66 protein-coding genes (1 of these 66 only partly in view) are annotated in these 53,445 nt (G+C 61.3%); 55 read left to right on the forward strand and 11 right to left on the reverse strand.

Annotated elements, in window-relative coordinates:
- The 29 genes from BLW80_RS26375 to BLW80_RS26515 all read left to right on the forward strand — a co-directional run.
- On the forward strand, nt 1-273 hold a 273-nt coding region (locus BLW80_RS26375; protein ID WP_502688638.1), incomplete at its 5' end, for an EF-Tu C-terminal domain-related protein.
- A gap of 83 nt (nt 274-356) precedes the next feature.
- Nucleotides 357-665, forward strand: coding sequence for a 30S ribosomal protein S10 (rpsJ, locus tag BLW80_RS26380; RefSeq protein ID WP_013166261.1), 309 nt, complete (start codon nt 357-359; stop codon nt 663-665).
- Nucleotides 666-716: 51 nt separating this feature from the next.
- A complete protein-coding gene (gene rplC / locus BLW80_RS26385) occupies nt 717-1,442 on the forward strand; it encodes a 50S ribosomal protein L3 (protein WP_068731496.1) in 726 nt (241 codons plus the stop codon).
- A gap of 1 nt (nt 1,443) precedes the next feature.
- A complete protein-coding gene (gene rplD, locus BLW80_RS26390; RefSeq protein WP_089268169.1) occupies nt 1,444-2,064 on the forward strand; it encodes a 50S ribosomal protein L4 in 621 nt (206 codons plus the stop codon).
- The gene (locus BLW80_RS26395; protein ID WP_068731492.1) at nt 2,061-2,360 is read left to right on the forward strand and encodes a 50S ribosomal protein L23; all 300 of its coding nucleotides are present in this window, start codon (nt 2,061-2,063) and stop codon (nt 2,358-2,360) included. Before rplD ends, BLW80_RS26395 begins: the two co-directional genes overlap by 4 nt.
- A 12-nt stretch (nt 2,361-2,372) precedes the next feature.
- A complete protein-coding gene (rplB, locus tag BLW80_RS26400) occupies nt 2,373-3,206 on the forward strand; it encodes a 50S ribosomal protein L2 (RefSeq protein WP_068731490.1) in 834 nt (277 codons plus the stop codon).
- Between the two features lie 12 nt (nt 3,207-3,218).
- Complete coding sequence (gene rpsS, locus BLW80_RS26405; RefSeq protein WP_089268170.1) at nt 3,219-3,497, forward strand: 30S ribosomal protein S19; 279 nt, start codon at nt 3,219-3,221, stop codon at nt 3,495-3,497.
- Nucleotides 3,498-3,507: 10 nt separating this feature from the next.
- Nucleotides 3,508-3,894 (forward strand): 50S ribosomal protein L22, encoded by a 387-nt coding sequence (rplV, locus tag BLW80_RS26410; RefSeq protein ID WP_068731486.1) that lies wholly within the window; start codon nt 3,508-3,510, stop codon nt 3,892-3,894.
- Nucleotides 3,895-3,913: 19 nt separating this feature from the next.
- Entirely contained in the window at nt 3,914-4,612 is a 699-nt protein-coding gene (rpsC, locus tag BLW80_RS26415) for a 30S ribosomal protein S3 (RefSeq protein WP_068731624.1), read from the forward strand.
- Between the two features lie 32 nt (nt 4,613-4,644).
- Nucleotides 4,645-5,058, forward strand: coding sequence for a 50S ribosomal protein L16 (rplP, locus tag BLW80_RS26420; RefSeq protein WP_089268171.1), 414 nt, complete (start codon nt 4,645-4,647; stop codon nt 5,056-5,058).
- A 4-nt stretch (nt 5,059-5,062) separates the two neighbouring features.
- Nucleotides 5,063-5,272 (forward strand): 50S ribosomal protein L29, encoded by a 210-nt coding sequence (rpmC, locus tag BLW80_RS26425; RefSeq protein ID WP_089268172.1) that lies wholly within the window; start codon nt 5,063-5,065, stop codon nt 5,270-5,272.
- A gap of 10 nt (nt 5,273-5,282) precedes the next feature.
- Nucleotides 5,283-5,531, forward strand: a complete 249-nt coding sequence (gene rpsQ, locus BLW80_RS26430; protein WP_089268173.1) for a 30S ribosomal protein S17 — start codon at nt 5,283-5,285, stop codon at nt 5,529-5,531.
- Between the two features lie 41 nt (nt 5,532-5,572).
- Nucleotides 5,573-5,941: a 50S ribosomal protein L14 gene (rplN, locus tag BLW80_RS26435; protein WP_068731479.1), complete on the forward strand. Its 369-nt coding sequence runs from the start codon at nt 5,573-5,575 to the stop codon at nt 5,939-5,941.
- A complete protein-coding gene (gene rplX, locus BLW80_RS26440; protein WP_068731477.1) occupies nt 5,941-6,255 on the forward strand; it encodes a 50S ribosomal protein L24 in 315 nt (104 codons plus the stop codon). The genes rplN and rplX overlap by 1 nt, the downstream gene beginning before the upstream one ends.
- Complete coding sequence (gene rplE / locus BLW80_RS26445) at nt 6,248-6,808, forward strand: 50S ribosomal protein L5 (RefSeq protein WP_089268174.1); 561 nt, start codon at nt 6,248-6,250, stop codon at nt 6,806-6,808. The genes rplX and rplE overlap by 8 nt, the downstream gene beginning before the upstream one ends.
- A 43-nt stretch (nt 6,809-6,851) precedes the next feature.
- Nucleotides 6,852-7,157: a 30S ribosomal protein S14 gene (gene rpsN / locus BLW80_RS26450; protein ID WP_089268175.1), complete on the forward strand. Its 306-nt coding sequence runs from the start codon at nt 6,852-6,854 to the stop codon at nt 7,155-7,157.
- Between the two features lie 12 nt (nt 7,158-7,169).
- Nucleotides 7,170-7,568 (forward strand): 30S ribosomal protein S8, encoded by a 399-nt coding sequence (gene rpsH / locus BLW80_RS26455; protein ID WP_089268176.1) that lies wholly within the window; start codon nt 7,170-7,172, stop codon nt 7,566-7,568.
- 13 nt (nt 7,569-7,581) lie between these two features.
- A complete protein-coding gene (gene rplF / locus BLW80_RS26460) occupies nt 7,582-8,115 on the forward strand; it encodes a 50S ribosomal protein L6 (RefSeq protein ID WP_089268177.1) in 534 nt (177 codons plus the stop codon).
- Nucleotides 8,116-8,126: 11 nt separating this feature from the next.
- Entirely contained in the window at nt 8,127-8,489 is a 363-nt protein-coding gene (gene rplR, locus BLW80_RS26465; RefSeq protein WP_068731467.1) for a 50S ribosomal protein L18, read from the forward strand.
- 87 nt (nt 8,490-8,576) lie between these two features.
- Nucleotides 8,577-9,149, forward strand: a complete 573-nt coding sequence (rpsE, locus tag BLW80_RS26470; RefSeq protein ID WP_068731465.1) for a 30S ribosomal protein S5 — start codon at nt 8,577-8,579, stop codon at nt 9,147-9,149.
- 80 nt (nt 9,150-9,229) lie between these two features.
- Nucleotides 9,230-9,424 carry a 50S ribosomal protein L30 gene (gene rpmD, locus BLW80_RS26475; protein ID WP_068731463.1) on the forward strand — a complete coding sequence of 65 codons (195 nt, stop codon included), beginning with the start codon at nt 9,230-9,232 and terminating at the stop codon, nt 9,422-9,424.
- 115 nt (nt 9,425-9,539) lie between these two features.
- Entirely contained in the window at nt 9,540-10,025 is a 486-nt protein-coding gene (rplO, locus tag BLW80_RS26480) for a 50S ribosomal protein L15 (RefSeq protein ID WP_093761214.1), read from the forward strand.
- Nucleotides 10,026-10,175: 150 nt separating this feature from the next.
- Nucleotides 10,176-11,507, forward strand: a complete 1,332-nt coding sequence (gene secY, locus BLW80_RS26485; protein WP_089268179.1) for a preprotein translocase subunit SecY — start codon at nt 10,176-10,178, stop codon at nt 11,505-11,507.
- Nucleotides 11,504-12,433, forward strand: a complete 930-nt coding sequence (locus BLW80_RS26490; protein WP_093761216.1) for an adenylate kinase — start codon at nt 11,504-11,506, stop codon at nt 12,431-12,433. The genes secY and BLW80_RS26490 overlap by 4 nt, the downstream gene beginning before the upstream one ends.
- A gap of 179 nt (nt 12,434-12,612) precedes the next feature.
- Nucleotides 12,613-12,981, forward strand: coding sequence for a 30S ribosomal protein S13 (gene rpsM, locus BLW80_RS26495; RefSeq protein ID WP_068731455.1), 369 nt, complete (start codon nt 12,613-12,615; stop codon nt 12,979-12,981).
- 107 nt (nt 12,982-13,088) lie between these two features.
- Nucleotides 13,089-13,478, forward strand: a complete 390-nt coding sequence (gene rpsK, locus BLW80_RS26500) for a 30S ribosomal protein S11 (RefSeq protein WP_068731453.1) — start codon at nt 13,089-13,091, stop codon at nt 13,476-13,478.
- A gap of 99 nt (nt 13,479-13,577) precedes the next feature.
- Entirely contained in the window at nt 13,578-14,609 is a 1,032-nt protein-coding gene (locus BLW80_RS26505) for a DNA-directed RNA polymerase subunit alpha (RefSeq protein ID WP_089268181.1), read from the forward strand.
- 124 nt (nt 14,610-14,733) lie between these two features.
- Nucleotides 14,734-15,147, forward strand: a complete 414-nt coding sequence (gene rplQ, locus BLW80_RS26510; RefSeq protein WP_089268182.1) for a 50S ribosomal protein L17 — start codon at nt 14,734-14,736, stop codon at nt 15,145-15,147.
- Nucleotides 15,148-15,283: 136 nt separating this feature from the next.
- Nucleotides 15,284-16,078 (forward strand): SDR family NAD(P)-dependent oxidoreductase, encoded by a 795-nt coding sequence (locus tag BLW80_RS26515; RefSeq protein WP_093761218.1) that lies wholly within the window; start codon nt 15,284-15,286, stop codon nt 16,076-16,078.
- A gap of 109 nt (nt 16,079-16,187) precedes the next feature.
- Here the strand turns inward: BLW80_RS26515 and BLW80_RS26520 are convergent, their stop codons facing one another.
- Both BLW80_RS26520 and BLW80_RS26525 read right to left on the reverse strand, forming a co-directional pair.
- On the reverse strand, nt 16,188-17,633 hold the full coding sequence (locus BLW80_RS26520; protein ID WP_093761220.1) for an OprO/OprP family phosphate-selective porin: 1,446 nt from the start codon (nt 17,631-17,633) through the stop codon (nt 16,188-16,190).
- 365 nt (nt 17,634-17,998) lie between these two features.
- Nucleotides 17,999-19,012, reverse strand: coding sequence for a zinc-binding alcohol dehydrogenase family protein (locus BLW80_RS26525; protein WP_093761222.1), 1,014 nt, complete (start codon nt 19,010-19,012; stop codon nt 17,999-18,001).
- Nucleotides 19,013-19,133: 121 nt separating this feature from the next.
- Between BLW80_RS26525 and BLW80_RS26530 the strand changes: the two genes are divergently transcribed.
- The 12 genes from BLW80_RS26530 to BLW80_RS26585 all read left to right on the forward strand — a co-directional run bounded on the left by BLW80_RS26530 (nt 19,134) and on the right by BLW80_RS26585 (nt 30,446).
- Nucleotides 19,134-19,538, forward strand: a complete 405-nt coding sequence (locus BLW80_RS26530; protein ID WP_093761224.1) for a winged helix-turn-helix transcriptional regulator — start codon at nt 19,134-19,136, stop codon at nt 19,536-19,538.
- 65 nt (nt 19,539-19,603) lie between these two features.
- Nucleotides 19,604-21,016 (forward strand): DegQ family serine endoprotease, encoded by a 1,413-nt coding sequence (locus BLW80_RS26535; protein WP_093761226.1) that lies wholly within the window; start codon nt 19,604-19,606, stop codon nt 21,014-21,016.
- Nucleotides 21,013-22,344 (forward strand): replication-associated recombination protein A, encoded by a 1,332-nt coding sequence (locus tag BLW80_RS26540; RefSeq protein WP_093761228.1) that lies wholly within the window; start codon nt 21,013-21,015, stop codon nt 22,342-22,344. Before BLW80_RS26535 ends, BLW80_RS26540 begins: the two co-directional genes overlap by 4 nt.
- Nucleotides 22,341-23,801, forward strand: coding sequence for an RluA family pseudouridine synthase (locus BLW80_RS26545; RefSeq protein WP_093761230.1), 1,461 nt, complete (start codon nt 22,341-22,343; stop codon nt 23,799-23,801). The genes BLW80_RS26540 and BLW80_RS26545 overlap by 4 nt, the downstream gene beginning before the upstream one ends.
- Nucleotides 23,802-23,853: 52 nt before the next feature.
- The gene (gene bluB / locus BLW80_RS26550) at nt 23,854-24,486 is read left to right on the forward strand and encodes a 5,6-dimethylbenzimidazole synthase (RefSeq protein WP_244528466.1); all 633 of its coding nucleotides are present in this window, start codon (nt 23,854-23,856) and stop codon (nt 24,484-24,486) included.
- Nucleotides 24,487-24,515: 29 nt separating this feature from the next.
- The gene (locus BLW80_RS26555) at nt 24,516-24,839 is read left to right on the forward strand and encodes a hypothetical protein (RefSeq protein ID WP_093761535.1); all 324 of its coding nucleotides are present in this window, start codon (nt 24,516-24,518) and stop codon (nt 24,837-24,839) included.
- Nucleotides 24,840-24,915: 76 nt separating this feature from the next.
- A complete protein-coding gene (locus BLW80_RS26560; RefSeq protein ID WP_093761232.1) occupies nt 24,916-25,707 on the forward strand; it encodes an ATP12 family chaperone protein in 792 nt (263 codons plus the stop codon).
- Between the two features lie 57 nt (nt 25,708-25,764).
- On the forward strand, nt 25,765-27,489 hold the full coding sequence (fliK, locus tag BLW80_RS26565) for a flagellar hook-length control protein FliK (RefSeq protein ID WP_093761537.1): 1,725 nt from the start codon (nt 25,765-25,767) through the stop codon (nt 27,487-27,489).
- Complete coding sequence (locus tag BLW80_RS26570) at nt 27,486-27,752, forward strand: EscU/YscU/HrcU family type III secretion system export apparatus switch protein (protein WP_093761235.1); 267 nt, start codon at nt 27,486-27,488, stop codon at nt 27,750-27,752. The genes fliK and BLW80_RS26570 overlap by 4 nt, the downstream gene beginning before the upstream one ends.
- A gap of 238 nt (nt 27,753-27,990) precedes the next feature.
- Nucleotides 27,991-28,440: a hypothetical protein gene (locus BLW80_RS26575; RefSeq protein ID WP_244528455.1), complete on the forward strand. Its 450-nt coding sequence runs from the start codon at nt 27,991-27,993 to the stop codon at nt 28,438-28,440.
- Nucleotides 28,433-29,662, forward strand: a complete 1,230-nt coding sequence (locus BLW80_RS26580) for an HlyD family secretion protein (protein WP_093761237.1) — start codon at nt 28,433-28,435, stop codon at nt 29,660-29,662. Before BLW80_RS26575 ends, BLW80_RS26580 begins: the two co-directional genes overlap by 8 nt.
- Nucleotides 29,663-29,774: 112 nt before the next feature.
- Nucleotides 29,775-30,446, forward strand: coding sequence for a carboxymuconolactone decarboxylase family protein (locus BLW80_RS26585; protein WP_093761239.1), 672 nt, complete (start codon nt 29,775-29,777; stop codon nt 30,444-30,446).
- A 9-nt stretch (nt 30,447-30,455) separates the two neighbouring features.
- Here BLW80_RS26585 and BLW80_RS26590 read toward each other — a convergent pair whose 3' ends face one another.
- Nucleotides 30,456-30,914, reverse strand: a complete 459-nt coding sequence (locus BLW80_RS26590; protein ID WP_093761539.1) for a DUF4260 domain-containing protein — start codon at nt 30,912-30,914, stop codon at nt 30,456-30,458.
- 179 nt (nt 30,915-31,093) lie between these two features.
- On the opposite strand from BLW80_RS26590, the gene BLW80_RS26595 reads away from it, so the two are divergent.
- From BLW80_RS26595 to BLW80_RS26610, 4 genes are all read left to right on the forward strand, one after another.
- Complete coding sequence (locus BLW80_RS26595; protein ID WP_093761241.1) at nt 31,094-32,626, forward strand: acyl-CoA carboxylase subunit beta; 1,533 nt, start codon at nt 31,094-31,096, stop codon at nt 32,624-32,626.
- A gap of 92 nt (nt 32,627-32,718) precedes the next feature.
- The gene (locus BLW80_RS26600) at nt 32,719-34,311 is read left to right on the forward strand and encodes an ATP-binding protein (RefSeq protein ID WP_093761243.1); all 1,593 of its coding nucleotides are present in this window, start codon (nt 32,719-32,721) and stop codon (nt 34,309-34,311) included.
- Between the two features lie 78 nt (nt 34,312-34,389).
- Nucleotides 34,390-35,097, forward strand: coding sequence for an alpha/beta hydrolase (locus tag BLW80_RS26605; RefSeq protein ID WP_093761541.1), 708 nt, complete (start codon nt 34,390-34,392; stop codon nt 35,095-35,097).
- A 99-nt stretch (nt 35,098-35,196) separates the two neighbouring features.
- Nucleotides 35,197-35,508: a hypothetical protein gene (locus BLW80_RS26610; protein ID WP_093761245.1), complete on the forward strand. Its 312-nt coding sequence runs from the start codon at nt 35,197-35,199 to the stop codon at nt 35,506-35,508.
- A 23-nt stretch (nt 35,509-35,531) separates the two neighbouring features.
- Here the strand turns inward: BLW80_RS26610 and BLW80_RS26615 are convergent, their stop codons facing one another.
- Nucleotides 35,532-35,801 carry a hypothetical protein gene (locus BLW80_RS26615; RefSeq protein WP_139285956.1) on the reverse strand — a complete coding sequence of 90 codons (270 nt, stop codon included), beginning with the start codon at nt 35,799-35,801 and terminating at the stop codon, nt 35,532-35,534.
- A 122-nt stretch (nt 35,802-35,923) separates the two neighbouring features.
- Between BLW80_RS26615 and BLW80_RS26620 the strand changes: the two genes are divergently transcribed.
- Nucleotides 35,924-36,556 carry a trimeric intracellular cation channel family protein gene (locus BLW80_RS26620; RefSeq protein ID WP_093761249.1) on the forward strand — a complete coding sequence of 211 codons (633 nt, stop codon included), beginning with the start codon at nt 35,924-35,926 and terminating at the stop codon, nt 36,554-36,556.
- Nucleotides 36,557-36,565: 9 nt separating this feature from the next.
- On the opposite strand, the gene BLW80_RS26625 is transcribed toward BLW80_RS26620, so the two are convergent.
- From BLW80_RS26625 to BLW80_RS26640, 4 genes are all read right to left on the reverse strand, one after another.
- Nucleotides 36,566-37,810 (reverse strand): glycerophosphodiester phosphodiesterase family protein, encoded by a 1,245-nt coding sequence (locus BLW80_RS26625; protein ID WP_093761251.1) that lies wholly within the window; start codon nt 37,808-37,810, stop codon nt 36,566-36,568.
- A 120-nt stretch (nt 37,811-37,930) separates the two neighbouring features.
- On the reverse strand, nt 37,931-38,191 hold the full coding sequence (locus tag BLW80_RS26630; protein WP_093761253.1) for a GCG_CRPN prefix-to-repeats domain-containing protein: 261 nt from the start codon (nt 38,189-38,191) through the stop codon (nt 37,931-37,933).
- 189 nt (nt 38,192-38,380) lie between these two features.
- Nucleotides 38,381-39,388, reverse strand: a complete 1,008-nt coding sequence (locus BLW80_RS26635) for an alpha/beta fold hydrolase (protein ID WP_093761255.1) — start codon at nt 39,386-39,388, stop codon at nt 38,381-38,383.
- A gap of 71 nt (nt 39,389-39,459) precedes the next feature.
- Nucleotides 39,460-40,173: an ArsR/SmtB family transcription factor gene (locus tag BLW80_RS26640; protein WP_093761257.1), complete on the reverse strand. Its 714-nt coding sequence runs from the start codon at nt 40,171-40,173 to the stop codon at nt 39,460-39,462.
- 70 nt (nt 40,174-40,243) lie between these two features.
- Here BLW80_RS26640 and BLW80_RS26645 point away from each other — a divergent pair, with 70 nt between their 5' ends.
- Entirely contained in the window at nt 40,244-40,552 is a 309-nt protein-coding gene (locus BLW80_RS26645) for an NIPSNAP family protein (RefSeq protein WP_093761259.1), read from the forward strand.
- Between the two features lie 58 nt (nt 40,553-40,610).
- Here BLW80_RS26645 and BLW80_RS26650 read toward each other — a convergent pair whose 3' ends face one another.
- Complete coding sequence (locus BLW80_RS26650) at nt 40,611-41,072, reverse strand: hypothetical protein (RefSeq protein ID WP_093761261.1); 462 nt, start codon at nt 41,070-41,072, stop codon at nt 40,611-40,613.
- 95 nt (nt 41,073-41,167) lie between these two features.
- Here BLW80_RS26650 and BLW80_RS26655 point away from each other — a divergent pair, with 95 nt between their 5' ends.
- Complete coding sequence (locus BLW80_RS26655; RefSeq protein WP_244528456.1) at nt 41,168-41,956, forward strand: formyltransferase family protein; 789 nt, start codon at nt 41,168-41,170, stop codon at nt 41,954-41,956.
- Here the strand turns inward: BLW80_RS26655 and BLW80_RS26660 are convergent.
- The gene (locus BLW80_RS26660) at nt 41,953-42,204 is read right to left on the reverse strand and encodes a hypothetical protein (protein WP_068731407.1); all 252 of its coding nucleotides are present in this window, start codon (nt 42,202-42,204) and stop codon (nt 41,953-41,955) included. The genes BLW80_RS26655 and BLW80_RS26660 overlap by 4 nt on opposite strands.
- A gap of 210 nt (nt 42,205-42,414) precedes the next feature.
- On the opposite strand from BLW80_RS26660, the gene BLW80_RS26665 reads away from it, so the two are divergent.
- The 3 genes from BLW80_RS26665 to BLW80_RS26675 all read left to right on the forward strand — a co-directional run bounded on the left by BLW80_RS26665 (nt 42,415) and on the right by BLW80_RS26675 (nt 48,059).
- The gene (locus BLW80_RS26665) at nt 42,415-43,902 is read left to right on the forward strand and encodes an RAD55 family ATPase (protein ID WP_093761265.1); all 1,488 of its coding nucleotides are present in this window, start codon (nt 42,415-42,417) and stop codon (nt 43,900-43,902) included.
- A 2-nt stretch (nt 43,903-43,904) separates the two neighbouring features.
- Nucleotides 43,905-44,270 carry a response regulator gene (locus BLW80_RS26670; protein WP_068731403.1) on the forward strand — a complete coding sequence of 122 codons (366 nt, stop codon included), beginning with the start codon at nt 43,905-43,907 and terminating at the stop codon, nt 44,268-44,270.
- A gap of 300 nt (nt 44,271-44,570) precedes the next feature.
- Nucleotides 44,571-48,059 (forward strand): indolepyruvate ferredoxin oxidoreductase family protein, encoded by a 3,489-nt coding sequence (locus BLW80_RS26675; RefSeq protein WP_093761267.1) that lies wholly within the window; start codon nt 44,571-44,573, stop codon nt 48,057-48,059.
- 863 nt (nt 48,060-48,922) lie between these two features.
- Here the strand turns inward: BLW80_RS26675 and panC are convergent.
- Nucleotides 48,923-49,774, reverse strand: a complete 852-nt coding sequence (gene panC / locus BLW80_RS26685; RefSeq protein WP_093761271.1) for a pantoate--beta-alanine ligase — start codon at nt 49,772-49,774, stop codon at nt 48,923-48,925.
- Between the two features lie 234 nt (nt 49,775-50,008).
- Here panC and BLW80_RS26690 point away from each other — a divergent pair, with 234 nt between their 5' ends.
- The 4 genes from BLW80_RS26690 to BLW80_RS26705 all read left to right on the forward strand — a co-directional run.
- Complete coding sequence (locus tag BLW80_RS26690) at nt 50,009-50,932, forward strand: division plane positioning ATPase MipZ (RefSeq protein WP_093761273.1); 924 nt, start codon at nt 50,009-50,011, stop codon at nt 50,930-50,932.
- A 396-nt stretch (nt 50,933-51,328) separates the two neighbouring features.
- Entirely contained in the window at nt 51,329-52,204 is an 876-nt protein-coding gene (locus BLW80_RS26695; protein ID WP_093761275.1) for an alpha/beta fold hydrolase, read from the forward strand.
- A gap of 70 nt (nt 52,205-52,274) precedes the next feature.
- Entirely contained in the window at nt 52,275-52,997 is a 723-nt protein-coding gene (locus BLW80_RS26700; protein WP_093761277.1) for a vWA domain-containing protein, read from the forward strand.
- Nucleotides 52,998-53,048: 51 nt separating this feature from the next.
- Nucleotides 53,049-53,445, forward strand: the 5' portion of a protein-coding gene (locus BLW80_RS26705) for a DnaJ domain-containing protein (RefSeq protein ID WP_093761279.1). The gene runs 329 nt beyond the window's last position; only the first 397 of its 726 coding nucleotides appear in the window; the start codon lies at nt 53,049-53,051; its stop codon lies beyond the right edge, outside the window.

Here is a 53,445-nt window from a genome sequence, read left to right on the forward strand (position 1 = left end):
TTCAAGGCCGAGGCTTACATCCTGACCAAGGAAGAGGGTGGCCGTCACACGCCGTTCTTCACCAACTACCGTCCGCAGTTCTACTTCCGCACCACCGACGTGACCGGTGTTGTGCATCTGCCGGAAGGCACCGAAATGGTGATGCCGGGCGACAACATCGCCATGGAAGTGCACCTGATCGTGCCGATCGCCATGGAAGAAAAGCTGCGCTTCGCCATCCGTGAAGGCGGCCGCACCGTCGGTGCAGGCGTCGTCGCTAGCATCATCGAGTAAGGACGCGAACAGGAAGTCGTGAGTAGCGGGTCTCGCTACTCGCTACTCGCAACAACCATTCGCTTTCAAAGAAAGACACGGCAATGAACGGCCAGAATATCCGCATTCGTCTCAAGGCGTTCGATCATCGTATCCTCGATGCATCGACCCGTGAGATCGTAAGCACCGCGAAGCGCACGGGTGCACAGGTCCGTGGACCCATCCCGCTGCCGACGCGCATCGAGAAGTTCACGGTCAACCGTTCGCCGCACGTCGACAAGAAGAGCCGCGAGCAGTTCGAGATGCGCACTCATAAGCGTCTTCTCGATATCGTCGATCCGACCCCGCAGACAGTCGATGCTTTGATGAAGCTCGACCTGGCCGCCGGTGTCGACGTCGAGATCAAGCTCTAAGTATTTAGGTCCCGTCCGGTCAAACGGACAGAAAGAACAGGAAGCACGCCGATGCGCTCCGGAGTGATCGCACAAAAGGTCGGGATGACCCGGGTCTTCACAGACGCCGGTGAACATATCCCTGTGACCGTGCTCAAGCTGGGTAACTGCCAGGTGGTTGGCCACCTCACCAGCGAGAAGAACGGTTACGTCGCGCTGCAGCTCGGATCGGGCTCGCGCAAGACCGTGTATTTGCCCAAGGCTGAACGCGGCCAGTTCGCGGTCGCCAAGGTTGAACCCAAGCGGAAGGTCGCGGAATTCCGCGTGTCGGAAGACGCGCTGATCCCGGTCGGCGCCGAGATTCAGGCAGACCACTTCGTGGTTGGCCAGTTCGTCGATGTCACCGGCACCTCGGTCGGTAAGGGCTTCGCCGGTGGTATGAAGCGCTGGAATTTCGGCGGTCTTCGCGCCACGCACGGTGTGTCGGTTTCGCATCGTTCGATCGGTTCGACCGGTGGTCGTCAGGATCCCGGCAAGACCTTCAAGAACAAGAAGATGCCCGGTCACATGGGTGTCGATCGTATCACCACGCTCAACCTGCGCGTCGTGCAGCTTGATGTCGAGCGCGGCCTGATCCTCGTCGAAGGTGCCGTTCCTGGCTCCAAGGGCGGCTGGATTTCGGTTCGCGATGCGGTGAAGAAGGCTCTGCCGAAGGACGCGCCGAAGCCCGGCAAGTTCAAGCTGGCAGGAGAGGGTGCGACCGTTGAAGCACCTGCGGCCGAGCAGGAAGGAGCGTGAGATGAAACTGAACGTCACCACGCTTGAGGGCAAGGACGCCGGCTCGATCGAGCTGTCGGATGCCATCTTCGGTCTCGATCCGCGCGCCGACATCATCCAGCGTTGCGTCAACTGGCAGCTCGCAAAGCGCCAGTCGGGCAACCACAAGGCCAAGGGCCGCGCCGAAATCTGGCGCACCGGCAAGAAGATGTACAAGCAGAAGGGCACCGGCGGTGCTCGTCACGGTTCGGCTCGCGTTCCGCAGTTCCGCGGCGGTGGTCGTGCCTTCGGTCCGGTCGTTCGCTCCCATGCGTTCGATCTGCCGAAGAAGGTCCGTGCACTCGCGCTGAAGCATGCTCTGTCGGCGAAGGCCAAGGACGGCGGCTTGATCGTGATCGAGAACGCCAATCTGGAAGCCGCCAAGACCAAGGCTCTGCTCGGTCACTTCACGGGTCTCGGCCTGACCAACGCGCTGATCATCGATGGCGCCGAGGTTCATGTCGGTTTCGCTCAGGCGGCCCGTAACATTCCGAACATTGACGTGCTGCCGATCCAGGGCATCAACGTCTATGACATTCTGCGTCGTCAGAAGCTGGTTCTGACCAAGGCGGCGCTTGATGCGTTGGAGGCGCGCTTCAAATGAAGAATATCGACCCGCGCCATTACGACGTGATCGTCGCCCCTGTGGTGACGGAAAAGGCCACTGTCGCTTCTGAATTCAACAAGGTTGTTTTCAAGGTCGACGGCAAGGCCACCAAGCCGCAGATCAAGGAAGCCGTCGAAAAGCTGTTCGACGTCAAGGTAAAGAGCGTGAACACGCTGGTTCGCAAGGGCAAGACGAAGATCTTCCGTGGCAACCTCGGTTCACAGTCGAACGTCAAGCGTGCGATCGTGACCCTCGAAGAGGGCCACCGCATCGACGTTACGACCGGACTGTAAGGGCGATCAACGATGGCACTTAAGACATTCAACCCAACGACACCCGGCCAGCGTCAGCTGGTCATGGTGGATCGTTCCGCGCTGTACAAGGGCAAGCCTGTCAAGGCTCTGACCGAAGGCAAGCACTCGGCTGGCGGTCGTAACAACACCGGTCGCATCACGGTGCGCTTCCGTGGCGGTGGCCACAAGAAGTCCTATCGTATCGTCGACTTCAAGCGTTCCAAGGTCGACGTTCCGGCCGTGGTCGAGCGTCTGGAATACGATCCGAACCGCACCGCGTTCATCGCGCTGATCAAGTATACCGATGGCGAGCAGGCTTATATCCTGGCGCCGCAGCGTCTGGCCGTTGGCGATACCGTCATCGCCGGCAGCTATGTCGACGTGAAGCCGGGCAATGTCATGCCGCTCGGCAACATGCCGATCGGTACGATCATCCACAACGTCGAGATGAAGATCGGGAAGGGCGGCCAGATCGCTCGTTCCGCCGGCACCTATGCCCAGCTCGTCGGTCGTGACCATGATTACGTGATCATCCGTCTGAACTCGGGCGAACAGCGCCTGGTTCATGGTCGTTGCACCGCCACCATCGGCGCTGTGTCGAACCCGGATCACATGAACATCTCGATCGGCAAGGCCGGTCGTACCCGCTGGCTCGGCTGGCGTCCGCATAACCGCGGCGTCGTCATGAACCCGATCGACCATCCGCACGGTGGTGGTGAAGGTCGTACCTCGGGTGGTCGTCACCCGGTTACGCCCTGGGGCAAGCCGACCAAGGGCAAGAAGACCCGGTCGAACAAGTCGACCAACAAGTTCATTCTCATCAGCCGCCACAAGCGGAAGAAGTAAGGATCGCCGGACATGGTTCGTTCAGTCTGGAAAGGCCCGTTCGTCGAGGGTTCGCTGCTCAAGAAGGCAGATGCCGCTCGTTCGTCTGGTCGTCATGATGTGATCAAGATCTGGAGCCGTCGCTCGACGATCTTGCCGCAGTTCGTGGGTCTCACCTTCGGCGTTTACAACGGCCAGAAGCATGTACCTGTCGCTGTGAACGAGGAAATGGTTGGTCACAAGTTCGGCGAGTTCTCGCCGACCCGTACCTTCCATGGCCACGCCGGCGACAAGAAAGCCAAGAAGGGCTGAGGACTAAGTCATGAGCAAGCCAAAGCGCGAACGGAGCCTCCCGGATAACGAGGCCAAGGCGATCGCCCGCATGTTGCGCGTGAGCCCGCAGAAGCTGAACCTGGTTGCGCAGATGATCCGCGGCCGCAAGGCTTCGGCTGCACTCGCCGACCTGCAGTTCTCGCGCAAGCGGATCGCGGTCGACGTGAAGAAGTGCCTGGAATCGGCGATCGCTAACGCCGAGAACAACCATGACCTCGACGTTGACGCACTGATCGTCTCCGAGGCGCATGTCGGCAAGGGCATCGTGATGAAGCGTTTCAGTCCGCGCGGCCGTGGCCGTTCGGGCCGTATCTTTAAACCGTTTGCGCAGCTGACGATTGTCGTTCGTCAGGTCGAAGCAGAAGCAGCAGCGTAAGCAGGCGCAGGAGAATAAGATGGGTCAGAAGATCAATCCAATCGGTCTGCGTCTTGGCATCAACCGTACGTGGGATTCACGTTGGTATGCCGGCAAGAACGAATACGGCAAGTTGTTGCACGAAGACGTCAAGATCCGCGAGATCCTGCATAAGGAGCTCAAGCAGGCTGCCGTCGCCAAGATCATCATCGAGCGCCCGCACAAGAAGTGCCGCGTGACCATTCAGTCGGCTCGTCCGGGTGTTGTGATCGGCAAGAAGGGCGCTGACATCGACAAGCTTCGCAAGAAGGTTGCCGACATCACCTCTTCGGACGTGGTGATCAACATCGTCGAAATCCGCAAGCCGGAGCTCGATGCGACCCTGGTCGCCGAGTCGATCGCACAGCAGCTCGAGCGCCGCGTTGCGTTCCGCCGTGCGATGAAGCGGGCAGTGCAGTCGGCCATGCGTCTCGGCGCCGAAGGCATTCGTATCAACTGCTCGGGTCGTCTGGGCGGTGCGGAAATCGCGCGTATGGAATGGTATCGCGAAGGTCGCGTGCCGCTGCACACGCTGCGTGCGGATATCGATTACGGCGTAGCCACCGCGTTCACGACGTTCGGCACCTGCGGCGTCAAGGTCTGGATCTTCAAGGGCGAAATCCTCGAGCACGATCCGATGGCTCAGGACAAGCGCATGGCCGAGGGTGACAATTCCCGGCCGCGTCGCGACGCTGCTTGAGCGTTTAATTAGAAGGTTTGAGGGCGTAAGCCATGATGCAACCAAAGAAGACCAAGTTCCGGAAGGCGCATAAGGGCCGGATCCACGGCGTTGCGACTTCGGGCGCCACGCTGGCTTTCGGTCAGTTCGGCCTGAAGGCAATGGCGCCGGAGCGTCTGACCGCGCGTCAGATCGAAGCTGCCCGTCGCGCGCTGACCCGTCACATGAAGCGTGCCGGCCGCGTCTGGATCCGGGTGTTCCCGGATCTTCCGGTTTCGAAGAAGCCCGCTGAAGTCCGAATGGGCTCCGGCAAGGGTACCCCGGAACTGTGGGTTGCGCGCGTCAAGCCAGGCCGAGTGATCTTCGAGATCGACGGTGTCACCACGCAGATTGCCAAGGAAGCGATGACCCTCGCTGCCGCCAAGCTGCCGATCAAGACGCGTTTCGTTACGCGCATTGCGGAGTAGAGCCATGGCCGAAATGAAAACCAGCGATATCCGCGCAATGAGCCCCGATCAGATGGACGACGCCGTCCTCAATCTGAAGAAGGAGCGTTTCAACTTGCGCTTCCAGCGCGCCACCGGGCAGCTGGAAAACACCTCTCGCCTTCGTGAGGCGCGTCGTGATATTGCACGAATCAAGACCATCGCCGCGCAGAAGCGCGACGGTAAGTCGAAGTAAGGGGCCGAACATGCCGAAACGTACTCTGCAGGGCGTGGTCGTCAGCGACAAGCAAGCCAAGACGGTTGTTGTTCGCGTTGACCGTCGCTTTACGCACCCGATCTACAAGAAGACCATTCGCCGTTCGAAAAACTACCATGCCCACGACGAGAACAACGAGTTCAAGCCGGGCGACATGGTGTGGATCGAAGAGAGCAAGCCGATGTCGAAGCTGAAGCACTGGACGGTTGTCCGGGGCGAACAGAAGAAGACTGCCTAAAAATCGCGCATTAGCGCATAAACAGAGGACGAGGTGCATCAATGATTCAGATGCAGACCAACCTCGACGTGGCCGATAATTCAGGCGCACGCCGTGTCATGTGCATTAAGGTGATTGGTGGATCCAAGCGCCGTTATGCATCCGTTGGCGACGTAATTGTCGTATCGATCAAGGAAGCCATCCCACGTGGGAAGGTGAAGAAGGGCGACGTCATGAAGGCGGTCGTCGTGCGCGTCCGCAAGGACATTCGCCGCCCGGATGGCTCTGTCATCCGCTTCGATCGCAACGCTGCCGTGCTGATCAACAATCAGTCCGAGCCGATCGGTACCCGTATCTTCGGGCCCGTGCCGCGTGAGCTGCGCGCCAAGAACCACATGAAGATCATCTCGCTTGCGCCGGAGGTGCTGTAATGGCTGCCAAAATTCGCAAGGGTGACAAGGTCATCGTGCTGAACGGTCGCGACAAGGGCCGTACCGGCGAAGTGTTTGAAGTGCGCCCGACCGAGGGCAAGGCGCTGGTTCGCGGCGTCAACCTGGTCAAGCGTCACCAGAAGCAGACCCAGGCACAGGAAGGCGGCATCATCTCGAAAGAGGCGCCGATCCAACTGTCCAACATCGCGATCGTCGGCAAGGACGGCAAGCCGACTCGCGTTGGTTTCAAGATCCAGGCTGATGGCACCAAGGTGCGTATCGCCAAGCGTTCGGGAGCAGAGATCGATGTCTGAGACCGTCTACATTCCGCGCCTGCGCGTCGAATACGACAAGTCCATTCGTGCCAAGCTGACTGAACAGTTCGGCTACGAAAACGTCATGCAGGTTCCGCGCCTCGACAAGATCGTCCTGAACATGGGCGTTGGCGAAGCTGTGAACGACCGCAAGAAGGCCGAAACCGCTGCCGGCGACCTGTCGCTGATCGCCGGTCAGAAGGCCATCGTGACCTATTCGCGCGTTGCTATCGCGACCTTCAAGCTGCGTGAAAACCAGCCGATCGGCGCCAAGGTGACTCTCCGCAAGACGAAGATGTACGAGTTCATCGATCGTCTGGTGAACGTCGCTCTGCCGCGCGTGCGAGATTTCCGTGGCCTGAACGCCAAGAGCTTCGACGGCCGTGGCAACTACTCGCTCGGTCTCAAAGAGCACATCATTTTCCCGGAAATCGATTTCGACAAGGCCGGGGATACGCCGCTGGGCATGGACATCACGGTGTGCACCACTGCGCGCACCGACGACGAGGCCCGCGCTTTGTTGACCGCTTTCAATTTCCCGTTCCGGCAGTGAGTAGCTGAAAAGCTTCTCAAACGCGGTAACCCAGGAGCCAAGCATGGCAAAGAAGAGTTCGATCGAGAAGAACAACCGTCGGAAGAAGATGTCCGCGAACGCTGCGCCGAAGCGCGCGCGTCTCAAGGCCATCATCGCCGACAAGACCAAGCCGATGGAAGAGCGGTTCGCCGCAACGCTGAAGCTCGCCGAGCTTCCGCGCAATTCATCGCCCGTTCGGATCATGAACCGTTGCGAAATCACCGGTCGTCCGCATTCGGTCTATCGTATCAACAAGCTCAGCCGTATCGCGCTGCGTGAACTCGGCTCGAAGGGCCTGGTTCCCGGGCTCGTGAAGTCCAGCTGGTAAGGGGGGCGGAACATGTCGACCCACGATCCAATCAGCGATCTCATCACCCGTATCCGCAATGCGCAGATGCGTACCAAGTCCAAGGTTTCGACCCCGGGCTCCAAGATGCGCGCCAACGTGCTCGAAGTGCTGAAGAACGAAGGCTACATCCGTGGCTTCGCCAGCGTCGAGCATTCGTCGGGCCGTTCGGAACTCGAGATCGAACTCAAGTATTTCGATGGCGAGCCGGTCATCCGCGAAATCGAGCGTGTTTCGAAGCCAGGACGTCGCGTTTACGTCTCGGTGAAGAACCTGCCGCGCGTGAAGAACGGCCTCGGTATCTCCGTTTTGTCGACGCCCAAGGGAATTATGGCCGACCACGACGCGCGCGACGCGAATGTGGGCGGTGAAGTTCTCTTCACGGTGTTCTGAGGAAGGATCAGTCATGTCACGAGTTGGCAAGAAGCCAGTGGCGGTGACCGCGGGAGTTACCGCGTCCGTCGAAGGCCAGACCGTCAAGATGAAGGGCCCCAAGGGCGCTCTTCAGTTCGTCGTGCACGACGACGTGGTGGTGAAGATGGAAGAGGGGGCAATCAAGGTTGCTCCTCGCGTCGAAACCAACCGCGCCCGTGCACTGTACGGTACCGCTCGCGCGCAGATCGCGAATCTGCTCGAAGGCGTTACCAAGGGTTTCGAGAAGAAGCTCGAGATCACCGGCGTCGGTTATCGTGCGGCCCTGCAGGGCAAGAACCTGCAGCTGGCGCTCGGTTACAGCCACGATGTCGTCTACGCGATCCCGGAAGGCATCACCATCACGGTGCCGAAGCCGACCGAGATCAACGTCGCCGGCAACGACTCGCAGCGCGTCGGTCAGGTAGCCGCGGAGATCCGCAGCTATCGTCCGCCAGAGCCTTATAAGGGCAAGGGCGTACGTTATTCCGACGAGTTTATCTTCCGCAAGGAAGGCAAGAAGAAGTAACGGAGCCGGTCATGTCGAAACTCAAGATTACGAATGCCCGGCGCAAGCAACGCGTGCGGCTCTCGCTCCGCCGGACTGCCAATGGCCGTCCGCGCCTGTCGATCTTCCGCTCGTCGAAGCACATCTACGCGCAGGTCATCGACGACCTGAAGGGCGAGACGCTCGCTTCCGCGTCGTCGCTGGAGAAGGCGATGCGCGAAACCGGCAAGACCGGTGCGGACGTCGATGCGGCGCAGGCTGTCGGCAAGCTGCTGGCAGAGCGCGCGGTCAAGAATGGCGTCAAGGAAGTGGTGTTCGACCGTGGTCAGTATCTGTACCACGGGCGCGTCAAGGCGCTGGCAGATGCGGCTCGCGAAGGCGGGCTCAGCTTCTAAGCGATTTCACTTTCGTTGATTTGCAAGTTGCAGATTTGAACGGACACAGGGTTAGAAGCGAAAGCTTCGCAAGGATTGGAAAACACCATGGCAGGTGAACGCGAACGCGGCGGACGCGACCGGGGCCCCCGGGAAGAGCGTGATAGTGAGTTCGTCGACAAGCTCGTCCACATCAATCGTGTGGCGAAGGTCGTCAAGGGCGGTAAGCGCTTCGGCTTTGCAGCTCTGGTCGTCATTGGCGATCAGAAGGGCAGGGTCGGGTTCGGTCACGGTAAGGCCCGTGAAGTTCCGGAAGCAATCCGCAAGGCAACCGAGTCGGCCAAGCGCAACCTGACGCGCGTCGCTCTGCGCGAAGGTCGCACGCTGCATCACGACATCGCTGGCCGTCATGGCGCGGGTCGCGTGTATCTGCGTGCTGCTCCGGCTGGTACCGGCATCATCGCCGGCGGTCCGATGCGCGCTGTGTTCGAAACGCTGGGTATCCAGGACGTCGTGGCCAAGTCGATCGGTTCGTCGAATCCTTACAACATGGTTCGCGCCACTTTCGACGCGCTGAAGCATCAGGATTCGCCGCGTTCGGTTGCTGCTCGCCGCAACATCAAGGTGTCCACCCTGCAGTCGCGCCGCGTTGGCGGTGACGCCGAGCTGGTTGCCGAATAACAGGCATGATTCGGAAAAGTGGATCTCCACTTTTCTGATAAGGATCATGCCCTCTAAAAAGACTTTTTGGAGTTATCACGATGGCCAAGGCCGCAAAGATGATCAAGGTCGAGCAGGTCGCCAGCGCAATTCGCCGGCACCACTCGCAGCGTTCTACGCTGATCGGCCTCAAGCTCAACAAGATCGGTCGCGTCAGCGAATTGCAGGACACTCCTGAAGTTCGCGGCATGATCACCAAAGTGCAGCACCTCGTCCGCGTGGTCGAGGATAAGTAAGTTCACGTCGTCTCACTGCGGCCGCCAGGTTGCCGCAGGGATGACACTGTTGACCTTCGAGGTCCGGATCTGCCGGTAAGCCTCGGGAAGACAGGGCGAAACAGGGAAAAGAACGATGAAGCTCAGCGATATCGCCGATAACGCCGGCTCCCGTAAGAAGCGTATGCGCGTCGGCCGTGGCATCGGCTCCGGCAAGGGCAAGACCGCGGGCCGCGGCGGCAAGGGCCAGACCGCACGTTCGGGCGTCCGCATCAAGGGCTTCGAGGGCGGCCAGATGCCGTTGCATCGTCGTCTGCCGAAGCGCGGCTTCAACAACATCTTCCGTCTCGATTACGCCGAGATCAACCTGGACCGTCTCCAGGACGCGATCGATGCGAAGACCATCGACATCAAGGCCGTGATCAACGCTGAATCGCTGGTGAAGGCTGGCGTTCTGCGCCGCTCGAAGGCTGGTGTGCGTGTTCTCGGTCGTGGCGAGATCAAGGCCAAGATCAACATCGAAGTGCACGGCGCCACCAAGACGGCGATCGCAGCCATCGAGAAGGCTGGCGGTTCGGTGAAGATCATCGCGCCGAAGAAGGCCGACGGCGAAGCTGCGTAACATCTGCGGCATCGCCTGCGTCTGCGGGCGGCCTTGCGTGATGTGGCAGTAGATTTTATCAATGCCGAGCACCAAATAATGTCCGGCCTCCGCTGCATGCCCCGCTCTTTCGGGGCATGATGGCGAAAGGGGCGCGGGAGAAAGCCAAACATGGTCTCTGCAGCAGAGCAATTAGCAGCAAACCTCAACTTTTCGGCCCTCGGCAAGGCCGATGAACTGAAGAAGCGCATCTGGTTCACACTGGGTGCGCTGCTTGTTTATCGGCTCGGCACCTATATTCCGCTGCCCGGCATCGATCCGGCCGCGTGGGAACAGGTGTTCAAGCAGCAGGCCGGCGGCATCCTCGGCATGTTCAACATGTTCGCGGGCGGCGGCATCAACCGCATGGCGATTTTTGCGCTGAACATCATGCCGTATATTTCGGCATCGATTATCATTCAGCTGCTGACCACCGTGTCGCCCCAGCTCGAAGCTCTCAAGAAAGAGGGCGAGGCGGGCCGCAAGACGCTGAACCAGTATACCCGTTACCTGACTGTCATCCTCGCTGCATTCCAGTCCTATGCCATTGCGGCGGGCCTGCAGGGCGCCGGCAATGTCGTCAGCGAACCCGGCATGTTCTTCCTGATCTCGACCTCGGTCACGCTGACCGGCGGCACGATGTTCTTGATGTGGCTGGGTGAGCAGATCACCTCGCGCGGCATCGGCAATGGCATCTCGCTGATCATTCTTGCCGGCATCGTGGCCGAGCTTCCGTCGGCGATCGCCAATATGCTCGAACTGGGTCGTCAGGGCGCACTGTCGACCGGTCTGATCCTGGTCGTCATCGTCATGGCTGTGGTCGTGATCGCCTTCATCGTGTTCATGGAGCGCGCCCAGCGCCGCCTGCTGATCCAGTATCCGAAGCGTCAGGTCGGCAACAAGATGTTCGAGGGCCAGTCCTCGCATCTGCCGCTGAAGCTCAACACCTCGGGCGTGATCCCGCCGATCTTCGCGTCATCGCTGTTGTTGCTGCCAGCGACCATCGCGAGCTTCAATGCAGGGAAGGGGCCGGAATGGTTCCAGTGGCTGACCACGCAGCTCAGCCATGGCCGTCCGCTGTTCCTGATCATGTATGTGTCGCTGATCGTGTTCTTCGCGTTCTTCTATACGGCGATCGTGTTCAACCCGACCGAGACTGCCGACAATCTGAAGAAGCACGGCGGCTTCATCCCCGGCATTCGCCCGGGTGAGCGGACCGCAGAATACATCGACTATGTGCTCTCGCGTATCACTGTGCTCGGCGCTGCCTATCTCGCCGTGGTCTGCTTGATCCCCGAGATTCTGATTTCCTACGCCTCGGTGCCGTTCTACTTCGGCGGCACGTCGCTGCTGATCGTGGTCAGTGTCACCATGGATACTGTGGCGCAGGTGCAGGGCTATCTGCTGGCGCACCAGTATGAAGGTTTGATCCGCAAGTCGAAGCTGAGGGGCCGGCGCAAATGAGGTTGATTCTTCTCGGGCCGCCGGGGGCGGGCAAGGGAACTCAGGCACATCGTCTTGTCGAACGTCACAACATCGTTCAGCTGTCCACCGGTGACATGCTGCGTGCTGCCGTGGCTGCCGAGACCGAAGTTGGCCTCAAGGCCAAGGACATCATGGCCGCTGGCGGCCTGGTGCCCGATGATATTGTGATCGGGATCATCTCGGATCGCATCGAGCTGCCGGATGCCGCCAATGGCTTCATCCTCGACGGCTTCCCGCGCACCGTGCCGCAGGCTGAAGCGCTGGATGCACTGCTGAAGTCCAAGGGGCTTCATCTCGATGCTGCCGTTGAACTCCGCGTCAACGAGAGTGCGCTGTTGCAGCGTGTCGAAGCCCGTGTCGCGCAGATGATGGAGCGCGGCGAGACCGTGCGCATCGACGATACGCCGGAAGTGCTGTCGAAGCGCCTGGCGAGCTACCGCACTTCGACCGAGCCGCTGGTGCATTATTATTCGGAGAAGCGGAAGCTGGTGACCATCGATGGCATGATGACCATCGAAGAGGTGACGGCTGAAATCAACCGCGTGCTGGCAGCGATTCTCGCCGCCGATGAGTCGGCGAAGAAGCCGGCCCGCAAGCCCGCCAAGAAGGCCTCTGCCGCCAAGTGGGGATCTGCTCCGGCCAAGAAAGCGGCCAAGTCGGCCAAAAAAGCTGCGAAGGCAGTCAAGAAGGCCAAGAAGGCGCCGGTAAAGGTCGCCAAGAAGGCAAAGGCGGCCAAGAAAGCCGTAAAGAAGACTGTCAAGAAAACGGTCAAAAAGGCGGTAAAAGCAGCCAAAAAGGCTGTAAAATCGGCTTCGAAGGCCAAAACCAGCAAGTCGGCCAAAAAGCCAGCCAAGAAGGCCGGTAAAGTGGCCAAGAAAGCCGGCAAAAAGCGCGTCCAACGCTAGAGCAGGTTGACGAAACGAAGTCGAATACTTTAATAAGGCCCTCATCCAGTCGGAAGATTCCAACGATGCCGGGCCCCACTGAAATCCAGGGGACGGGCGTCGTGTTCGCGTTTGTGAATACCCGCCCGACAAATGATGATAATGCCGGTTCGTGATGGACTGGTGACAGGAGAGAAGTTGTGGCCCGTATCGCCGGTGTAAACATCCCGACCAACAAGCGCGTGCTGATCGCGCTGCAGTACATTCATGGCATCGGCCAGAAGAACGCCGCCGATATCATCGAGAAGGTAAAGATCACTCCGGAACGCCGCGTCAATCAGCTCAGCGACGCGGAAGTTCTGCAGATCCGCGAAGTCATCGACCGCGACTATCTGGTCGAGGGCGATCTTCGTCGCGAGACGGGCATGAACATCAAGCGTCTGATGGACCTCGGCTGCTATCGCGGTCTGCGTCATCGTCGCGGTCTGCCGGTTCGTGGCCAGCGCACGCATACCAATGCGCGCACCCGCAAGGGCCCGGCCAAGTCGATCGCCGGCAAGAAGAAGTAAGCTTTCGAATACGAGTTTGCGGAAGCGGATGATCATCCGCTTCTTCAATTATTTTTGGTGTAGCCGCTGGCATTACGGCGGCGTTGAGATCCTCAGAAAGGTTAGAGATGGCAAAGGAAGCCGGACGTATTCGTCGCCGCGAGCGCAAGAACATTGCATCGGGCATCGCGCACGTGAATTCGTCGTTCAATAACACGACCATCACCATCACTGACGCGCAGGGCAACACGATTGCCTGGTCGTCGGCTGGCACGATGGGCTTCAAGGGCTCGCGCAAGTCGACCCCGTATGCAGCGCAGGTTGCTGCTGAAGACGTGTCGAAGAAGGCGCAGGAACACGGCATGCGCACGCTGGAAGTCGAAGTCGGCGGTCCGGGTTCGGGTCGTGAATCGGCTCTCCGCGCGCTGCAGGCCGCGGGCTTCACGGTCACCTCGATCCGCGACGTGACTTCGATCCCGCATAACGGTTGCCGCCCGCGCAAGCGTCGGCGCGTTTGATACTTTTTGATCGCGGGTGGCTCGGCTGCCCGCGATCGCTTTTGCGATGCGACTTACGCGGACTGATCCGCGATCTCCAACGCCAGTGAGTTTGATGGCATGGGTGACACAGTGACGATCCAGAAAAATTGGCAAGAACTTATCCGGCCGAACAAGCTGCAGGTAACCCCTGGCAGCGATCCAACCCGCTTTGCGACCCTGGTCGCCGAACCGCTCGAGCGCGGTTTCGGCCAGACCCTCGGTAACGCACTCCGCCGCATCCTGCTGTCCTCGCTGCAGGGCGCTGCCGTGCAGTCGGTGCACATCGACGGCGTGCTGCATGAATTCTCCTCGATTGCCGGCGTGCGTGAAGACGTCACCGACATCGTGCTGAACGTGAAGGACATCTCGATCAAGATGCTGGGCGAAGGCCCGAAGCGCATGGTCGTGAAGAAGCAGGGCCCGGGCGTCGTGACCGCCGGCGACATTCAGACTGTCGGCGACGTGACCGTTCTCAATCCCGACCTGCAGATCTGCACCCTCGACGAGGGCGCTGAGATCCGTATGGAATTCACCGTTGCCGGCGGCAAGGGCTACGTCGCTGCCGAACATAACCGTCCGGAAGACGCGCCAATCGGCCTGATCCCGATCGACAGCCTGTACTCGCCGGTTCGCAAGGTGTCGTACAAGGTCGAGAACACCCGTGAGGGCCAGATCCTCGATTACGACAAGCTGACGATGACCATCGAGACCAACGGCGCGCTGACGCCGGATGACGCGGTCGCTTACGCTGCGCGCATTCTGCAGGACCAGCTCAACGTGTTCGTGAACTTCGAAGAGCCCCGCAAGGAAGTTGCTCAGGAAGTCATTCCGGATCTCGCTTTCAATCCGGCTTTCCTCAAGAAGGTCGACGAACTCGAGCTCTCGGTGCGTTCGGCAAACTGCCTGAAGAACGACAACATCGTTTACATCGGCGACCTCGTTCAGAAGTCGGAAGCAGAAATGCTCCGCACTCCGAACTTCGGCCGCAAGTCGCTGAACGAAATCAAGGAAGTGCTCGCCCAGATGGGTCTGCACCTCGGCATGGAAGTGCCCGGTTGGCCGCCGGAAAATATCGACGAGTTGGCCAAGCGCTTCGAAGATCACTACTGAGCATCACGAGCGGCGTGGCCGGGGTCTAGCCCGGCCATGGCGTTATGGGCGAACGCAGGCAGCCCACCTGCAACATGATGTCCGACGAACCGTCGCGGCAAACTGAAATATAAGGAATATTCCAATGCGTCACGGCAAGGTTCATCGCAAGCTCAACCGCACCGCAGAACATCGCAAGGCGATGTTCGCCAACATGTGCGCGTCGCTGATCAAGCACGAGCAGATCATCACCACGCTTCCGAAGGCCAAGGAGCTCCGCCCGATCGTGGAGAAGCTCGTCACCCTCGGCAAGAAGGGCGGCCTCCACATGCGTCGCCAGGCCATCAGCGAGATGAAGGACCAGGATCAGGTCCGCAAGCTGTTCGACGTGCTGGCCAAGCGCTACGCTGATCGCCAGGGCGGTTACACCCGCATCATCAAGGCCGGCTTCCGCTACGGCGACAACGCCCCGATGGCTCTGATCGAATTCGTCGATCGCGACGAAGACGCCAAGGGCAAGGATTCGGGTCCGGTGCAGGGCGCGTCCGAAGCGGCGTAAGCCACGTCACATCAGATTTTCGGAAAAGCGGCGCCTTGTGCGCCGCTTTTTTGTTGCGCTTTCGTCTTTTGGATGCAGTTGCATCTTTCAATCCGCGTTCCGATATCAGCTCCGTCATTCAAACGGGAGTACGCATATGAAGATCGATCTGACGGGCAAGACAGCACTCGTGACGGGCTCGACCTCGGGCATTGGTCACGCCATTGCCAAGGGCCTGGCCGCCACTGGCGCTCAGGTTGTTGTGAACGGCCGCAGTCAGGGCAAGGTGGACGCGGCAATCGCTGCGATCACCAAGGTCGTGCCCGGGGCCAAGGTGAAAGGTGTCGCTGCCGACGTGTCGACAGCGGAGGGCTGCAACGCGCTCGCCTCGGCGCTCCCCGAGGTCGATATTCTCATCAACAATGCCGGTATCTTCGAGCCTAAGGGTTTCTTCGATATTCCCGATGAGGACTGGACGCGCTTCTTCGAGGTCAATGTGATGTCGGGCATCCGGCTGTCGCGCGCCTACATGCAGGGCATGCTGAAGCGCAACTGGGGCCGTATCGTTTTCATCTCGTCGGAGTCCGGACTGAACATTCCCGGCGAGATGATTCACTACGGGATGACGAAGACAGCGCAGCTCGCGATCTCGCGTGGCCTCGCGGAGCTCACCAAGGGCACGGCTGTGACGGTCAATTCCGTGCTGCCCGGACCGACCATGTCGGAAGGCGTCGAGACCTTCGTCAAGGATCTCGCCAAACAGAACGGGCAATCGGTCGAAGAGGCTGCTTCCAACTTCGTCAAGCAGCACCGCTCGACATCGCTGATCCAGCGCTTCGCCACCGTCGAGGAGATCGCGAACATGGTCGTCTATGTCTCGTCGAAGGAGGCGGCCGTGACCAACGGTGCAGCGCTGCGTGCAGAGGGCGGGATCGTCCAGACCATCGCATAAGCGTACGCCCCGCAAAGATAAAAAGGCGGCGCCGAAGCGCCGCCTTTTTTCGTTGTGGGACCGTGGGTATGCAGCCCCGAACCTGGAGGATTACAGAAGCGTTTTGCGCTTAGAAGGCTACCTGCGTGCGCATCGCGAACACGTCGTAGTCAGCACCGGTGTTCATGTTGCTGTTGACGGCGAACTTGTCGACGGTGCCGTGGATCCAGTTGAACATGAAGCGCATGTTCTGGTTCACATACCAGTTCACGCCGACCGTGGTGTTCTTCAGTTCACCGCCGCGAATGACACCGTCATTCAGGCTGGCGTAGCTGTAGCGCACCGCGAGTTCCCACGCACCGAGATCGCCGGTCGCGAAGTTGACCGGGCGGGCCGGGTTGATGCCGCCGAAGGCACCGGCCGACGTGTTGTACTTGTGCTGTTCGCCGGTGATGACGTAGCTGGCCTGGCCGTAACCGCCATTGAAGCTCAGGTCGGACAGACCGTTGCTGCGCTGGATGTTGTAGTCGAAGTATTCGCCCGATGCCATGAAGCTGCCGAACTTGACGGCGGCTTCACCGCTCAGCACACGGGCATTGTTCACGAAGTTCATGGTGCCGGTGTTAAGCAATGCGTTGGTCGCCGGATCGACGCGAACTTCGATGCGATCGGACATGCCGAGTGTGTTGTTGGTCACTCCACCGGTCTGGGCGAGATACAGCGCGTCGAAACCGACGAGGACGGTGCCGACTTCGTTGTTGATCGGCAGACCGACGGCGCGGAAGGTGGCGCCGAGCGGCTGCGGCTGGCTGTGATTGACGTTGAGGCCGGTCGTCGGACCGGTCACGTAAGCGCCGACCCAGTATTGATCGCCGAATACCTGACCACCGAACGCGGCGCGGTTGTCGCCTGCCGCGAGGCTGGTCGCGAGAACCTGCGAAGCTGCGCGTTCCATGAACATGATGTTGTTCGAGCTGGTCGCTTCGTCCAGCGTATAAGGGACGTCGATGTAACCGCCCTGGATCAACAGGCCCTTGACGCCCTTATAGGCGACATAGGCGTTGTTGAGCGTGACATCGCCATCGGTGGTACCGCCGGCATCGACAATCACGCCGTATTCCCAATCCTTGTTGAAGGTGCCGATCAGGCCGAGGCGGGCACGACGGGCGTTGATGCCGTCATTCACGCTCTGGGGACTAGTGCCGGCGGACTTCGGCGAGAACGAATAGGCGGCGGTGTCGAGGTGCAGACGGCCGGTGATGGCGATGCAGTTCAGACCGTCGTCGGTGCAGAAGGTCGGACGGTTGCCGGGCATCGTCAGGTTCGCGTTGATGAAGGGCACAGCCTTCTTGTGCATGGCAGCGTTGGCATTCGCAAAATTCTGCTTGACCGATTCCGTCTGCTTTTGCGTGGTGTTGGCCTGCTTCTGAACGTTATCGAGCTTCTTTTCCAGCGCGCGGAGCTGCGCTTTCAATACGGCGATCTCATCATTCGATGACTGCGCATGCGCCGGGCCTACGGCCAGCGCGCCGATCACGCCGAGTGTGCCCAGGATTTTGTGTGTCGTGAAAGACATGGAGTACCCCTGTAGAAGACAAAATCCGACACGCCCCGCGAATTGCTCCGCAGGTGATGGACGCGTATGGATCTGTGTTTGTGATCTTGCGAAAGAGAACGTCCGGAGGCTCTCGCCAGGCGCCGTTCACATTTAACAAGCGAGCTACCGTTGAGCTCGCGGGCAAATTAGGCAAGCTTTGCGACAGTTCTGTAAAACCCGCATCGCATTGTAGTGAACGACACCGCGGTGTCGCTTTTCGATCACAAGCGATTTAGATAATTAGCTATCTTAATTAGCTATTATATGAGAAGAGCGCATCCATGGATGCGCTCTGTTATCGTAGGTGTCTCCAGGCGGGAATTTCGTGGGTAGCAGTTCCGTGATCACCAGCCTTCGAGCACGATCTTGCCGTGCGACTTGCCGGATTCGAGCTGCGCATGCGCGCGCTTGAGATTCGCGGCATTGATGGTGCCGAAGGTCTTGTCGAGCGTGGTGCGCAGCACGCCCTTGTCGATGAGATCTGCGACGTCGTTGAGGAGGTAATGCTGCGCGATCATGTCAGGCGTCTGGAATGACGATCGCGTGAACATGGATTCCCAGTGCACCGAGACGGCCTTGCCCTTGAAGGCGGACATGTTGAATTCAACGGGATCGTCGATCAGCCCCAACTTGCCCTGCGGTGCGATCAGGTCGGCAAGCGCCTTGTAGTGCTGTTCCGTCCCCGTGAGGCTGGCGACGAGTGAGACCGGCGGCAGTTTCAATGCGTCGATCTGCTCCTTCAGCGGCTTGCTGTGATCGATCACCGCATGTGCGCCGAGATCCTGGCACCACTTGATCGTCTCGGGCCGCGATGCAGTTGCCACAACGGTGAGGCCGGTGAGGCGGCGTGCGAGCTGGACGAGGATCGAGCCGACACCGCCGGCACCGCCCATGATGAGCAGCGTGCGTGGATCGAGGCTCTTGCCCGGCGCGACGCCGAGCCGATCGAAAAGCAGTTCCCAGGCGGTGATCGCGGTGAGCGGCAACGCCGCAGACTGTGCGAAGGAAAGCGAGGAGGGCTTGCGGCCGACAATGCGCTCATCGACCAGATGGAACTCGGCATTGGTGCCCTGGCGCTGGATCGAGCCGGCATAGAACACCTCGTCGCCCGGCTTGAACATCGTCACATCGGGGCCGACAGCATCGACGATGCCAGCAGCGTCATAACCGAGGATCTTGGTCTCGCCGGCTGCCGGCGCCGCGCGCTTGCGCACCTTGAAATCGACGGGATTAGCCGAGATCGCCTTCACCGACACGCGGATGTCGCGACCGGTCGGTTCGGGCTTCGGAGCCTCGAAATCGACCAGTGCGTCAGCTGCGTCGATTGGGAGGGATTTGGTGTAGCCGACTGCCTTCATTGGGTGCGCTCCATAGCTTCTGGCGGAAATGTCCCAAAAGACGTGTCCCGAGGCGACAATAATTGCAAGTACTGTCATTTCAGGGATATAGTCACCGAATGGATACTATTGGGTATTTGCGATGAAACGGCGTGATTTCGGCAATGGGCCGGGCTGTCCGGTCGAGGTGACGCTCGATCTGATCGACGGCAAATGGAAGGGCGTGATCCTGTATCATCTGCAGCAGGGGCGGCTGCGTTTCGGCGAGCTGCGCAAGCTGATGCCACGGATCACCCAACGTATGCTGACCAAACAGCTGCGCGCGCTCGAGGAGGATGGGCTGATCGTCCGGACGGTCTATGCCGAGGTCCCGCCGCGGGTCGAATATGCACTGTCGGAAACCGGGCTCGGATTGCGCCCGGTCATCGATGCCCTCAAGGCGTGGGGTGATGCGCACAAGATGCGCCAGAAGTCGGCCGCGGCCGTAGCGCCCCAGCCGCGCAAAAAGGCGCCGGTGGAGAAGGATGTGCCGGCGGACGCAAGCTAGTTCCCGCCCTTCTATTGCCCCGCTCAGCAGCCTATATTCGCCGCGATTTCCTCAAAGAGGCCCCGATGATCCCATTTTTCCGCAACGCCGCGATCGCTTCCGCTCTGTGCGCCATTGTCCTGTCGTCCGCACTCGCGCCGGCTCTTGCACAAGATCGCCGGGTCCCGACTTCGCCCACGGAAATGAAGCTGTCCTACGCGCCGATCGTGCAGCGGGTGCAGCCGGCCGTGGTGAATGTCTATGCGGCCAAGACGGTGCAGAATCGCAATCCGTTGCTGGACGATCCGGTGTTCCGCCGCTTCTTCGGCGGCCAGGGTATGCAGCCGGAGCAGATGCAGCGTTCGCTCGGTTCGGGTGTGATGGTCGACGCATCTGGCCTCGTCGTTACGAACAACCACGTCATCGAAGGCGCCGACCAGGTGAAGGTGTCGCTGGCGGACAAGCGCGAGTTCGAGGCAGAGATCGTGCTCAAGGACAGCCGCACCGATCTGGCGGTGCTGCGCATCAAGGACAGCAAGGAGAAATTCCCGACGCTGGATTTCTCCAACTCCGACGATCTGTTGGTTGGTGATGTCGTTCTCGCCATCGGCAACCCGTTCGGCGTTGGCCAGACCGTGACCCACGGTATCGTGTCGGCGCTCGCGCGCACGCAGGTCGGTATCACCGACTATCAGTTCTTCATTCAGACCGATGCTGCGATCAATCCCGGCAATTCCGGCGGCGCGCTGGTCGACATGACCGGCAAGCTTGTTGGTGTGAACACCGCGATCTTCTCGCGCTCCGGCGGCTCGCAGGGCATCGGCTTTGCGATCCCGGCCAACATGGTCCGCGTCGTCGTTGCCTCCGCCAAATCAGGCGGCAAGGCCGTGAAGCGTCCGTGGCTCGGCGCGCGGCTGCAGAACATCACGCCTGAAATTGCCGAGACGCTCGGCCTCAAGACGCCATCCGGCGCTCTGGTCGTCAATGTCACGGCGAACAGCCCGGCGGCGAAGGCTGGTCTCAAGGTCTCCGATCTCGTGACCGCCATCGATGGCCAGACCATCGAGGATCCGAACGCGTTCGAATATCGCTTCGCGACACGCCCGCTCGGCGGCACTGCACAGCTCGATGCGCAACGCAGTGGCAAGCCGGTGAAGCTGACCGTTGCGCTCGAGGCGGCCCCTGACACGGGCCGTGACGAGATCACGCTGACGGCGCGCTCGCCATTCCAGGGCGCCAAGGTCGCCAATATCTCGCCGGCCGTTGCCGACGAGTTGCGGCTGGATTCCAGCACCGAGGGCGTTGTCATCACCGAGCTGACGGACACCGCCACGGCGGCTGGCGTCGGCTTCCAGAAGGGCGATCTTATCGTCGCGGTCAACGGGACCAAGATCGGCAAGACCAGCGATCTCGACAAGGTGACGCGCGAGGGTGCGCGGCTGTGGCGCATCGTGGTGGTGCGCGGCGGCCAGCAGATCAACGTTACACTCGGCGGATGAGCCCGAAACAACCCACGCCTTCTGCAAACCTGTTTGCCGCAGCCGGGCTGGAGCAGGACGCGCCGCGTCCGCTACCTGAGCGGCTGCGGCCGCGCGTGCTGTCCGATGTGGTCGGGCAGGATCATATCCTTGGCCCCGATGGCGCGCTGACGCGGATGCTGGAGACGCGCACGCTGGGCTCGCTAGTGTTCTGGGGGCCGCCCGGCACCGGCAAGACCACCGTCGCGCGGCTGCTTGCGGACGCAACGGAGCTTCAATTCGAGCAGATCTCCGCGGTGTTCTCCGGTGTTGCCGATCTGAAGAAAGTATTTGAAGCCGCACGTGCCCGCCGCGAGATGGGCAAGGGTACGCTGCTGTTCGTCGACGAGGTGCATCGCTTCAACAAAGCACAGCAGGATTCATTCTTGCCTGTGATGGAAGACGGCACCGTGGTGCTCGTCGGTGCCACTACCGAGAACCCATCCTTCGAGCTCAACGCCGCTCTGTTGTCGCGCGCGCGTGTGCTGGTGTTCCAGTCGCTGGATGCGGCCGCCATCGAGAAACTGTTCGCGCATGCGGAGAAGGTCGAAGGCCGCGCGCTGCCGCTCGACGCCGAGGCACGTGCGGTGCTGGTACGCATGGCCGATGGCGATGGCCGCGCCGCGCTGACTTTGGTGGAAGAAGTCTGGCGCGCCGCGCGGACCAATGAAGTGTTCAACGCCGCGCAGTTGCAGGACATCCTGCAACGCCGTGCGCCGATCTACGACAAGTCGGCCGATGGTCACTACAATCTGATCTCGGCGCTCCATAAGTCGGTGCGCGGCAGCGATCCCGATGCGGCGCTGTATTACCTGTGCCGGATGTTAGACGCCGGCGAGGATCCGCTGTTCCTGGCGCGCCGCGTGGTGCGGATGGCCGTGGAGGACATCGGTCTTGCCGATCCGCAGGCGCTGGTGATCTGCAATGCCGCCAAGGATGCCTATGATTTCCTCGGCCATCCCGAAGGCGAACTCGCCATCGCGCAGGCGGTGATCTACATCGCCACCGCGCCGAAATCGAATGCTGCCTATATGGCCTACAAGGCCGCGATGCGGACCGCGAAAGAGGGCGGCTCGCTGCTGCCGCCGAAGCACATCCTGAACTCGCCGACCAAGCTGATGAAGTCCGAAGGCTATGGCGACGGGTACCAATACGACCACGACGCGCCCGAAGCTTTCTCCGGCCAAGACTATTTCCCGGAAGCCTTGGGGCGTCAGACCTTCTATGATCCGCCTGAGCGCGGGTTCGAACGCGAGATTCGCAAGCGGCTGGATTACTGGACCAGACTGAGGAACGAGAGACAATCATGAGCCGTCGCGACAAGAAGCCTCTCGCCAAGCGTGGTCCCGGTGGTGAGCGCAGCAAGGCGCCGCGTGGCAAGGGCGCCGCGCCGAAGGGCGCTACCTCCAAAGCCGCCCCGTCGAAGGGCGAGCGGCCGTCATTTGGCAAGGCTGGCCGCGTGAGCAGCGATCGCCCGATGAGTGCGCGTCCGCCGCGTGCGCGTGCCGGTGAACGCTCAGAGTGGGCCGAGCGGCCGGAACGTGCCGAGCGATCCGAACGCCCTCAGCGTGCCGAGCGAAGCGAGCGCTTCGATGCGCCGCAGCGCTCCGAGCGTCCGGCCGGCAAGCGTCCACCAAGCTCGCGTCCTTCCGGTTCGCGTCCGGGCGGCAAGGCCGCGCCGCGTTATGGCAACGCGCCGCTGCGTGAGCCGCGACCACCTGTGCCTTATCTCGACGAAGAACCGGCGAAGCCGGAAGTTGCGCCAGCGCCGCTGCCCACCGCCGTGCAGAACGTCATCGTCACGCCTGATGAGAACGGCATGCGCGTCGATCGCTTTCTCGAAGCGCATTTTCCCGGCCTGTCATTCTCCCATATCCAGCGCATCGTCCGTAAAGGCGAACTACGTGTGAACGGTAAGCGTGCCGACAGCAAGGATCGGCTGGAAGAAGGACAGACGGTCCGCATTCCGCCGCTAAAGCTCGATGCGCCGAAGGTTGTCGGTGAACTCTCGGAGGCTGCCAACAAAACTCTGCAGGCGCTCAAGGAGATGACGATCTACGAGGACGCCGACGTCATGGTGCTGAACAAGCCGGCCGGTCTCGCGGTGCAGGGCGGCTCGGGCATGACGCGTCACGTCGACATGATGCTGGAGGTGATGCGCGACGCCAAGGGGCAGAAGCCGCGTCTGGTGCACCGTCTCGACCGGGAGACGTCGGGCTGCCTCTTGATCGCCAAGACGCGTTTTGCGGCGACCAAGCTCACCGGTGCGTTCCGCGAACGCTCCGCACGAAAGATCTATTGGGCGCTGGTTGCCGGTGTACCGAAGCCGAAGCAGGGCCGCATCTCGACCTATCTGGCGAAGGAAGAAAACGAAGAAGACACCATCATGCGCGTCGCCAAACATGGCGACGAGGGCGCAAGCCATGCGGTGACCTATTACGCCGTGGTGGAGACGTCAGCGCAAAAACTCGCCTGGGTGTCGCTGAAACCGGTGACGGGGCGTACGCATCAGTTGCGCGCGCATATGGCGCATATCGGCCACGCGATCGTCGGCGACCCGAAATATTTCAACATCGAGAACTGGCAGTTGCCGGGCGGCATTCAGAAGCGTTTGCATCTGCTGGCGCGCCGCATTGTGATCCCGCATCCGCGTGGCGGCGTGATCGACGCGACGGCGCCGCTGCCGCCGCATATGCTGCAATCGTGGAACTTGCTCGGTCTCGAACACGACCGGTTCGATCCGATCGAGAACGCACCGGAAGAGTAGGGCGTTGTCGGGCTCCGACAACATCCCGTGCGCGACGTCGGCAACCGCCGACGTGCCCGATTTCGACGCCGCGTTTCGCGCGCGTCTGCATGATCTGTTTGTGTGGCGCCGCGATATCAGGCGCTTCAAGTCCGATCCACTGCCTGCGGGCTTTCTCGATCGCCTGCTCGATACCGCGTGCCTGGCGCCTTCGGTGGGCCTGAGCCAGCCATGGCGCTTTGTCATCGTCGACGATGCGTCACGTCGTCAGGCGGTGCTGGAGAATTTCAGCGCCTGCAATGCCGAGGCGTTGAGCGCCTATACCGGCGAACTCGCGCAGAGCTATGCGGCGCTCAAGCTCGCCGGTCTGCGCGAAGCGCCATGCCACCTCGCGGTATTTGCAGACCACGCGACGGATGTCGGCCACGGCCTTGGCCGCCGCACCATGCCGGAGATGGCGGACTATTCGGTGGTGACGGCGATCGCAACCATGTGGCTCGCCGCGCGCGCTGAAGGCATCGGCATGGGCTGGGTCTCGATCCTCGATCCTGCTGCAATTGCCGCGACACTCGATATACCCCGTGACTGGCGGTTGATCGGCTATTTCTGCATCGGTTATCCGGAGATCGACGATGATCGGCCGGAACTCGAGCGCGCCGGATGGGAACGCCGTCATTCGGCAGCGGATCACATTGTCCGGCGCTGACACTTGATGTGATGCGGGATCGTGACAACATGAGACCAATGAGACATCGCTCCATCCCATTCGCTCTGTTGGTCGCCGTTGCGGCGGCGCTCTCTGCTGCGCCTGCGGTCGCGCAGGTTATCGGAGTGCCCGGCAACCCGGCCTTGATCACGCCACTGCCGCCCGCACCGCCACCGCCGCGGATCGAAGTACCTGTCGTGCCTCAGCTCGGCGATCTGCCGCGGCAGCAGAATGTCCCGCAGGCGCGGAGGTCCTTCAGCGATCGTATCACCGACTGTTTGCAGGATGGCGCCGCTGCGGGTCTCGGCCCGAATGATCGTGCGACCTATTCGCGAGCCTGCGCCAATCGCTGATACGAGCGATTTGGTCTCGCGTGGCGCCCGTCTGTCGCGTAAATTGACGGCTGGCGAACAGGAATTGAGACCATCGATGCGTGAATTGTTTGACGAAGTGTACGGCCAGTCGCAGCTCGATCCGCAAGAGGCGGTGCGACGGTCGACGCGTGGTCCACAGCGCAAGCGTTTCTACAAGACCGTTGGGATGAGCGAGACACCGGATGGCTTTGCCATCATGCTCGACGACAAGACCGTGCGCACGCCGTCGCGCCATCCGCTGGTCGTTCCTACATCAGCCATTGCCGAGGTCATGGTTGCGGAATGGGATGCGCAGCAGGATGTTATCGATCCCACGAGCATGCCGGTGACGCGCCTGGCCAACAGCGTGATCGATGCGATCCGCGACGAGGCGCAGACCCAGGCAGTGGCTGACGATATCGCAAAATACTTCAGCACCGATCTGCTGTTCTATCGCGCCGGCTATCCCGAGGCGCTTATCGCGCGCGAGGCTGCGGCATGGGACCCTGTCTTGTTCTGGGCTGCCGATGATCTCGGCGCGCATTTCATCCTGGCTGAGGGCATCGTGCATGTCAGCCAGCCCGAACAGGCGATCGCATCTGCCCGCGCGGCGCTGCCGAGCGATCCATGGGCGATCGCCGCGCTGCATCTGGTGACGACGATCACCGGCTCGGCGCTGCTCGCGCTGGCGCTGCTCCATGGCCATCTGAATGCCGATCAGGTCTGGACCGCCGCCTTTGTCGACGAGGACTGGAATATCGAGAAGTGGGGCCTCGATGAGGAAGTCGCTGCGCGGCGTGCGGCGCGGCAGGTGGATTTCAAGGCTGCCGTGCTGGTGCTGAAGGCGGTCGCACCGTCAGCGGGTTAATCGGAAGTTAACGACCGTTAACTAGCGTAGCTGCACCATTGTCCGGTGCCGCTCACCATGCCGACTCCCGTCAACTCGATCTTACCGGTTGTCTCCGCGCAGGGCGTGGCGAGCGAAGTCGCGTTTCAGCCCGGCAGCGTGATTGCCGGCCGCGTGCTCTCGGTCTCGCCAGACAATCAGGTCCGTATCGCCATCGGGCACAGCACGATCGACGTGCAATCGCAGGTGCCGTTACAGGCCGGGCAGGTGCTGCAATTCGCCGTGTCGAAGACGGATAACGGCAATGTCCAGCTTGCCGTCGTCACCCCGCAGAACACAGGTGCAGGGCAGGCGGGCGGTACGTCCTCCGGCGACGTGACCCTCGCGCCAGACCTGCCGATCAATCTCGCCAATGCCATCGCGACCTCCAAGATCCAGCTGACATCGCGGGAAGCACAGGCGGTCTCCACTGCTACGCAAAGCGCCGTGACGCAGCAGGCGAGCCTTGCGACGCTGTTTGCCAATCTCGGTGTCGCCACTTCGTTGAAGGGGCTGCCGCAGCAGTTGCAGCAGGCGGTCGCGCAGGTACTGGCGCAACGCCCGCCGCTCGACAGCCAGCTCACCGGCGAGGAAGTCAAATCGGCGTTCCAGAATTCCGGCCTATTTCTGGAATCATCGCTGGCCAAGGGATCGCTGCCGCAAGGCGGCGTGCCCGACATGAAAGCGGCATTGATCGTGTTGCGCCAGGCGTTGGCGACGACGCTCGCCACAGCGAGTCCGACCCAGAGCACAACGCCAGCGACGGCGAATGCAGCGACACCGGAGCAGCCAGTATTGGCTCCGGCAAACGCGCTCCCCAATGTCGTGGCGCAGGTCACCGCACAGCAGGCGCAAGCTGCTGCGGTGACCGCGACCATGTTGCCCAAGGCCAGCATCAAGAACGACCCGCTGCAGCAGGCTGGGCTTCTCGCCGCAGACGAGCCCGGGCTCGATATCCCGGCCCAGACCGCACCGGCCGTGGCAAAAGCCCCCGAAGCGGCTGCACAACTGACGGCGAACCGGGCCGCGTTCAACTTGCTTCGCGACGCGCTGCAGACGGCTCCCAAGGGCATGGGTAGTGCGGCATCGCTGGTGTTCGACGACAGCATGATGATGGATCTGCTGCCCGCTACGAAGGCGCCAGCGGGCCAGCCGGGTGCCGAAACGAACATCGCGCGCAACACCCTGCCGCCGCCGCCGTTGCGCGGCGGGTTGCCGACGGCACAGGCGATGGCTTTGCCGACACTCCCGGCAAATGCGCCGCTGGGCACCACCGTGCATCATCTGCTCGCGGATACCGATGCGGCGCTGGCGCGCCAGACCCTGCTGCAGGTGGCATCCTTGCCGGATCGTGCGGACGGTCTTGCAGCGCCGCGGCTCGATCAGGCATCGCCGCGCTGGAGTTTCGAAATTCCATTTGCGGTGCCGGCCGGTACGGCCATGGCGCAATTCGAAATTTCGCGCGATGGCGGCAATGGTAGTGAGACTGAAGCGGCCAAGCAGGTCTGGCGTGCGCGCTTTTCACTCGATGTCGAGCCTGCTGGCCCGGTCCATGCGCTGGTCTCGCTGACCGGCGACAAGACGTCGGTGCGGATGTGGGCCGAGCGTCCGGCGACGGCGCTGCAGTTGCAGGCCGGTACGGCGCAGCTCAATCAGGCGCTGATCCGCGCCAATCTGCAGCCCGGGGATATCGTGGTCCGCGAGGGTGCACCGATGCAGCCCGCGCCCGCATCGGCGGGGCATTTTCTGGATCGCGCGCTATGATCGTGCAGCCCAAAAGATCGCTCGCCGTCGCGCTGCATTACGACAAGACCGGCGCGCCTGTTGTCACCGCGAAAGGCAAGGGCGCGATCGGTGAGAAGATCATCGAGGTCGCCAAGGCCCACGACATTCCCATCGAGGAAAATGAGGTACTCGCCGGCGCACTCTCGAATGTCGAAATCGGTGATGAGATTCCAGCCGAGCTCTACAAGGCTGTCGCGGAAGTGCTGGTCTTCGTGCTCAGGCTGTCGGGCCGCGCACACTAGCCTCGTCATTCGGCCGCGATACATGTCAGATCGTTGAACTGTTCTGCGCTGACCTTTCGAGGCTGGTGATCTCGCATCCGCGAGCTATCAACCCTCAGTCCGCCCGGCATGAATGTAGATTTGTTGCAGCGCATTTCCTATCGCGCACAAGCTGATGCTTGCCAAGTCCCAGCTTTGTGCAACTATGAAACCCGGGAGAGGCTAGTGCTCGCCTGACGCTGTGGGAATGGGGGATCACGTGAGTGAGACGCTGCATCCGAACGCTCCGCATCATCTGCCTGGCTTCATTACCGCTCCCGGCGAGACTGACACGCTCATGGTTGTGGTCGGAATCGTTCTGATCGGCTCCATCATGATGGTCGGCAATCTGTATCTGCGCCTGCACAGCATGCCGGAACGCATGGCGCACAAGTCGCAGAAGCTGCAGTTTGAAATCGTGGCCGTGTTGGGCCTGATCGCATTGTTCACCCATAACCATCTGTTCTGGATAATCGGGCTGTTGCTGGCGATGATCGATTTGCCGGATTTCAGCACGCCGTTGCGCAGTATCGCAGGATCGGTGCGGAAGATTGCCGACGGCGACGCTACCAGCGAAACCACCGAGCTGTCCGGTGAACCACCACCGCTCCCTATCGCGGCAGAAACATCGAGCCGTCCCGGGGAAGCCGGAGGGCACGATCATGCTTGAGCTTCTCCTCTGCTCGCTGCTGACGGTTTTTCCGGATTATCTCTATCGCCGCTACGGTCAAGGCAAGCGCCTGGGGCGGGAGATCACGTTCTATTCGGTGTGGTTCGAACTCAGATGGGGGATCACAGCCTGCGTGATGCTGACGGTCGCTCTGATCACGGTGATCTTCTATTTTCATCCATCCACGACAAGCGCGACCTTGTTCTATCGGACCGTGCCGATCCTTCCCGAGGTCAATGGCCGGGTGGCGGAGGTGCACGTCCAGTTCAGTGCCCCGGTCAGGAAGGGCGACGTGATCTTCCGGCTCGATAACGCCAAGCAGGAAGCGTCGATGGAGACCGCGCGGCGCAAGATTGCCGAGGTCGATGCGGCCATGCTGGCGGCGCAGGCCGATATTCTGAAGGCCGAAGGGCAGGCGCAGGAGGCCAAGGGGTCTTTTCAGCAGACCTCGGACGAACTCGATACCAAACGTGAATTGCAGAAGCGAAATCCTGGCATGGTGCCGCAACGCGACATCGAAAAACTCGAGGTGCTGCTGACCGGCCGCCAGGGGGCGCTTGATGCGGCCATGGCCGCGCGACAATCCGCGATGACGCGTATCTCCGCGCTGCTGCCGGCGGAGAAGGCCAGCGCGCAGGCGGCACTCGCGGAGGCGCAAGTCGATCTCGACAAGACGTTCATTCGCGCAGGCGTGGACGGGCGCGTCGAGCAGTTCACGCTTCGCGTCGGCGATGTCGTCAATCCCGTCATGCGATCAGCGGGCATTCTCATTCCGGAGAATGCGGGCCGCGTGCTCTCGGCAGGATTCGGGCAAATCGAAGCGCAGGTGATGAAGGTGGGCATGGTTGCCGAGGCGACCTGTATTTCGAAGCCGTGGACCGTCATCCCGATGGTGGTGACCGGCGTCCAGAATTATATCGCGGCTGGCCAGTTTCGCGGCGGCGAGCAGTTGGTGGAAGCGCAGCAAGTCCGCGCGCCGGGCACCATCCTCACATTCCTGGAGCCAATCTATCAGGGCGGTCTCGACGGCGTGACGCCCGGCAGTAGCTGTATCGTCAATGCCTATACCAGCAATCATGACGCCATCGCCGCGAAGGGGATCGGTTCTTTCAAGTGGCTGGCGCTTCATGCCGTCGATGCCGTTGGGGTCGTCCACGCGATGTTGCTGCGGATCCAGGCGTTGTTGCTTCCTGTCAAGACGCTGGTGATGAGCGGTCACTGAGCTCCGCGCGGTCTGCGGGGCGAGGCGATCGTTCCGGGACGCTCCGGAACTGGCGCTGTCATGCCCGTTGAACTAGCCTTCGTGAACAAGAAAAAAGCTCACGGAGGAAATCATGAAGTCCCCATCGCTCTGGATGTCGTCCATCGGACTGTCGTCGCTCGCGCTTGCAGCGGCCAGCGGCTGGTTTGCCGCCACCATGTTTGCCCAGCCTGCCACCAGCAAGGAGCCGCGCTTTCCGCAGCTCACCATGGATCAGCTCGACGCCAGGCAGAAGCCGCTCGGCGAGCAGGTGATGAAGGTCTCGAGCGTGGGTCTCGCCGGTCCCTATAATCCGATGATGCGCAGCCCGGTGCTCGGGCAAAAGCTGTTCGATCTGTTCGCCTATCTGCGCTGGGACACGTCCGTTCCGGTCAAGCTCAACGAATTCGCGATCATCATCATCGGGCGGCAATGGCGCTCGCAGGTCGAATGGTTCGCGCATGCGCCACTCGCGCAGAAAGCGGGATTGTCGCCGGAGATCATCGCCGATCTCAAGGCCAACAAGCGGCCCGCCAACATGGCTGAGGACGAGGCGACGGTGTACGACTTCGTCACCGAGCTGACGAACACGCACAAGGTCTCCGACGCGACCTATGCGCGTGCCAGGAAGATCTTCAACGATCAGCAGATCGTCGATCTCACGGCCGTGGCCGGCAATTACGTGATGGTGGCGATGTTACTGGCGATGGCGGAGGAGAGCACACCGCCCGGCAAGGAGGTGCCGTTCAAGCCCGGCGAGCCGTGAGGCCGCGCGTCAGGCAGCCTTGATCGGGTTGCCGGTTGTCGGGTTTTCCGCCGTGGCCGGTGCGGTCGCATCCTTGCCGATGCGGCCGAGATGGGTGAAGCGGAAACCGGCGTCGTATTTCAGCCCGTAGCCGAGTGCGCGGTCGAAGCCGATATGGGCGAACCAGACCAGTGCGATCGAACCGGCGATCGGCTCGGCGGTGGCGATACCGGCCAGCGCGAGCAGCAGCGGCGCGATGGTCGCGTGCACCAGATTATAGACGCCCGCGCCGATCCGCGGGCCCGCCAGATAGGCCAGCATGCTGAGGTCCGGGACGAAGAAAAACAGGGCATAGATCTGCCAGGGCGCGCCCGAGATCCAGTAGAACAGCGTCATTCCGACAAACAGCGCCACGCCTTCCCAGCGCAGCAGGTCACGCACGCCGCCCGTGGCTGCGCCACTGTTTTCATTGATCACGATATTGGTCATCCGGCGCTCTCCCTTGTCTGATCCGGATATAGGCAGGATCGCCGCCGGCGCCATGCGATTTTGGGGGATTCAACCCTTCCTGATGGGCGTTTCCACCGTCGAAAACCCCATGCTAGAACCTCGCCCAAACCCTGCGGCTGCCGCGGGCGATAACACGTGACATTGACGGGCTGGAGCACATGAAAGACATCCTGGACACCCTCGAAGCGCGTCGTGCAGGCGCCAAACTGGGCGGCGGCGAGACGCGGATCGAGTCGCAGCACAGCAAGGGCAAGCTGACCGCCCGCGAGCGCATCGAGCTTTTGCTCGACAAGGGGTCCTTCGAGGAATTCGACATGTTCGTCGAACACCGCTCCGTGGAATTTGGCATGGAAAAGTCCAAGATTCCCGGTGACGGCGTCGTCACCGGCTGGGGCACCGTCAACGGTCGCAAGACCTTCGTCTTCGCCAAGGATTTCACCGTGTTCGGCGGTTCGCTGTCCGAGACCCACGCGCTCAAGATCACTAAGCTGCAGGATATGGCGATGAAGGCGCGGGCGCCGATCATCGGCCTCTATGACGCCGGCGGCGCGCGCATCCAGGAAGGTGTCGCGGCGCTCGCGGGTTACTCCTACGTGTTCCGCCGCAACGTCCAGGCCTCGGGCGTGATCCCGCAGATCTCCGTCATCATGGGACCCTGCGCCGGCGGTGACGTTTATTCGCCGGCCATGACTGACTTCATCTTCATGGTGAAGAACACCAGCTATATGTTCGTCACCGGCCCCGATGTTGTGAAGACCGTGACCAACGAGGTCGTCACTGCCGAAGAACTCGGCGGCGCAAGCGTGCATGCGACGAAATCCTCGATCGCCGACGGCGCCTTCGAGAATGACGTCGAGACGCTGTTGCAGATGCGCCGGCTGATCGACTTCCTGCCGGCCAACAATACCGAAGGCGTGCCGGAATGGCCGAGCTTCGACGACATCGAGCGTACCGACTTCTCGCTGGACACGCTGATCCCCGACAATCCGAACAAGCCCTACGACATGAAGGAGCTGATCCTGAAGGTCGTGGACGAAGGCGATTTCTTCGAGATCGCCGAGACCTTCGCCAAGAACATCGTCACCGGCTTCGGTCGCATTGCCGGCAAGACAGTCGGCTTCGTCGCCAACCAGCCGATGGTGCTGGCCGGCGTGCTCGACAGCGACGCCTCGCGCAAGGCTGCGCGCTTCGTGCGCTTCTGCGACGCCTTCAACATTCCGATCGTGACTTTCGTCGACGTGCCGGGCTTCCTGCCGGGCACCGCGCAGGAATATGGCGGCCTCATCAAGCACGGCGCCAAGCTGCTGTTCGCCTACAGCCAGTGCACCGTGCCATTGGTCACCGTGATCACCCGCAAGGCCTATGGCGGCGCCTTCGACGTGATGGCCTCGAAGGAAATCGGCGCCGACATGAACTATGCCTGGCCGACGGCGCAGATCGCCGTGATGGGTGCCAAGGGTGCGGTGGAGATCATCTTCCGCCAGGACATCGGCGACGCCGACAAGATCGCCGCGCGCACCAAGGAATATGAAGACCGTTTTCTGTCACCCTTCGTCGCGGCCGAGCGCGGCTATATCGACGACGTGATCATGCCGCACTCCACCCGCAAGCGCATCGCCCGCGCGCTGGCGATGCTGAAGGACAAGCATCTGGAAGTGCCGATGAAGAAGCACGACAATATGCCGTTGTGAGTTTATTGCAGTGCGGCGTAGGGCTTAACTTGCGATACAGTATATCTCCGTGATTGGATGCTCGTTAAGCGGGTGTTCGGGCGGGGGACTGTATGGCCGGTGTGTTCAGGAAAACCGAAATCGAGCCGATTGACGGCACGCCGGTCAAGCGGATGTTCTGGTCCATTATAAGCGACTACAATCTGAAGACCGCGCTTTCAGAATTGGTAGACAATGCGCTTGATGTTTGGATGCGCAATGGAGCGACGGTTACTCCCAAAATTGAGATTACGCTCGATCCGGACCGACAACTCATCTCGGTAATCGATAATGCCGGTGGGGTCGGACATGATGATCTTAAACTTCTAGTGGCTCCAGGTGGAAGCAAGAATGACCCAAATGCCGAGCGTATTGGGATATTCGGAGTTGGCAGCAAGCGCGCTGGAATAGCATTAGGAGAGCAAGTTGAGATTCGGACTCGGCTTCGCAGTGAGCGGAGTTTGGAGTTGGATATCACAAAGGAGTGGCTCGAATCCGAGGATTGGGAGCTTGCTGCGTATGAAATTCCAGAAATTGCACCAAGCACCACGCAGATTGATATTTCGCGTCTGCGGCGCCCCTTCATCAAAACAGATATCGGTGATCTTCGCGCGCATATAGGTGAAACATACGGTTGGTTCATCGATCGCGGCTGTTCAATTGAAGTCAACGAAGTGGCCACAGGCTCAGAAAATTTTGAGCAATGGGCTTATCCGCCGAATTTCCCACCACGCGTTGCATCGTTTGAAGCGGATTTTGGCAAAGACGGAAAAGTACTCTGCGAAATAACTGTGGGGCTGATCATAGACCGCGACCCTAAAGCAGAGAATTATGGAGCATATTTTTATTGCAATCATCGACTTGTCGTTAAAGAGCTCAGAACGCGCGATGTCGGCTACCATAGTGAAATTGGCGTGCCGCATCCTGACGTATCCCTTTGTCGAGCAATCGTCCGTCTGCAGGGGCCCGCTGCATTGATGCCTTGGAATAGCACGAAGAGCGGCATCAATATTGCGCATCCTGTATTTGAGCGCCTGCGACCAACCTTAGTCGAGATGATGGTCCATTTTAGTTCGCTTTCTCGGCGGCTCAAAGATGATCGAGAGAGCCAAGTATTTCAATACGAATCCGGAAAAATAGAAAAAATCGAGCCTATTGGAAGCGGAGAAAGATCTCATCTGGTGCTTCCGCCTCTGCCTCGAGTGCGCAAGACTGCGGTCGCTGACCTGAAAGAAGAAAATTCCCAAAAATTAAAAGATATGCCATGGACGCTTGGGCTTGTCGAAGCAATCGGAGTTATCGACGTAGTTAGAAGACAAAAGTTACAAACAAAAAATCGGATCGCGCTTATTCTCTTGGATAGCAATTTTGAAATCGCTCTCAAGGAATTCATTGTTCATCGAACTGATCTCTTTCCAAAAAAAGAATATGGTGACGCGAAGATAAAAGAGCTGTTTGGCAAGCGGCATCTTGTTGTGGCGGAGATACGTAAGCGTGCGCGGATCCCAGAAAATCTTATCACGATTGCGGAGCATTACTACGAGCAGCGTAATAAGCTGATTCACGAGCGGGCTACTATGGATGTTGTTGACAAAGATATTGAGAACTACCGGTCAACGATCGAGCAGATTTTAGCGGTCTTGTTTGGATTGAGTTTCTCCACGTAGTTCATAGCGCGAATTACTTCTGCGTATACCGCCGGCCTTGCGAAATCCGTCTCAGGCAGAAGTTCAACGGAAATGCACATGACAAAGCCCTTGATCTATATCACCCACATTTTCGCTTTTCTGACATTCGTTGGCTTCACGGTTAAGGCCGCCCGCGCCGATGAAACTGTCACCGTCGGTGGCTCGCGCGCCGTGCTCATCAAGCCTGCGTCGCCGCGCGCCAGCGTGATCCTGATGCCCGGCGGCAGCGGCGCCATCAGCCCCCGCGAACATGGCGAGATCAACGGGCTGAGGGGCAATCAGCTCGTGCGCACCCGCAGCGCCTATGCGGCGCGGGGGCTGGCGGTGCTGGTGGTCGATGCGGGGACCGATCTGTCCAGCGCGGTGCAGTACATGGCCGCAATCAAGCGCCCGGTGACGGTGGTGGCGACCAGCCGCGGCACACAGCGTGCCGCCGAGGGGATCGCGCGGGGCGCGCGGCCGGATGCGCTGGTGCTGACCTCGGGCTTTCTCAGCGCGGAGTCAGGCAGTGGCAGCAATGTGATGTCGATTATCGGCTCGCCCTCGGCGCTGCCGCGCACGCTGGTCATCCATCATCGCAACGATGGCTGCAAAGTCACTGCGCCGGCGGGCGTCGACCCATTCGTGAAATGGTCGGCCGGGCGCGCCCGAGTGGCCTGGCTGAGCGGCGGACGCAATGACGGCGACCCGTGTGAGGCGCGGGGATATCATGGTTTCAACGGACTCGATGGCCAGGTCGTCGGGCTCGCTGCCGGCTTTCGATAACGGAGAGATGCCGAATGTGTGAGTTCCCGCGCACATTCAGTTTCCATTCATGCCACTGGTCCGATCCTGATGCCCTCACGGATATCAGGAGGGATCGCGATGGAACGCCGTCATTTTCTGAAGATCGCCTTCGGCTTTGCCGCGGGCGTCGGCTTGGCCGCTCAGGCCGTCACGCAGGTTCAGGCCGCCCCGCTGCTGCCGGCCAATCCACTCGACAATCACAAGCCGGGCAACGAACCGCAGCCTGCCGTGGCGTCGCAGGACGACGTCGATCGTCTCCAGCCTGAGCAAGTCCAGTGGCGTCGCCGCGGCTGGCGGCGTCGCCGGTTCTGGGGTTATCGCCGCCGGCATTGGGGCTGGCGTCGCCGTTATCGGGTCCGTCGTCGCTACTGGCGCCGCCGGTACTGGTAGGGCAAGCCCGTTTGTGCTGACGCTCAGTCTCTCCAGGGCGTCAGCGGTTTGGTCTGGCCGGGTTCAATGCCGCTCAGGTGGCGACGCACGTTGTCATAGCTGCGATCGCCGGGGGCAAAGGTCTGCGAGCCGTCAGCCGGCTTGCCGTCCACCGTGCGGGTGAAATGCAGCACCAGGCTGTCATCGGCATTCATGGTGGCGCTGCCATAATAGGGCATCGACAGCCGCGCGTCCTCCGCCATGGCCGCGCCAGCCATGAGTAGAATGGGGAAAGTGAGAAACAGACGGGTCATGACACCTCCTGCTGTGAGGTTGTGATGGAGGCTCAGGAAGATGGCGGGGATTTGTCCGCCGCCGGTCACCGCATGCACGGATTTGTGTTACAGGTCGCCGTCATCCGCTACCGACGAGTCCCATGCCCCATACCGAAGCCCTGCTGTTTCCGCTCGCCATGATCGCGCTCGTTGCCGAAGCGATGACGGCTGCGCTAGCGGCCGGGCGGCGCAAGATGGACTGGCTCGGCGTCGCCATGCTCGGTTGCATCACGGCGCTCGGCGGTGGTTCGGTGCGCGACATGCTGCTCGGGCACTATCCGCTGTGGTGGGTGAAGAGCCCGTATCTGCTGCTGCTGACCGGCGGTGCGGCGCTGCTGACCATCGGGCTTGCGCGCGTGGTGCATCGCTTCCACGCGCTGTTTCTGGTGCTCGATGCCATCGGTCTCGTGGTCTTCACCATCATGGGCTGCAACATCGCGCTTGCCATGGATCAGCCGCTGCTGATTGTCGTGGTGGCCGGGATGATCACTGGCTGCGTCGGCGGCGTGCTCCGCGACGTGCTGTGCAACGACGTGCCGCTGCTGTTTCGCGCCGAACTCTATGCCAGCGTCTCGATCGTCACGGGGCTTCTCTATATCGGCGGGATCAAATACGGATTCAGTCCCGATCTGGTGACGTTGGTTGCCGCTGTGACCGGTTTGGTATTCCGCCTGCTGGCAATCCGGCTGAAGCTGGAAATGCCGAAATTCATCTATGACAGCGACGCCAAATAGCGTGCGGCGTCAGCGCAGCCCCATGCAGCTCGCATAGAACGTCGTCGTGGCCGGCCAGTCGGAAAACACACCGCGCACGCCGACGTCTCTCGCCAGCACGTCCAGCACCGTCAGCGTGTCGCCGTCGCGGTCGATGGCGGGTTTGACCGAGCGATGGAAGAAAACGCCGCCGTTTGCGAGCGGCCCGTCGCGCTCGAGCGACCAGGTGATCAGATCGAGCCCGGCGTCGCGCGCTGCCTTGGCATAAGGGGAGGGCACGATCTTGTTGGTGCCATCAAGCGTCAGCAGCATGTAGATCGGCGGCGCGAGAATCTTGACGCGGGCAGCCTTGAGTTCGGCCATAGACGGTTTCCACGTTTCCGCGCGCATGTGATCGAAACCCGGTGTTTCATAGCGGCCGTCGAGATAGACCGCCTGCGCGCCGAATTCCGGCGCGGTGCGGATCCAGAACGTGATGTCGTTGAGATCGAAGCTCTGGGCAAATACGTCGCCAGGCGGAATGCCGGCGGCACGATATTCGTCGAGCATCTGGGTCGCGTATTTCTCCTGGCTGTAATCGCCGTCGAACGGCATCGGCACTTCCGGCGCCTTCAGCTCCGGCGTGAATTTGGCGCCGAGGCTCTTGATCAGCGCGATGCTTTCCGCGTGGGTCATCAGCGTGCCCGAGCTGGCATAGAGGTCGGTGCGCCAGCGCGGCGTGCCGTTCTGATAATCAGCAACGGTCGTGGCAGAGGTGTTGGCGGCATCCATCTTCGCCGTCAGCGTCCTGAACTCCGCCAGCGTGATGTCGCTGGTACAGCATTTCGCCGACGCCTTCTTGCCGGTGGCGGGATCGGCAGGGCTGAAGGGTTGCGTGCACTTCGCTGCAAGCGATGGCACCGACAGGATGTTCGTTGTCGTATGCAGGTCGCATTGCGAATGCCGGCAGACCAACTGGCGGTCCTTCGTAAAGGTCACGTCGCATTCGATCACGCCGGCGCCCATGCGCGCCGCAGCGAGATAGGACTCCCGTGTATGCTCGGGAAATTGCAGCGGCGCGCCGCGATGGGCGATGGAGAAATCGCTCTTGCGAAACGGCCCGGTGCAGGTGCTCAGCTTTGCCTTCAGCGGGCCGTCTTTCATCTTGTCGACGAGATAGAACGGCCGCGGGCCGAGCTGCGGCTCGGGCAGGGGAATGGTTTCGGCGCGGCCGGCCGTCAGCGATGAGAGGCCGAAGAGCCCGACCAGAATGAGACGACGCAAAGCGCGCGACATGACGATCCCCAGAATAGCGAAGTGCCATTCTGTCATCTTCGTGTGACGGCCGTAACCGCCGCGTGGGCAACAAAAAACCCCGCCAGTGGCGGGGTCTTCGTCGTCAGGATTGTGCAGCGATCACCAGCGGCGGATGCAGCGGCCGTAGGGATTGCGGAAGAAGCCGGGAGGGCAGTAACCCGGGCCGCGCGGCGGCGGACCACGGAACATCGGACGGCAACCGCCATAGGGACCACGGGCATAGCCGGGGCCACAGCCTTGAGCGACCTGGATTACGCCAGCCGTCTCGGCTGCGCTGAGCGGTGCCAGGGGCATTGCATTGGCGGCACCAAGGCCTCCGACGCTGACGGCGAACAGAGCCGCAGCAAAGATCGTCTTCATTCGTGTTCTCCCTCGATGGCGCCGCGATGCGGCGCAGAGAATAATGATGGCATCGCATCACCCGCTGCAGAAACTCTTACGGGGCAAGAAAATTGCTGGGGATCAACGCTGCACAGCACGATTAAGCCGATTCGATCTGAATACAGCATGAATGTTTCGGGATATCCGCGTAGCAGGGCGCGGCAGTTGCTACTTCGCCGCGAGAAATCCCAGCATCAATTCGTTGAATTTCGCCGGTGCATCGAGAAACACGATATGGCCCGCGTCCGGCAGCACCTCGGCCTTCGCGTTCGGCATCTTCGCTGCCAGCGCTTTCGCGAGATCGGCGTTCTGCCCCATCTTCGGCCGCAATGCTTCCGGCGCATTCGGCTTGCCCGGTGCGTTATGATCGTCGGCGCCCATGATGAACAGGGTCGGCAGGGCGATCAGCGGAATTTCGTGGACCACGGGTTCGCGATAGATCATCTGCGCCGAACTGACGAAGGCGCGCAGCCAGCGCGGATATTCCGGCGACCCCTTGATGTTGAAACGCGCGTCGATGAAGGGCGTTACCTGGTCGGGCTGCATCTTCAGCGAATAGTTCACCTCGAGCTGTTTGCGGTAACCTTCCGCCGTCAGCTTGTCTTCGTTCTCCAAGATCTTCTCAGTCGGCGTCGGTGGCACATAGAGCCGATAGTCTTCCAGTCCGATCGGCGCCGCGAGCAGCAGGTGATCGATGCGATCGGGATAAGCGCGCGCGATACGGACGCTCAACATGCCGCCCAGCGAATGCGCGACGATGTCGAATTTCGCGATCCCGAGGTGATCCATCAGCGCAACAGTGTTGCGGGCAAGGTTGTCGAAATGCAGATCGCCTGATGGCTTCGATGATTTGCCGAAGCCGATCTGGTCGGGGACCACGACGCGGTAACCTGCCTCGTTCAACGTGCCGATCACCGGCGCCCAGTAGCTCGATGGAAAATTGCGGCCGTGCAATAGCACCACGGTTCGGCCGTTGGGCTTGGTCGATGGCACGTCCATATAGGCCATGCGCAGCTGCTCGCCGTCATTGACCAGCGGCAGCATGTTGACGGGGTAGGGATAGGGGAAACCTTCGAGGCCGATGCCGTAGGGCTCGCGCGCCGCAGGAGGCTCGGCCGCTCGCGATGAGGTGAACGGCAGGGTTGCAATCAGTGCAGCGAGCAGCAGGCGGTTCATCGGGGGGCTCCGGGGGAAGGAAGGTCGGGCGCGGTTTCAGGCTGCATTGCGGCGAAGGTAAGCCGGCGTCTTCACGTTTTCCGGATGGCGTCGCCGGTGGTGCCGAACAATGCCTCGAAACGCTTCTCACCGCTGCGGGTGAAATGCACTACGCGGCTGCCGGGCGAGGGGTCTCTGGCCGCCCATTTCATGGCAGTGAATGAGGTCATGATGGCGGCGCCGAGTGTGCCGGCCAGATGATGGCGCCGCTCGCTCCAGTCGAGGCAGGCCTTGCAGACCGGCCGGCGCGGATGAGTCAGCGTCGCCGGATCGATCCTCAATTCTTCAGCAACGAACCGGCTGCCTTGGGTCGTGAGTTCGATGACCCGCTCGGTCTGCCGGATCAGCTTCTGTGCCCGCATACTGTCGAACATCTGCACGCCGAGATCGCCGGCGAGATGGTCGTAGCAAATCCGCGCGCGGCGCAATGCGGGTTCTTTCGGCCCGGTGCGAACGCGGAGATGGCCCGCGCGGGCTGCCAGGCCGGCCAGACCTTCCAGCACACCGGCGACATCGGGCCCGGTGAGGCGATAATAGCGATGGCGCCCTTGTTTTTCCGGCTCGATCAGGCCGCCGGCTTCAAGCTTGGAGAGGTGTGAGCTCGCGGTCGGCGCCGTAATCCCGGCTTCCTGGGCGAGCTCGCTCGCAGTCAACGCACGGCCTGTCATGAGTGCCGTCAGCATATTGGCGCGTGCAGGATCGCCAACAAGTGCAGCGACCATGGCGATGTCCGGGCCTGCTTTCATACTTCGACGCTAATCAAAGTATTGCGGTCGAGCAAGCGGCTATATCCAGGTATCTGCAGAGGGAGCCGCCATGACGATCACTGTCTTCATTCGCTATCAGATCGATCCGTTCAAACGCACATTGTTCGAGGCCTATGCCAAGCGCTGGCTGACGATTATTCCCAAATGCGGTGGTGATCTGCAGGGCTATTGGATGCCGCATGAAGGAACGAACAACATCGCATTCGGCCTGATCTCGTTTCCAAGTCTCGCGGCCTATGAGGCATACCGCGCCAGACTGCGCACTGACGCTGACGGCGTCGCGAATTTCGCGTCGGCCGAGGAGCACCAGTTCATCCTGGCGGAAGAGCGCACATTCCTGCGCCAGGTGACCGCATAGTCATGCGCGACAAAGCCGCGGGCATTGATGTCCGCAGCTTTGTCTGCCCGTCGCGCCGTTACTTCGGCGCGCCGCCCTTCGAGCTGTCGATCTCGGTGCCGGTCGGAGCCGATTGAGGGGCCTGCGGTCGCGCAGGTGCCGCACCGGTGGTGACACCGGGCTGATTGTTGGTCGGCGTCACGTCACGTACGCCGGGAGCCACTGGCGGCTTCGAATAGGAATCCGCGACGTTGTTGGTTGGCGCCGGCGCCTTTGGCGTGCTGTCCTGCGTCGCCGGGGCGGATTGGGATGCGGTCTTCGTCGCGTCGCCCGGATTCATCGATGTATTGTTCAGGCCGTAGAATACGGCGCCGAGCAAGACAACAATGCCAAGTGCATAAATAGCCATGCGGCTGCCGCTGGCTGGCCCTTCCGCGAGTTCAGGATCGGCCTGCAGCTCATTGTCGAGCCGCGCAGGATTGCGGATGTCATCAGCGGGATTTGGACGATACGGATCATTGGGATTGGGAATGTTCGCCATGTCGTGTCCTCCTGTGCGGCAAGACAATCGTCAGATGAGGTGCATGTTCCAGAGATTGTGCCATTCCAGAGCCTCATCCTATGTGGCAATGCAGCGTGATCGGGTCTGCTCATCAGATGTTAAGGCCTGGCTGCGACGCTGAGGCGATTATTGATTCGCAGAAGCGCGTGGCAGCCCGAATGTTCGATACGATTATCCTCCTGACGGGTCCTGCTGAGCACTCGGTCTTTACAACCTTGCTCCGTGGTCACAATCCGGCCCTCACGGTCCTTCCTGTTTTTACAGCTGAAGATCTGGCGGCGATCGAGCCCGATTGGCTGCGCCGGGCGCGGATGATTTCGTTCACCACTGGCGTGATAGTCCCCGGCGCGGTGCTCGATCAGCTTGGCTTTGGCGCCTACAATTTCCATCCCGGTCCGCCGCAATATCCCGGCTGGGCCCCGGCACATTTTGCGCTCTACGATCATGCGACCGACTTCGGCTGCACGGTCCATCGCATGATTGCACGTGTCGATGCCGGACCGATCGTGGATGTCGAGGCGTTCCCAATTCCGGCGGATATTAGTGTCGCGGGTCTGGAAGAGATTGCCTATACGAAGCTGGTGCAGACTTTCTGGCGGATGGCACGCGTCCTGGCCACACAGCCGGAGCCGCTGATCGAGCGGGCGCTGCGCTGGGGCAGCACGCGTCACACGCGTAAGGCCTATGAGCAGATCTGCGATATCCCGGTAAGCATCGAGAAAGACGAACTGCAGCATCGGGTCAAAGTCTTCGGCACCGACCATTTCGGCATCGTGCCGACCATCGGTCTGCATGGCTTCCAGTTTCGGGTCGTCGTGCCCGAGACTGAAAGCGCTATTGCGGACGAAGCTGTCGAAGCCTAGCGGTTAGCCGCGAAGCTCTGGTGCTGCGCGGGCGGGGTCGCTGACGTGTGCGTCTTGGACACCTTGCCGTTGAATTCATAGAGCAGGAAACTCAGCACCACGAGTAGTCCCACGCCGATGATGGCCTTGGTCGGCTTGTGATCATGCTCTTCGCCGCAATCCGGATGATAAGAACCGTCATTCGTCGACGCCATATCGTTGCCGGCGAGTTCAGGCTGCGACGTCCAGGTATTCAGCTTCTGATCCATTTCCGTCCTCCATGCCTGATGTTGTCAGGGTGACCGGACAGCAATGGCCCGTAAAGGCCGATGTTCCGTTTCGGGTGCGCTATTAGCGGGATGCTGCCTTGCTGAGAGGCAGCGTTTCGAAATATTTCTGAAAAAGCTTTGGAACCCATCGCTCCCCGACACGTTTCAACATCTCACCGGTATAGGTGACACGTTAGGGGCAGTTTCGGAATGAGTGGCGATAACGGCCGGTTTGCAACCGGCGTACCGGGTCTCGATGCGATCCTGGGCGGGGGCGTTTTCGACGGCGGCATCTACATCATTCAGGGCGCCCCGGGCGCCGGAAAGACGATTCTGGGCAACCAGATCTGTTTCGCGCAGGCCGCGCAGGGGCGGAACGCGCTTTACATAACGCTGCTTGCCGAAAGCCACGCCCGCATGATCGGACACATGCGGCGGATGACCTTCTTCGATGAAGCAGCAATTCCCGACCGCATGTCCTATGTTGGCGCCTTCAAGACGTTGGAAGACGACGGGCTGCGCGGACTGCTGGACGTGGTCCGACGCGAGGTTCGCACCCGCAAGGCCAGCATCCTCGTGCTCGATGGTCTCATCACCGTGCACGAAAAGGCGCGCTCCGAACTCGAGCTGAAGAAGTTCATCCACGAATTGCAGACCCAGGCCGCCTTCAGCAACTGCACCATGTTCCTGCTCACCAGCGCCTTCGACGCCGATACGCATCCGCCTGAGCATACGATGGTGGACGGTCTCATCGAGCTGCAGTCGGCACTGCATGGCCGCCGCGCCGAGCGGTCGCTTCAGGTCCACAAGCTGCGTGGCACCTGGTTCATGGGCGGCAAGCACTCCTATCGCATCACCGAGAACGGCCACGCCATCTATCCGCGTATCGAGGCGCTGCTGGAGACGCCGAGCGTCTGGGACAGCGCCGACGGTCCGATGGTGTCCGTCGGCATTGGCGGCGTGGACAAGATGCTCGGCGGCGGCGTCGATACGCATTCGGTGACGGTGGTGCTCGGACCATCGGGCTCGGGCAAAACCACGGCCGGTCTTCAGTTCCTGACCGGCGGTCCCGCCAATGAACCGGCGATGCTGTTCGGGTTTCACGAGAATCCGATGGCGCTGCGGATCAAGGCCGACAGCCTCAAGCTGCCGCTGAAATCGCGGGCCGACAAGGTCACGTTGATGTGGCGTCCGCAGACAGAAGCGGTGCTCGACGAGGTCGCAACCGAGCTGCTTGCGACCATCAGGCAGAACGGCGTGCGCCGTCTGGTGATCGATGGCATCGAAGGCTTCTCGAAGCTCACCGACGAAAAGGAGCGCATCGGCTCTTTTTTGTCGGCGCTGTGCAACGAGTTGCGCGCACTCGGTGTTACCACGCTGGCGACGGCAGAAACCGATCACGCTGGCATGACACCCGGGCAGCCGCTCAAGGGCGTCAACCAGACGGGTCTCTCCGCGGTTGCCGAGAACATCATCGCGCTGCATCTCGCAGCCTTGCGCTCGGAAAACCATCGTCTGATGACCATTCTGAAATCGCGTGACCGCCGGACCGATATGCGCATGCGCCGCTTTGAAATTCTCGACGGCGGCATCGTTCTTGATGCCGATTTCCACAACGCGGAGCGCATCCTCAGGGACATTTCTAGTCAGGGACCTGCACCAACTCCATCGACGGATCTTAAGTTGACTGGAGAATAGCGGTGCGAACTGTCCTGATTGTCGAGGACGAATGGGCGATCGCCGACTGGCTCGAAGTCCTGTTGAGCGAATATGCCTTCAATGTCCTCGTAGCCGGCAACGGCCGTGAGGCGCTCGACATTCTGCATCGGGACACGCCTGATCTCGTGCTAACCGATTTCATGATGCCGTTCCTCGACGGCGCCGGCCTGATCGCAGCGATGGGGCAGGACGAGCGGCTGAGCGGAATTCCGGTGGTCGTCATGACCTCGTTGCTGGAGCATGTCGTGCGCGACCGGGCAGGGCGTTTTCGCGCCTATCTGCGCAAGCCGTTTCGCGAGGCCGATCTGATGAAGATCATCAGTGAGATATTCCCGGGCGAGGCCTGAGCCTCCTTGGGCAGTTTGTGCTGCATCGCACTGCAGCGTGAAGCCGTTACGTCCTTGCGCCAAAGGCCTTTGCGGCGACACAACGTGACAAGTCTACCGGCCGCATTCATCACGAAATTGCGTTCTTTGGACGCGGGGCTCCATTGCCCAGAATTGTGGTGCGTCCCGTTCAAAATCCAACATAGACTGTTTCTAAGGGAGTCGAACGACCCCAGATAATAGGCGCGAGCAGGCCGGACGACGCAGTCCGGGGCGATAGCCCCGGGCGACAGCTCAGAGGCCGCAGTGACGAGGGTGGGAATGGGAATTAATCAAGGCGCGATCAGTCTCGATCAGAAATACACCCAGGGCTCCGGCCACATCTTCCTGACCGGCATTCAGGCGCTGGTGCGACTGCCGATGGCGCAGGTCCGCAGGGACCGCGCGGCGGGTCTGAACACCGCAGCCTTTGTGACCGGCTATCGCGGCTCGCCGCTCGGCGGCTACGACCAGCAGCTCGTGGCCGCGCGGAAACATCTCGATCAGTACGGCGTCAAATTCCAGCCCGGCGTCAACGAGGATCTCGCAGCCACCGCGATCTGGGGCACCCAGCAACTCAATCTCTCGCCCGGCGCCGAATATGATGGCGTGGTCGGCATCTGGTACGGCAAGGGCCCCGGCGTCGATCGCTGCGGCGACGTCTTCCGTCACGGTAATGCTGCCGGCTCCGCGAAATTCGGCGGCGTGCTCTGTCTCGCCGGCGACGATCACGGCGCCAAGTCATCCACCGTTCCACATCAGTCCGACCATGCCTTCATCTCGGCGCTGATGCCTTATCTTTATCCTTCGAGCATCCACGAGATGATCGAGATGGGTCTGCTCGGTATCGCGATGTCGCGCTATTCCGGCTGCTGGGTTGGCATGAAGGTGATCACCGAAACCGTGGAGACCACGGCGGAGATCAACCTCAACGACGAAATGACGCCGTTCAATATTCCCACCGATTTCGAACTGCCGCCCGATGGTCTGAACCTGCGCTGGCCGGACGACCGCTATGTGCAGGATCGCCGCTTGCAGGACTACAAGGGCTTTGCTGCCATCGCCTTTGCCCGCGCCAACAACATCAACCGTGTCACCATGGACTCGCCGAACGCGCGCTTCGGTATCATGGCCTCCGGCAAGAGCTATGAGGACGTGCGCCAGGCATTGCGTGAGCTGGGTATTACCGAAGAGGTCGCCGCCAAGATTGGTCTTCGGTTGTACAAGATCGGCATGCCGTGGCCGCTGGAGCCGGAAGGCGTGCGCAAGTTTGCCGTGGGCCTCGAAGAGATCTTCATCGTCGAGGAGCGCCGCGAGATTGTCGAGAACCAGGTCAAGCAGGAGCTGTTCAACTGGCGCGACGATGTCCGGCCACGCATCGTCGGCAAGATGGATTCCCACGATCATCGCTTCCTGCCATTCGCCGAAGAGCTGAGCGTCGCCAAGGTTGCGACCTCGCTGGTGGATCGCCTGCTGGCGATGGAGATCGATCCGGAGATCGCAGCACTGCTGCGCGCCAAGGCCGACTGGTTTCACGGACGCGAGGCCTCGCAGGTCCAGAACGTCGTGCCGATCACGCGCACGCCGTATTTCTGTTCGGGCTGTCCGCACAATACCTCGACCAAGGTTCCGGAGGGCTCGCGCGCGCTGGCCGGCATTGGCTGCCACTTCATGTCGCTGTGGATGGATCGCTCCACCGAGACCTTCACCCATATGGGCGGTGAGGGCGTGCCATGGACGGGCATTGCGCCGTTCACCAAGGAGAAGCACATCTTCGCCAATCTCGGCGATGGCACATACTTCCATTCCGGTTCGCTCGCGATCCGTCAGTCGATCGCCTCCAAGGCCAACATCACCTACAAGATCCTCTACAACGATGCGGTGGCGATGACCGGTGGTCAGCACCATGACGGTGACCTGTCGCCGCAGAAGATCACGTTCCAGCTCCACAGCGAGGGCATCCGCGAGATCTATCTCGTGTCCGAGAATCCCGATGCCTATCCCGCCAACACCATTGCGCCGGGCGTGAAGCTGGCGCATCGCGACGAACTCGACAATGTGATGAAGACACTACGTGACGTACCGGGCTGCTCGGCCATCGTGTTCGTGCAGACCTGCGCGGCCGAGAAGCGTCGCCGCCGCAAGAAGGGCATTCTGGAAGACCCGCAGCGCCGCGTGCTCATCAACCCGGCAGTCTGCGAAGGCTGCGGCGATTGCTCGGTGCAGTCGAACTGCATTTCGGTGGAGCCGCTGGAGACCGCACTAGGTCGCAAGCGCACCATCAATCAGTCGTCCTGCAACAAGGACTATTCGTGCCTCAAGGGCTTTTGCCCGTCCTTCGTCACGGTCGATGGCGGCAAGCTGAAGCGCAAGGCGCCGGTCGAACTCGGCGCCATCGGTGCATTGCCGGAGCCGGCCACGCGGCCGACCCTCGACAAGCCCTATAATGTCGCCGTCGGCGGCGTCGGTGGCACCGGCGTGCTGACCATCGGCGCGCTGCTCGGCATGGCCGCGCATATCGAGGGCAAGGCCTCGATGATCCTCGACATGTCTGGGCTTGCGCAGAAGGGCGGTGCGGTGCTCAGCCATGTGCGTCTCGCCAACGACACCGGCGACGTCACCTGCTCGCGCATCGTCACCGGCACGGCGGATGTCCTGATCGCGGCCGATGAAGTGGTGGCCATCGCCAAGGACACGATCTCGCTTTGCGAGAGCTCGCGCACCACTGGCATCGTCAACACCCATCTCATTCCGATCGCGGATTTCGTGCGCAACCGCGACTTCAATTTCCAGTCCCGCAAGGTCAACAACGTGCTGGAAATGTCGCTGCGCAAGGAATCGACATTCCTCGATTTCACCAAGGCGGCCGAAGCGCTGCTTGGCGATTCCATCGCCACCAACATGATGATGATGGGCTTTGCCTATCAGCAGGGGCTGCTGCCGCTGCAGGCAGCGTCGATCGAGCAGGCCATCGAGCTCAATGGCGTCTCGATCAAGATGAACATGCTGGCGTTCCAGCTTGGCCGTCTTGCCGCCGCCGATCCGGCACGGCTCGCCAATATGCTCAAGGGCGCCGATGAGACCATCGCGCCAAAGACGCTGGATGAGATGAGCCTCGACGAGATCGTCGCTCATCGCAGCGGATTGCTGACGGACTATCAGAACAGCAAGCTCGCTGAGCGCTATCAGGCGATGGTCGATCTGGTCCGCGAGGCCGCCATGCGTGGTGGCTATGACGATGAACTGCCGCGCGCGGTGGCGATCAACTACGCCAAGCTGCTTGCCTACAAGGACGAATACGAAGTCGCGCGGCTCTATACCGACGGCAAGTTCGAAAAGCAGCTGCGCGATCAGTTCGAGGGCGACGTCAAGATCAGCTTCAATCTCGCGCCGCCGATGCTGCCGGGTACCGATGCGTCGGGCCGCCCGAAGAAGCGCGCCTTCGGTGCCTGGATGCTGCCGCTGTTTCGTATTCTGGCGAAGCTGCGCACCTTGCGCGGCACGCCGTTTGACGTGTTCGGCTACAGCGCCGACCGCAGACTGGAGCGCGACCTGATCGCCGGCTATGAGAAGGACGTGGCCACAGTGTTGAACCTGCTGTCGCCGCTCACGGTGGATACGGCCGTGCAGCTTCTCTCGTTGCCGGACAGCATTCGTGGCTACGGCCCGGTGAAGGAAGCCTCGGTGCAGGCCGCGAAGGTACGTTACGCCGAACTCGCCAAGGACCTCGCCAATCCGCCGCCGCAGCCGCGCCAGATCGCGGCGGAGTAGGGCTTTCTTTTCTCTCCCCCAAGCGGCGAAGCCGCGCAGTGGGGGAGGGATGCCTCTGACGCCAGAGCGCCATCGCAGATGTGAATGTCAAACAGCCACTTCTCTCCAGACATGCGTCATCACCCCCATTGTTTGCGGCGCGGGGGCGCCGTCGTCCTTTGCATTCCCGCCCCCTTGTGAGAGGGCGTGCGGAACGCCGGGTGCCCGTTGCACCCTTGGGCCTGATGCGAATGCGGTCTTCCGCAATTGAGAGTGCATCAGGACTTTCGGAGGCGCCGAGCGATTGCCCGACGTTCCGCCTGCGGTGTTTTTTCGGTTGCTTGCACATCTGCCATGGCGAACGGTCCCATCACCAAAATTAGTGTCCCAGGGCGGAGGGACAGGGTAGCCGCAAAGCACTTGGCCGAACGCGTTTCGATTTGGTCGTCCGTCACACTGTCCAGGGGTTTGTCCATCCCAAGATCGGCCGTCTCCTTGCCAGTGGCAGTGCTGGCGCAGATCCGTCCTGCCCGAAGACAGACGTCCCCCGTGAACCGCGTGACGCCGCATCTCCGGCGTCCACCGCATCCTGCCCCGCGAACGTGACGATCGCGATCGCCCCTCTCGGTGGGGCAGGACGGAGGGGAATATAAACCTGATAGGGATGTTGTCAACGGGAGATAGGAAAAAATATTTGGGGTGCGTTCAGCCCGAGTCCATCCCACACTCGTCATTCCGGGGCGCGGCCGGCACTTGCCGGACGCGAACCCGGAATCTCGGCATGGGAGTCTCTAGTCAGTGCAAACACTCTGGGATTCCGGGTTCGCACTTCAGCGGCTTCGCCGCTTTCGTGCGCCCCGGAATGACGGGGCAGGACGAAAGCCTCACACCCCGATATTGTCGATCAGCCGCGTCTTGCCGATCCTCGCGGCCACCAGCAGTCGCACCGGGCCGTCCTTCATCGAACTGACCGGCGCCAGTGACTCCGCATGGCGCGCCTCGAAGTAGTCGAGTGCGAAGCCTGCCGCCGTGATCGTCGCGGCGCCGCCCGCCATGGCGGTCTCGAAACTATCGCCCGCCTTCAGGCGCTTGGCGGTTTCTTTCATCGCGCGATACAGCACCGGCGCCGTGGCGCGGTCTTCCGGCGAGAGATAGACGTTGCGCGACGACATCGCGAGACCGTCGCGCTCGCGCACCGTGGTTGCGCCGGTCACCTTGACGCCGAGATCGAGATCCCGCGCCATGCGCGTCACGACCTTGAGCTGCTGGTAGTCCTTCTCGCCGAAGAACGCCATGTCCGGCCGCACCTGCGTGAACAGCTTGCCGACGACTGTCGCGACGCCGCCGAAGAAATGCGGGCGGAAGCGATCTTCGAGGTCGGCGGTGGCCGGGCCTCCGGTCGTGATCTTCGTTGCGAAGCCTTCCGGATACATCACCTTGGCGTCGGGATTCCAGATCAGGTCGACGCCGGCTTCGGTGAGTTTGGCGACGTCGCTTTTCCAGGTGCGCGGATAGGAACCAAAGTCCTCGGTCGGCGCGAATTGCGTTGGATTGACGAAAATCGACACCACGACCTTGCTGGTGCGGCGCTGGGCGAGGCGCACCAGCGAGACGTGACCGTCATGCAGTGCGCCCATGGTCGGCACCAGGCCGATGGTCGCCTTGCGCGCGCGCAGGCCGTCGAGCGCCTTGCGGAGGGCGGGCAGGGTGCGGGCGACGATCGGGGTGCGGGGCATTGCGGCTCGTTCTTGTTGTTGGCTGCTACGGGTGAGGGCGTGCGCGCCCTGCTTATCAAAGCTCGCGGGATCACCCAAGCCTCACGATACCAGGCTGCCGGGTGTCCTGATGCCGCAACCGGCCGCCGGGATTCATGATTAAGGGCGGCTGATCGCCTGCAGAGCAGGATGCCCCTGTATTTAGCTTGACCCTTGCCACGCCTCGCGATTTGAAGATGATCGAAGGATCGCGCGATGTTGATGCAAACCACCCAGGGCCAGTCCGGCACGGCGCATGTGATCGTGCTCGGCAATGAGAAGGGCGGGTCGGGCAAATCGACCACTGCGCTTCATATTGCCGTGGCGCTGCTGAAGGCCGGTCAGCGCGTCGCCACCATCGATCTCGACAGTCGCCAGCAGAGCTTCACGCGCTATATCGCCAACCGCGCAGTCTGGGCGCAGAGCGCCGGACTTGCGCTGGAAGTGCCGACCCATAGCTGCGTCAAGCTCGGCGAGACGATGCAGATCGCCGACAACGAAGCCTTCGAACTGGATCAGTTCATGACCGCGGTAAGCGCGGTGGAACGTACCCACCATTTCATCGTCATCGACACGCCTGGCAGCGATACTTATCTGATGCGTTTGGCGCATTCGATGGCCGATACGCTGGTGACGCCGATCAATGACAGCTTTCTCGACTTCGACGTGCTCGGCGCCGTCGATGCTACAAGCTACAAGGTGACCGGCGAGAGCCACTATTCGAAGATGGCGCGTGAGGCGCGGCGCAAACGCCGCCAGCACGATGGCTCGACCACCGACTGGATCGTGGTGCGCAACCGGCTCTCGGTGCTCGGCTCGCGCAACAAGATGCTGGTCGCCGGTGTCCTCGATCAACTCTCGCTGCAGCTCGGTTTCCGCGCCATCGACGGTCTCGCCGAGCGCGTGATGTATCGTGAGTTCTTCCCGCGTGGCCTGACGGCGCTCGACGATCTCAACGAAGCCACGCTCGGGCGTCGCCCGAGCATGGGCCATGTCACGGCGCGCGAGGAAGTCATCGAACTGCTGCGCAAGTTGAAGCTGCCGCTCGATGAGCGTGGCCGCCGCCGCGCCGCCAACCGCGCCGAGTGGTTTGCCCAGGTCGACAAGCCGCTCGACGTTCACGACATCCTTGGCAACTGAGTCGCGTTCACTGTGCAAAGCCAGCGCTGCGCGTTCGGCAGGCTATGAACGATCCCGCACTCAACTTCACGCTGATACCACAGGTATCATTTTCTTTTACCGGGGAACGAGTCACCCGTTCGACAGTTGATTTGTCGTTGAAAACAGGACGTTTTTGAAATTCCGATCCCTTGCGAAACTTGTTCAAAATCGCTCAATTCGACCGTGGCTTTCTTTAGCAACTGCACAAGAAACGGGTGCGGCGCACAATAACATGGCTCGGAATTCACAATATTTAGCCTTTCTGTCACCGGGCTGTGACATATATGCTGTTGAAGCAGCCGCTTGAGGCCATTCCGGCCCATAAGTGCTGTAGCCGGCTGAGACCTGTCTCTAGCCGGCCGATCAGGGACGAACATGAAACGCGGACTTCTCATTCTGCTTTCGGTTTGCGTGCTGACCACCGCCGCGTACTTCACCGCGTCGAAGTGGGCCATTCGGCATGAGACGCTGACGTTCTTCGACGCGTCGCGTAATCGTCCTGTGCAGGTCGACATCGCCGTTCGCCGCGACAAGGAAATGCAGGCCAATGCCGGCATGATCACTCTGCCTGTTGCGGTTCTCAATCACGGTAACACCGTCAAGTTCACCGAATACTCGTTCCTGGCAAACGTGTTTGCGGCGCGTGGCTATATGGCCGTCAGCATCCAGCACGATCTCGATACCGACGCTCCGCTCGTGACCAAGGTCGGCGAGCTCTATGTCGGCCGTCTGCCGGTCTATGAGCGCGGCGTTCAGAACATCAAATACGCGGTGAAGGAGCTGAAGAAGATTCAGCCGAACTCCGACTACGATCATCTCACGCTGGTCGGTCATTCCAACGGCGGCGACATCTCGATGTTCTACGCCAAGGAATTCCCGGATGACGTCAAGAAGGTCGTGACGCTGGATAATCTGCGCGTGCCGTTCATGACCGATGGCAAATTCAAGATCCTGTCATTCCGTTCGCACGATACGGTGTTCAAGCCGGATCCCGGTGTCGTGCCGGATGACGAGATCTGCGAGAAGGCCGGTATCACGGTCGTCAACACCGGCGCGCAGCACACCGACATGAGCGATCGCGGTCCGGAAACCCTGAAGACCAAGATTCAGGGGCTGCTCGACAAGTTCCTTGACGACGACAGCAAGCTGTCGCCGGTCACCGGCAAGCCGAAGATCATCGAGCAGCCTGCGCAGCAGAGCAATGCGGCTGACCCGAACAAGATCGCGCAGTATACGCCGAGCGTGAATTGAGTCCTTTGCTGCCCGGTTGACCGCGCGGCCTATGCTCGCCACATGAAGCTTGCACCAAACGCGAGTTGTCATGGCCAGCGATCCCACGATCCCCAAATCGAAAACCGATGCGCTGGCGCAGCCGTCGGCGTCGGCTGACATCGCAGCATTTGTAGCAAAAGCGAAAGCGATGGCACCGCATGCAGCGGGCGGGCGCGGGCGGCTGGTGTTTGCGCTCGATGCTACCATGAGCCGGCAGCCGACCTGGGACATGGCCTGCACGCTGCAGGCCGACATGTTTCGCGAGGCGGCGTCGATCGGCAGTCTCGATATCCGTCTCGTCTATTTCCGTGGTCTCAGCGAGTGCCGCGCGACCGGCTGGATTTCGGACACCGCACAATTGGCGCGGCTGATGGGCAAGATCGCGTGCCAGGGCGGTCAGACCCAGATCGGTAAAGTGTTATCGGAGACGCGGCGCGAGGCGGTGGCCTCCGGCGTACGCGCGCTGGTGTTCGTGGGCGACGCCATGGAGGAGTCCGTTGACGAGCTCTGTGCACGAGCCGGCGAGCTCGGCCTGCTGAAAGTACCGGTCTTCATGTTCCAGGAAGGGCAAGACCCCGCGGCCGAACAGGCGTTTCGCGAGATTGCCCGGCTGACCGGTGGCGCCTGGTGCCGGTTCGATCCGGGAGCTGCTGCGCAGCTCCGCGAATTGCTACGCGCGGTAGCCGCCTATGCCGCGGGCGGACGTGAGGCGCTGACACGGCTGGCGGCGTCGGCACCGGGTGCGGCAAAGCTGCTCGGCCAGATGCGATAAACGGTCTGCAAAACCGTTTCGCGGATCGCGGCAACCGACTATCTATCCCTCATGCCTACTTTGATCGCCGGCGCGCTCGCCGTCTTCGTGCTTTACATGCTGCTGCAGATGTTCCGCTCGGCCAACCCGGCGCTGTTGGCGCGCGGCATCAAGCTGGCCGGCGGTGTGCTGGCGCTGGCGGTGGCGGCGTTCACGGGGATCAAGGGCGAGCTGGCGGTGGCGATCCCGCTTGGAATCTTCGGGGCGGGTCTCTTGGGCTGGGCGCCGTTCGGCACCGCGGGCTTCAGCAATATCGGCGGCATGTTCGGGGGCGGGACCAAATCGTCCGGCCAGACCTCGCAGGTCCGCTCGGCGTTTCTCGACATGACCCTCGATCATGACAGTGGCCAGCTCAGCGGACGGATCGTCGCCGGCCCCTATGCCGGTCAGTCGCTCGATGCATTCGACC

Source organism: Tardiphaga sp. OK245 (assembly GCF_900108575.1).
GTDB classification, from domain to species: domain Bacteria; phylum Pseudomonadota; class Alphaproteobacteria; order Rhizobiales; family Xanthobacteraceae; genus Tardiphaga; species Tardiphaga robiniae.

What these genes read in the sequence shown, in the direction of transcription:
- rpsC (WP_068731624.1), top strand. Translation starts at nt 3,914, where the DNA reads ATGGGTCAGAAGATCAATCCAATCGGTCTGCGTCTTGGCATCAACCGT.
- BLW80_RS26545 (WP_093761230.1), top strand. Translation starts at nt 22,341, where the DNA reads ATGAGCCGTCGCGACAAGAAGCCTCTCGCCAAGCGTGGTCCCGGTGGT.
- BLW80_RS26580 (WP_093761237.1), top strand. Translation starts at nt 28,433, where the DNA reads ATGCTTGAGCTTCTCCTCTGCTCGCTGCTGACGGTTTTTCCGGATTAT.
- BLW80_RS26515 (WP_093761218.1), top strand. Translation starts at nt 15,284, where the DNA reads ATGAAGATCGATCTGACGGGCAAGACAGCACTCGTGACGGGCTCGACC.
- BLW80_RS26635 (WP_093761255.1), bottom strand. Translation starts at nt 39,388, where the DNA reads ATGAACCGCCTGCTGCTCGCTGCACTGATTGCAACCCTGCCGTTCACC.
- BLW80_RS26675 (WP_093761267.1), top strand. Translation starts at nt 44,571, where the DNA reads ATGGGAATTAATCAAGGCGCGATCAGTCTCGATCAGAAATACACCCAG.
- BLW80_RS26555 (WP_093761535.1), top strand. Translation starts at nt 24,516, where the DNA reads ATGAGACCAATGAGACATCGCTCCATCCCATTCGCTCTGTTGGTCGCC.
- BLW80_RS26605 (WP_093761541.1), top strand. Translation starts at nt 34,390, where the DNA reads ATGACAAAGCCCTTGATCTATATCACCCACATTTTCGCTTTTCTGACA.
- BLW80_RS26625 (WP_093761251.1), bottom strand. Translation starts at nt 37,810, where the DNA reads ATGTCGCGCGCTTTGCGTCGTCTCATTCTGGTCGGGCTCTTCGGCCTC.
- rpsJ (WP_013166261.1), top strand. Translation starts at nt 357, where the DNA reads ATGAACGGCCAGAATATCCGCATTCGTCTCAAGGCGTTCGATCATCGT.
- BLW80_RS26600 (WP_093761243.1), top strand. Translation starts at nt 32,719, where the DNA reads ATGGCCGGTGTGTTCAGGAAAACCGAAATCGAGCCGATTGACGGCACG.
- rplX (WP_068731477.1), top strand. Translation starts at nt 5,941, where the DNA reads ATGGCTGCCAAAATTCGCAAGGGTGACAAGGTCATCGTGCTGAACGGT.
- BLW80_RS26695 (WP_093761275.1), top strand. Translation starts at nt 51,329, where the DNA reads ATGAAACGCGGACTTCTCATTCTGCTTTCGGTTTGCGTGCTGACCACC.
- rpsE (WP_068731465.1), top strand. Translation starts at nt 8,577, where the DNA reads ATGGCAGGTGAACGCGAACGCGGCGGACGCGACCGGGGCCCCCGGGAA.
- rplQ (WP_089268182.1), top strand. Translation starts at nt 14,734, where the DNA reads ATGCGTCACGGCAAGGTTCATCGCAAGCTCAACCGCACCGCAGAACAT.
- rpmD (WP_068731463.1), top strand. Translation starts at nt 9,230, where the DNA reads ATGGCCAAGGCCGCAAAGATGATCAAGGTCGAGCAGGTCGCCAGCGCA.
- rplN (WP_068731479.1), top strand. Translation starts at nt 5,573, where the DNA reads ATGATTCAGATGCAGACCAACCTCGACGTGGCCGATAATTCAGGCGCA.
- BLW80_RS26610 (WP_093761245.1), top strand. Translation starts at nt 35,197, where the DNA reads ATGGAACGCCGTCATTTTCTGAAGATCGCCTTCGGCTTTGCCGCGGGC.
- BLW80_RS26520 (WP_093761220.1), bottom strand. Translation starts at nt 17,633, where the DNA reads ATGTCTTTCACGACACACAAAATCCTGGGCACACTCGGCGTGATCGGC.
- rpmC (WP_089268172.1), top strand. Translation starts at nt 5,063, where the DNA reads ATGGCCGAAATGAAAACCAGCGATATCCGCGCAATGAGCCCCGATCAG.
- rplV (WP_068731486.1), top strand. Translation starts at nt 3,508, where the DNA reads ATGAGCAAGCCAAAGCGCGAACGGAGCCTCCCGGATAACGAGGCCAAG.
- BLW80_RS26570 (WP_093761235.1), top strand. Translation starts at nt 27,486, where the DNA reads ATGATCGTGCAGCCCAAAAGATCGCTCGCCGTCGCGCTGCATTACGAC.
- BLW80_RS26645 (WP_093761259.1), top strand. Translation starts at nt 40,244, where the DNA reads ATGACGATCACTGTCTTCATTCGCTATCAGATCGATCCGTTCAAACGC.
- BLW80_RS26395 (WP_068731492.1), top strand. Translation starts at nt 2,061, where the DNA reads ATGAAGAATATCGACCCGCGCCATTACGACGTGATCGTCGCCCCTGTG.
- BLW80_RS26595 (WP_093761241.1), top strand. Translation starts at nt 31,094, where the DNA reads ATGAAAGACATCCTGGACACCCTCGAAGCGCGTCGTGCAGGCGCCAAA.
- secY (WP_089268179.1), top strand. Translation starts at nt 10,176, where the DNA reads ATGGTCTCTGCAGCAGAGCAATTAGCAGCAAACCTCAACTTTTCGGCC.
- rplR (WP_068731467.1), top strand. Translation starts at nt 8,127, where the DNA reads ATGTCGAAACTCAAGATTACGAATGCCCGGCGCAAGCAACGCGTGCGG.
- rpsQ (WP_089268173.1), top strand. Translation starts at nt 5,283, where the DNA reads ATGCCGAAACGTACTCTGCAGGGCGTGGTCGTCAGCGACAAGCAAGCC.
- rplE (WP_089268174.1), top strand. Translation starts at nt 6,248, where the DNA reads ATGTCTGAGACCGTCTACATTCCGCGCCTGCGCGTCGAATACGACAAG.
- BLW80_RS26585 (WP_093761239.1), top strand. Translation starts at nt 29,775, where the DNA reads ATGAAGTCCCCATCGCTCTGGATGTCGTCCATCGGACTGTCGTCGCTC.
- rpsK (WP_068731453.1), top strand. Translation starts at nt 13,089, where the DNA reads ATGGCAAAGGAAGCCGGACGTATTCGTCGCCGCGAGCGCAAGAACATT.
- BLW80_RS26540 (WP_093761228.1), top strand. Translation starts at nt 21,013, where the DNA reads ATGAGCCCGAAACAACCCACGCCTTCTGCAAACCTGTTTGCCGCAGCC.
- rplO (WP_093761214.1), top strand. Translation starts at nt 9,540, where the DNA reads ATGAAGCTCAGCGATATCGCCGATAACGCCGGCTCCCGTAAGAAGCGT.
- BLW80_RS26535 (WP_093761226.1), top strand. Translation starts at nt 19,604, where the DNA reads ATGATCCCATTTTTCCGCAACGCCGCGATCGCTTCCGCTCTGTGCGCC.
- BLW80_RS26690 (WP_093761273.1), top strand. Translation starts at nt 50,009, where the DNA reads ATGTTGATGCAAACCACCCAGGGCCAGTCCGGCACGGCGCATGTGATC.
- BLW80_RS26525 (WP_093761222.1), bottom strand. Translation starts at nt 19,012, where the DNA reads ATGAAGGCAGTCGGCTACACCAAATCCCTCCCAATCGACGCAGCTGAC.
- BLW80_RS26640 (WP_093761257.1), bottom strand. Translation starts at nt 40,173, where the DNA reads ATGAAAGCAGGCCCGGACATCGCCATGGTCGCTGCACTTGTTGGCGAT.
- rplD (WP_089268169.1), top strand. Translation starts at nt 1,444, where the DNA reads ATGAAACTGAACGTCACCACGCTTGAGGGCAAGGACGCCGGCTCGATC.
- rplC (WP_068731496.1), top strand. Translation starts at nt 717, where the DNA reads ATGCGCTCCGGAGTGATCGCACAAAAGGTCGGGATGACCCGGGTCTTC.
- BLW80_RS26590 (WP_093761539.1), bottom strand. Translation starts at nt 30,914, where the DNA reads ATGACCAATATCGTGATCAATGAAAACAGTGGCGCAGCCACGGGCGGC.
- rplP (WP_089268171.1), top strand. Translation starts at nt 4,645, where the DNA reads ATGATGCAACCAAAGAAGACCAAGTTCCGGAAGGCGCATAAGGGCCGG.
- BLW80_RS26650 (WP_093761261.1), bottom strand. Translation starts at nt 41,072, where the DNA reads ATGGCGAACATTCCCAATCCCAATGATCCGTATCGTCCAAATCCCGCT.
- BLW80_RS26615 (WP_139285956.1), bottom strand. Translation starts at nt 35,801, where the DNA reads ATGACCCGTCTGTTTCTCACTTTCCCCATTCTACTCATGGCTGGCGCG.
- BLW80_RS26505 (WP_089268181.1), top strand. Translation starts at nt 13,578, where the DNA reads ATGGGTGACACAGTGACGATCCAGAAAAATTGGCAAGAACTTATCCGG.
- BLW80_RS26620 (WP_093761249.1), top strand. Translation starts at nt 35,924, where the DNA reads ATGCCCCATACCGAAGCCCTGCTGTTTCCGCTCGCCATGATCGCGCTC.
- rpsN (WP_089268175.1), top strand. Translation starts at nt 6,852, where the DNA reads ATGGCAAAGAAGAGTTCGATCGAGAAGAACAACCGTCGGAAGAAGATG.
- rpsS (WP_089268170.1), top strand. Translation starts at nt 3,219, where the DNA reads ATGGTTCGTTCAGTCTGGAAAGGCCCGTTCGTCGAGGGTTCGCTGCTC.
- BLW80_RS26665 (WP_093761265.1), top strand. Translation starts at nt 42,415, where the DNA reads ATGAGTGGCGATAACGGCCGGTTTGCAACCGGCGTACCGGGTCTCGAT.
- fliK (WP_093761537.1), top strand. Translation starts at nt 25,765, where the DNA reads ATGCCGACTCCCGTCAACTCGATCTTACCGGTTGTCTCCGCGCAGGGC.
- rpsH (WP_089268176.1), top strand. Translation starts at nt 7,170, where the DNA reads ATGTCGACCCACGATCCAATCAGCGATCTCATCACCCGTATCCGCAAT.
- BLW80_RS26560 (WP_093761232.1), top strand. Translation starts at nt 24,916, where the DNA reads ATGCGTGAATTGTTTGACGAAGTGTACGGCCAGTCGCAGCTCGATCCG.
- BLW80_RS26700 (WP_093761277.1), top strand. Translation starts at nt 52,275, where the DNA reads ATGGCCAGCGATCCCACGATCCCCAAATCGAAAACCGATGCGCTGGCG.
- BLW80_RS26660 (WP_068731407.1), bottom strand. Translation starts at nt 42,204, where the DNA reads ATGGATCAGAAGCTGAATACCTGGACGTCGCAGCCTGAACTCGCCGGC.
- panC (WP_093761271.1), bottom strand. Translation starts at nt 49,774, where the DNA reads ATGCCCCGCACCCCGATCGTCGCCCGCACCCTGCCCGCCCTCCGCAAG.
- rplF (WP_089268177.1), top strand. Translation starts at nt 7,582, where the DNA reads ATGTCACGAGTTGGCAAGAAGCCAGTGGCGGTGACCGCGGGAGTTACC.
- rplB (WP_068731490.1), top strand. Translation starts at nt 2,373, where the DNA reads ATGGCACTTAAGACATTCAACCCAACGACACCCGGCCAGCGTCAGCTG.
- BLW80_RS26490 (WP_093761216.1), top strand. Translation starts at nt 11,504, where the DNA reads ATGAGGTTGATTCTTCTCGGGCCGCCGGGGGCGGGCAAGGGAACTCAG.
- BLW80_RS26630 (WP_093761253.1), bottom strand. Translation starts at nt 38,191, where the DNA reads ATGAAGACGATCTTTGCTGCGGCTCTGTTCGCCGTCAGCGTCGGAGGC.
- BLW80_RS26530 (WP_093761224.1), top strand. Translation starts at nt 19,134, where the DNA reads ATGAAACGGCGTGATTTCGGCAATGGGCCGGGCTGTCCGGTCGAGGTG.